General features: G+C 37.8%; 56 protein-coding genes, 3 tRNA genes and 1 rRNA gene. 5 read left to right on the top strand and 55 right to left on the bottom strand.

The genetic code is table 11. The features are described 5' to 3' along the window. Positions 1–537: 537 nt before the first annotated feature. The 17 genes from lysS to ACIQXW_RS23925 all read right to left on the bottom strand — a co-directional run bounded on the left by lysS (position 538) and on the right by ACIQXW_RS23925 (position 20,213). A complete protein-coding gene (lysS, locus tag ACIQXW_RS24005; protein WP_340821416.1) occupies positions 538–2,040 on the bottom strand; it encodes a lysine--tRNA ligase in 1,503 nt (500 codons plus the stop codon). Positions 2,041–2,277: 237 nt separating this feature from the next. Beyond that, positions 2,278–3,318 carry a tRNA dihydrouridine synthase DusB gene (gene dusB / locus ACIQXW_RS24000; protein ID WP_401022437.1) on the bottom strand — a complete coding sequence of 347 codons (1,041 nt, stop codon included), beginning with the start codon at positions 3,316–3,318 and terminating at the stop codon, positions 2,278–2,280. A 117-nt stretch (positions 3,319–3,435) separates the two neighbouring features. After that, entirely contained in the window at positions 3,436–3,957 is a 522-nt protein-coding gene (gene folK, locus ACIQXW_RS23995; RefSeq protein WP_340821418.1) for a 2-amino-4-hydroxy-6-hydroxymethyldihydropteridine diphosphokinase, read from the bottom strand. After that, the gene (gene folB, locus ACIQXW_RS23990) at positions 3,957–4,322 is read right to left on the bottom strand and encodes a dihydroneopterin aldolase (RefSeq protein ID WP_340821420.1); all 366 of its coding nucleotides are present in this window, start codon (positions 4,320–4,322) and stop codon (positions 3,957–3,959) included. Before folB ends, folK begins: the two co-directional genes overlap by 1 nt. Continuing rightward, positions 4,322–5,176 carry a dihydropteroate synthase gene (gene folP / locus ACIQXW_RS23985; protein WP_340821422.1) on the bottom strand — a complete coding sequence of 285 codons (855 nt, stop codon included), beginning with the start codon at positions 5,174–5,176 and terminating at the stop codon, positions 4,322–4,324. The genes folB and folP overlap by 1 nt, the downstream gene beginning before the upstream one ends. Positions 5,177–5,189: 13 nt before the next feature. Further along, complete coding sequence (gene pabC, locus ACIQXW_RS23980) at positions 5,190–6,029, bottom strand: aminodeoxychorismate lyase (RefSeq protein ID WP_340821423.1); 840 nt, start codon at positions 6,027–6,029, stop codon at positions 5,190–5,192. A gap of 1 nt (position 6,030) precedes the next feature. Continuing rightward, positions 6,031–6,612 carry an aminodeoxychorismate/anthranilate synthase component II gene (gene pabA, locus ACIQXW_RS23975; protein ID WP_402766285.1) on the bottom strand — a complete coding sequence of 194 codons (582 nt, stop codon included), beginning with the start codon at positions 6,610–6,612 and terminating at the stop codon, positions 6,031–6,033. Continuing rightward, positions 6,609–8,018, bottom strand: a complete 1,410-nt coding sequence (locus ACIQXW_RS23970) for an anthranilate synthase component I family protein (protein ID WP_402766283.1) — start codon at positions 8,016–8,018, stop codon at positions 6,609–6,611. Before ACIQXW_RS23970 ends, pabA begins: the two co-directional genes overlap by 4 nt. 538 nt (positions 8,019–8,556) lie before the next feature. Further along, positions 8,557–9,486, bottom strand: a complete 930-nt coding sequence (gene cysK / locus ACIQXW_RS23965) for a cysteine synthase A (RefSeq protein ID WP_337980132.1) — start codon at positions 9,484–9,486, stop codon at positions 8,557–8,559. A 152-nt stretch (positions 9,487–9,638) separates the two neighbouring features. Further along, positions 9,639–10,604, bottom strand: coding sequence for a peptidyl-prolyl cis-trans isomerase (locus ACIQXW_RS23960; protein ID WP_340821425.1), 966 nt, complete (start codon positions 10,602–10,604; stop codon positions 9,639–9,641). Then, a complete protein-coding gene (hslO, locus tag ACIQXW_RS23955; protein WP_340821427.1) occupies positions 10,588–11,469 on the bottom strand; it encodes an Hsp33 family molecular chaperone HslO in 882 nt (293 codons plus the stop codon). Before hslO ends, ACIQXW_RS23960 begins: the two co-directional genes overlap by 17 nt. Before the next feature lie 21 nt (positions 11,470–11,490). Continuing rightward, the gene (locus ACIQXW_RS23950) at positions 11,491–12,258 is read right to left on the bottom strand and encodes a type III pantothenate kinase (protein WP_402766279.1); all 768 of its coding nucleotides are present in this window, start codon (positions 12,256–12,258) and stop codon (positions 11,491–11,493) included. 239 nt (positions 12,259–12,497) lie between these two features. Next, positions 12,498–13,331 (bottom strand): aldo/keto reductase, encoded by an 834-nt coding sequence (locus tag ACIQXW_RS23945; protein ID WP_401022423.1) that lies wholly within the window; start codon positions 13,329–13,331, stop codon positions 12,498–12,500. 121 nt (positions 13,332–13,452) lie between these two features. Continuing rightward, positions 13,453–15,480 (bottom strand): ATP-dependent zinc metalloprotease FtsH, encoded by a 2,028-nt coding sequence (gene ftsH, locus ACIQXW_RS23940; RefSeq protein ID WP_340821431.1) that lies wholly within the window; start codon positions 15,478–15,480, stop codon positions 13,453–13,455. A 292-nt stretch (positions 15,481–15,772) separates the two neighbouring features. After that, a complete protein-coding gene (hpt, locus tag ACIQXW_RS23935; RefSeq protein ID WP_228134267.1) occupies positions 15,773–16,315 on the bottom strand; it encodes a hypoxanthine phosphoribosyltransferase in 543 nt (180 codons plus the stop codon). Positions 16,316–16,384: 69 nt separating this feature from the next. After that, positions 16,385–17,791, bottom strand: coding sequence for a tRNA lysidine(34) synthetase TilS (gene tilS, locus ACIQXW_RS23930; protein ID WP_402766275.1), 1,407 nt, complete (start codon positions 17,789–17,791; stop codon positions 16,385–16,387). Between the two features lie 28 nt (positions 17,792–17,819). Beyond that, the gene (locus tag ACIQXW_RS23925; RefSeq protein ID WP_340821434.1) at positions 17,820–20,213 is read right to left on the bottom strand and encodes a SpoIIE family protein phosphatase; all 2,394 of its coding nucleotides are present in this window, start codon (positions 20,211–20,213) and stop codon (positions 17,820–17,822) included. Positions 20,214–20,584: 371 nt separating this feature from the next. Here ACIQXW_RS23925 and ACIQXW_RS23920 point away from each other — a divergent pair. From ACIQXW_RS23920 to ACIQXW_RS23905, 4 genes are all read left to right on the top strand, one after another. Next, positions 20,585–20,659 (top strand) — tRNA-Gly (locus ACIQXW_RS23920). A 10-nt stretch (positions 20,660–20,669) separates the two neighbouring features. After that, positions 20,670–20,746, top strand: a tRNA-Met gene (locus ACIQXW_RS23915). A 5-nt stretch (positions 20,747–20,751) separates the two neighbouring features. After that, positions 20,752–20,823, top strand: a tRNA-Glu gene (locus ACIQXW_RS23910). Positions 20,824–20,975: 152 nt separating this feature from the next. Next, complete coding sequence (locus ACIQXW_RS23905) at positions 20,976–21,224, top strand: hypothetical protein (RefSeq protein WP_340821435.1); 249 nt, start codon at positions 20,976–20,978, stop codon at positions 21,222–21,224. Between the two features lie 202 nt (positions 21,225–21,426). On the opposite strand, the gene ACIQXW_RS23900 is transcribed toward ACIQXW_RS23905, so the two are convergent. The 25 genes from ACIQXW_RS23900 to metG form a co-directional block, all read right to left on the bottom strand. After that, positions 21,427–21,855 carry a S1 domain-containing RNA-binding protein gene (locus ACIQXW_RS23900; RefSeq protein ID WP_219363866.1) on the bottom strand — a complete coding sequence of 143 codons (429 nt, stop codon included), beginning with the start codon at positions 21,853–21,855 and terminating at the stop codon, positions 21,427–21,429. 134 nt (positions 21,856–21,989) lie between these two features. After that, positions 21,990–22,394 (bottom strand): FtsB family cell division protein, encoded by a 405-nt coding sequence (locus tag ACIQXW_RS23895; protein ID WP_340821438.1) that lies wholly within the window; start codon positions 22,392–22,394, stop codon positions 21,990–21,992. A 16-nt stretch (positions 22,395–22,410) separates the two neighbouring features. Then, complete coding sequence (gene yabQ, locus ACIQXW_RS23890; RefSeq protein WP_340821440.1) at positions 22,411–22,902, bottom strand: spore cortex biosynthesis protein YabQ; 492 nt, start codon at positions 22,900–22,902, stop codon at positions 22,411–22,413. Next, positions 22,899–23,198 carry a sporulation protein YabP gene (gene yabP, locus ACIQXW_RS23885; RefSeq protein ID WP_004229167.1) on the bottom strand — a complete coding sequence of 100 codons (300 nt, stop codon included), beginning with the start codon at positions 23,196–23,198 and terminating at the stop codon, positions 22,899–22,901. Before yabP ends, yabQ begins: the two co-directional genes overlap by 4 nt. A 285-nt stretch (positions 23,199–23,483) precedes the next feature. Then, entirely contained in the window at positions 23,484–23,774 is a 291-nt protein-coding gene (locus ACIQXW_RS23880; protein WP_228134262.1) for an RNA-binding S4 domain-containing protein, read from the bottom strand. A 4-nt stretch (positions 23,775–23,778) separates the two neighbouring features. Then, complete coding sequence (gene yabN, locus ACIQXW_RS23875; protein ID WP_402766267.1) at positions 23,779–25,239, bottom strand: bifunctional methyltransferase/pyrophosphohydrolase YabN; 1,461 nt, start codon at positions 25,237–25,239, stop codon at positions 23,779–23,781. A 9-nt stretch (positions 25,240–25,248) separates the two neighbouring features. Further along, on the bottom strand, positions 25,249–26,868 hold the full coding sequence (locus ACIQXW_RS23870) for a putative polysaccharide biosynthesis protein (RefSeq protein ID WP_340821442.1): 1,620 nt from the start codon (positions 26,866–26,868) through the stop codon (positions 25,249–25,251). A 161-nt stretch (positions 26,869–27,029) separates the two neighbouring features. Continuing rightward, the gene (gene spoVT, locus ACIQXW_RS23865; protein WP_107896456.1) at positions 27,030–27,566 is read right to left on the bottom strand and encodes a stage V sporulation protein T; all 537 of its coding nucleotides are present in this window, start codon (positions 27,564–27,566) and stop codon (positions 27,030–27,032) included. A gap of 187 nt (positions 27,567–27,753) precedes the next feature. Then, entirely contained in the window at positions 27,754–31,266 is a 3,513-nt protein-coding gene (gene mfd / locus ACIQXW_RS23860; RefSeq protein ID WP_402766263.1) for a transcription-repair coupling factor, read from the bottom strand. Between the two features lie 278 nt (positions 31,267–31,544). Then, positions 31,545–31,772: an anti-sigma-F factor Fin gene (locus ACIQXW_RS23855; protein ID WP_228134495.1), complete on the bottom strand. Its 228-nt coding sequence runs from the start codon at positions 31,770–31,772 to the stop codon at positions 31,545–31,547. A 60-nt stretch (positions 31,773–31,832) separates the two neighbouring features. Continuing rightward, positions 31,833–32,396 carry an aminoacyl-tRNA hydrolase gene (gene pth / locus ACIQXW_RS23850; RefSeq protein ID WP_402766260.1) on the bottom strand — a complete coding sequence of 188 codons (564 nt, stop codon included), beginning with the start codon at positions 32,394–32,396 and terminating at the stop codon, positions 31,833–31,835. A 214-nt stretch (positions 32,397–32,610) separates the two neighbouring features. After that, positions 32,611–33,201 carry a 50S ribosomal protein L25/general stress protein Ctc gene (locus tag ACIQXW_RS23845; protein WP_340821445.1) on the bottom strand — a complete coding sequence of 197 codons (591 nt, stop codon included), beginning with the start codon at positions 33,199–33,201 and terminating at the stop codon, positions 32,611–32,613. A gap of 313 nt (positions 33,202–33,514) precedes the next feature. Continuing rightward, positions 33,515–34,474, bottom strand: a complete 960-nt coding sequence (locus tag ACIQXW_RS23840) for a ribose-phosphate diphosphokinase (RefSeq protein ID WP_340821447.1) — start codon at positions 34,472–34,474, stop codon at positions 33,515–33,517. Between the two features lie 24 nt (positions 34,475–34,498). Next, entirely contained in the window at positions 34,499–35,869 is a 1,371-nt protein-coding gene (gene glmU, locus ACIQXW_RS23835) for a bifunctional UDP-N-acetylglucosamine diphosphorylase/glucosamine-1-phosphate N-acetyltransferase GlmU (RefSeq protein ID WP_402766255.1), read from the bottom strand. 272 nt (positions 35,870–36,141) lie between these two features. Further along, on the bottom strand, positions 36,142–36,444 hold the full coding sequence (gene spoVG / locus ACIQXW_RS23830) for a septation regulator SpoVG (RefSeq protein ID WP_340821449.1): 303 nt from the start codon (positions 36,442–36,444) through the stop codon (positions 36,142–36,144). Between the two features lie 699 nt (positions 36,445–37,143). Then, complete coding sequence (locus ACIQXW_RS23825) at positions 37,144–37,518, bottom strand: RidA family protein (protein WP_340821450.1); 375 nt, start codon at positions 37,516–37,518, stop codon at positions 37,144–37,146. A 3-nt stretch (positions 37,519–37,521) separates the two neighbouring features. Then, entirely contained in the window at positions 37,522–38,349 is an 828-nt protein-coding gene (gene purR, locus ACIQXW_RS23820; protein ID WP_340821451.1) for a pur operon repressor, read from the bottom strand. 56 nt (positions 38,350–38,405) lie between these two features. Beyond that, on the bottom strand, positions 38,406–39,272 hold the full coding sequence (ispE, locus tag ACIQXW_RS23815; protein WP_340821452.1) for a 4-(cytidine 5'-diphospho)-2-C-methyl-D-erythritol kinase: 867 nt from the start codon (positions 39,270–39,272) through the stop codon (positions 38,406–38,408). Positions 39,273–39,485: 213 nt separating this feature from the next. Beyond that, positions 39,486–39,665, bottom strand: coding sequence for a small, acid-soluble spore protein, alpha/beta type (locus tag ACIQXW_RS23810; protein ID WP_004229193.1), 180 nt, complete (start codon positions 39,663–39,665; stop codon positions 39,486–39,488). A 113-nt stretch (positions 39,666–39,778) separates the two neighbouring features. Next, positions 39,779–40,039 (bottom strand): biofilm formation stimulator Veg, encoded by a 261-nt coding sequence (gene veg / locus ACIQXW_RS23805; protein WP_010857021.1) that lies wholly within the window; start codon positions 40,037–40,039, stop codon positions 39,779–39,781. 156 nt (positions 40,040–40,195) lie between these two features. Next, positions 40,196–41,077 (bottom strand): 16S rRNA (adenine(1518)-N(6)/adenine(1519)-N(6))-dimethyltransferase RsmA, encoded by an 882-nt coding sequence (rsmA, locus tag ACIQXW_RS23800; RefSeq protein ID WP_340821453.1) that lies wholly within the window; start codon positions 41,075–41,077, stop codon positions 40,196–40,198. Continuing rightward, on the bottom strand, positions 41,070–41,636 hold the full coding sequence (gene rnmV / locus ACIQXW_RS23795; RefSeq protein ID WP_340821454.1) for a ribonuclease M5: 567 nt from the start codon (positions 41,634–41,636) through the stop codon (positions 41,070–41,072). Before rnmV ends, rsmA begins: the two co-directional genes overlap by 8 nt. Before the next feature lie 167 nt (positions 41,637–41,803). Next, on the bottom strand, positions 41,804–43,015 hold the full coding sequence (locus tag ACIQXW_RS23790) for a resuscitation-promoting factor (protein WP_340821455.1): 1,212 nt from the start codon (positions 43,013–43,015) through the stop codon (positions 41,804–41,806). 135 nt (positions 43,016–43,150) lie between these two features. Beyond that, entirely contained in the window at positions 43,151–43,921 is a 771-nt protein-coding gene (locus ACIQXW_RS23785) for a TatD family hydrolase (RefSeq protein ID WP_402766247.1), read from the bottom strand. A gap of 253 nt (positions 43,922–44,174) precedes the next feature. Next, a complete protein-coding gene (gene metG, locus ACIQXW_RS23780; RefSeq protein ID WP_402766245.1) occupies positions 44,175–46,151 on the bottom strand; it encodes a methionine--tRNA ligase in 1,977 nt (658 codons plus the stop codon). A gap of 346 nt (positions 46,152–46,497) precedes the next feature. On the opposite strand from metG, the gene ACIQXW_RS23775 reads away from it, so the two are divergent. Beyond that, entirely contained in the window at positions 46,498–46,776 is a 279-nt protein-coding gene (locus tag ACIQXW_RS23775) for a transition state genes transcriptional regulator AbrB (protein ID WP_024362580.1), read from the top strand. Between the two features lie 267 nt (positions 46,777–47,043). Here ACIQXW_RS23775 and rsmI read toward each other — a convergent pair whose 3' ends face one another. The 13 genes from rsmI to rrf form a co-directional block, all read right to left on the bottom strand. Then, positions 47,044–47,919, bottom strand: a complete 876-nt coding sequence (gene rsmI, locus ACIQXW_RS23770; RefSeq protein WP_401022392.1) for a 16S rRNA (cytidine(1402)-2'-O)-methyltransferase — start codon at positions 47,917–47,919, stop codon at positions 47,044–47,046. Then, positions 47,916–48,179, bottom strand: coding sequence for a GIY-YIG nuclease family protein (locus tag ACIQXW_RS23765; protein WP_340821460.1), 264 nt, complete (start codon positions 48,177–48,179; stop codon positions 47,916–47,918). Before ACIQXW_RS23765 ends, rsmI begins: the two co-directional genes overlap by 4 nt. Continuing rightward, positions 48,163–48,912, bottom strand: a complete 750-nt coding sequence (locus ACIQXW_RS23760; RefSeq protein WP_402766240.1) for a tRNA1(Val) (adenine(37)-N6)-methyltransferase — start codon at positions 48,910–48,912, stop codon at positions 48,163–48,165. The genes ACIQXW_RS23765 and ACIQXW_RS23760 overlap by 17 nt, the downstream gene beginning before the upstream one ends. A gap of 63 nt (positions 48,913–48,975) precedes the next feature. Further along, entirely contained in the window at positions 48,976–49,332 is a 357-nt protein-coding gene (gene yabA, locus ACIQXW_RS23755) for a DNA replication initiation control protein YabA (RefSeq protein WP_228134245.1), read from the bottom strand. Positions 49,333–49,359: 27 nt separating this feature from the next. Beyond that, positions 49,360–50,175 (bottom strand): PSP1 domain-containing protein, encoded by an 816-nt coding sequence (locus tag ACIQXW_RS23750; protein WP_340821463.1) that lies wholly within the window; start codon positions 50,173–50,175, stop codon positions 49,360–49,362. Beyond that, complete coding sequence (gene holB / locus ACIQXW_RS23745) at positions 50,168–51,172, bottom strand: DNA polymerase III subunit delta' (protein ID WP_402766236.1); 1,005 nt, start codon at positions 51,170–51,172, stop codon at positions 50,168–50,170. Before holB ends, ACIQXW_RS23750 begins: the two co-directional genes overlap by 8 nt. A 155-nt stretch (positions 51,173–51,327) precedes the next feature. Continuing rightward, a complete protein-coding gene (locus ACIQXW_RS23740; protein ID WP_340821465.1) occupies positions 51,328–51,768 on the bottom strand; it encodes a YaaR family protein in 441 nt (146 codons plus the stop codon). Positions 51,769–51,880: 112 nt separating this feature from the next. Beyond that, on the bottom strand, positions 51,881–52,210 hold the full coding sequence (locus ACIQXW_RS23735; protein ID WP_024362572.1) for a cyclic-di-AMP receptor: 330 nt from the start codon (positions 52,208–52,210) through the stop codon (positions 51,881–51,883). A gap of 311 nt (positions 52,211–52,521) precedes the next feature. Beyond that, positions 52,522–53,151: a dTMP kinase gene (gene tmk / locus ACIQXW_RS23730; protein ID WP_401022385.1), complete on the bottom strand. Its 630-nt coding sequence runs from the start codon at positions 53,149–53,151 to the stop codon at positions 52,522–52,524. A gap of 17 nt (positions 53,152–53,168) precedes the next feature. Continuing rightward, positions 53,169–54,593, bottom strand: coding sequence for an aminotransferase class I/II-fold pyridoxal phosphate-dependent enzyme (locus ACIQXW_RS23725; protein WP_402766232.1), 1,425 nt, complete (start codon positions 54,591–54,593; stop codon positions 53,169–53,171). 193 nt (positions 54,594–54,786) lie between these two features. Continuing rightward, complete coding sequence (locus ACIQXW_RS23720) at positions 54,787–56,355, bottom strand: S26 family signal peptidase (RefSeq protein ID WP_402766230.1); 1,569 nt, start codon at positions 56,353–56,355, stop codon at positions 54,787–54,789. Further along, positions 56,348–56,881: a sigma-70 family RNA polymerase sigma factor gene (locus ACIQXW_RS23715; RefSeq protein ID WP_401022379.1), complete on the bottom strand. Its 534-nt coding sequence runs from the start codon at positions 56,879–56,881 to the stop codon at positions 56,348–56,350. Before ACIQXW_RS23715 ends, ACIQXW_RS23720 begins: the two co-directional genes overlap by 8 nt. 177 nt (positions 56,882–57,058) lie before the next feature. Continuing rightward, a 5S ribosomal RNA gene (gene rrf / locus ACIQXW_RS23710) occupies positions 57,059–57,152 on the bottom strand; the annotation flags it as partial.

Here is a 57,152-nt window from a genome sequence, read left to right as displayed (position 1 = left end):
GCTCAAATTGTTTTGCTGGCATCAATTTTGATGTCCAAAATTTTGTTTCGTTCACTAACGAAGTTAGCTAATAAAAACTATATTGATTACGTTTTACTTGTTCAGTTTTCAAGGTTCATTTCGTTACCAGTTATTTTCAGTAACTTTTATATAATAACATTTTCGATTTTCTTTGTCAACAACTTTTTGAAATATTTTATCCCCTTAAGAAGTGACAACTTTTAAATCTTACCACTATGTAATGTTGGTGTCAACACTTTTTTGTGATGTTATTAATAGTTTGTAATACTTAATGTTGCGTCGTCTTAGCGACAAGTAATAATTTAACACGATTCTATAATCTCTGCAAGTGTTTTTCTACAAAAATATCATTTTATAAAAAAAACGTCATTAGTAAGCTATTAATAGCTTATTCTAGCTACAATGTTTTTGCATTTATTGTTCCTCTAAAACATTAATTTTACTATACCTCTGTTTTTGTAATTTCACAATAAAATAAGGAGACCCTTTTTATAAAGGATCTCCTTATATAAGATATTATTTTGTAGTGTGGCGCATTGTTGGGAATAATAATACGTCACGAATTGATGGAGAGTTTGTAAGAAGCATGATTAAACGGTCGATACCTATACCTAAACCACCTGTTGGCGGCATACCGAATTCTAAAGCTTCAATAAAGTCATTATCCATTTCGTGTGCTTCGTCATTACCAGCTTCTTTTTCAGCTAATTGCGCCTCAAAGCGTTCGCGTTGATCGATTGGGTCATTTAGTTCTGTAAAGGCATTTGCATGCTCACGTCGCACGATAAACAACTCAAAACGATCTGTAAATCGCTCGTCCTCTGGATTTTTCTTCGCTAAAGGAGAAATTTCTACTGGGTGACCGAACACGAATGTTGGTTGCACAAGAGTTTCTTCTACTTTTTGCTCGAAGAATTCGTTAATAATATGGCCGACTTCATGCGCAGCCTTTACTTCTACTCCATGCTCTTGAGCAAGTGCCTGAGCTTGTTCTTTCGTCATCGGTTGCCAGAAATCTACACCTGTAGCTTCTTTAACAGCATCTACCATGTGAACACGTCTCCAACCAACTGCTAGGTTGATCTCATCTTCACCGTATTGAACTAACGTTGTACCAAGTACTTCTTGTGCTACATGTGCAATTAAGTTTTCTGTTAATGACATAATATCTTTGTAGTCCGCGTAAGCTTCGTACAGTTCAATCATTGTAAACTCTGGATTATGACGAGTTGAGATACCTTCGTTACGGAATACACGACCGATTTCATAGACTTTTTCTAGTCCACCAACAATTAAACGTTTTAAGTGCAACTCGATAGCGATACGCATATATAGTTCCATATCAAGTGCGTTGTGGTGAGTAATGAATGGACGAGCCGCTGCACCACCAGCAATAGTATGAAGCATTGGTGTTTCCACCTCTAAATAACCTGCGTTATCTAAATAGTTACGAATAGCACGGATAATTTTAGAACGTGTAATAAATGTATTTTTGCTATCTTCATTTGTCATTAAATCTAAATAACGTTGACGGTAACGTTGTTCTACATCTTGTAAGCCATGGAATTTTTCAGGCATAGGACGTAGCGCTTTTGTTAGGAATGTAAATCCTTCAGCTTTTACTGAAAGTTCTCCCACTTGCGTACGGAATACGTTACCACGTACACCAACGATATCGCCTAGGTCAGCTTGTTTAAATAAGTTATAAGCATCTTCACCAACATGGTCCTGGCGAACGTAGATTTGAATTTGGCCACCTAAATCTTGAATATGTGCAAATCCAGCTTTCCCTTTACCGCGCTTTGTCATAATACGACCTGCGATAATAACTTCTTGTAAGTTTTCTTCTAGCTGTTCTTTTGTTTGATCTGCGAATTGTTCACGCACTTCTGTAGATAAATGTGTACGTTCAAATCGACTACCAAATGGATCTTGTCCGTTCTCTTGAATAGCAGTCATCTTTTGACGTCTCACCAAAAGCTGATCATTTAACTCTTCTATGTTTGACACTTGTTTCACTCCTTATTAAATTGTCCGCGTTTACGTCCATAATATTTCTATTGTACACAATTTTAATGCTGTATTCATCTGTTTCGGTTTAATTTCCAAAAGAGTTAAAATTATTAATAATTCCAAAAATTAAAGTGAGCATAAAAAGTTTTATTCCTTATACACTAGTTTGTTCTATATCTTTCTTTCCATGAATCACATAAAAAAGAGGCATCTCAAAATAAAATTGAGACGCCTCTTTTCACTTTATACGATTAATTCTTTCTGCTCTGGCACAAAAATTCCAGACTCAAGCTCTTCATATTCTTGCACAATCCCATTTAGTATAGCACGTAGCTCTACTGCTGTTTCCGTTTGGTTAATGGCACTACGAGCTTTACCATTACCGCGAATACCTTTTAAATACCATGATGCGTGTTTACGCATTTCGCGCACAGCCACACTCTCGCCTTTTAGTTGCAATAGACGTTCAAAGTGCAGTAAACATACATCCATTTTTTCACGAACCCCAGGCTCGTCTTTTAACTCACCTGTTTCAAGATATTGAACGGTACGATAAATCATCCACGGATTACCTAATGCCGCACGTCCTATCATAACCGCATCCACACCCGTTGTATCAAGCATACGTTTTGCATCTTGCGGTGTTTCAACGTCACCATTGCCAAGCACAGGAATATTTACATTTTCCTTTACTTGACGAATAATATCCCAATTCGCTTTACCTTCATACATTTGCACACGGGTACGACCATGAACCGCTACCGCTGAAGCGCCAGCACGTTCTACAGCTTGTGCGTTTTCTATTGCAAAGACATGCTCATCATCCCAGCCGATACGCATTTTTACGCTGACTGGCTTTTTCACAGCATCTACAACTGCTGCTACCATTTCGTAAATTTTATTTGGATCTAAAAGTAAACGAGCGCCTGCTTCACACTTAATAATTTTATTAACCGGACAGCCCATATTAATATCAATAATATCAGCAGTTGTGTTTTCGTCTACATACTTCGCCGCTTCTACTAATGTCGTTTTATCTCCACCAAAAATTTGTAATGAAAGGGGGTTTTCTCGTTCATCGATATACAGCATACCTAACGTTTTTTCGTTTTTATTAACGATCCCTTTATCACTAATCATTTCGGCATATACAAGCCCTGCTCCGAATTCTTTTACTGTTAATCGGAAAGCAGAGTTACAAATCCCAGCCATTGGTGCTAAGACGACACGGTTGTCCATGACAATATCGCCAATTTGAAACGGCTTCTCAGTTGTCTGACTCAACGTCGATTTCCTCCTTCTACGGGCTTTTACCCTACATTCCTAAAGATCTATTGTTAATGCTTAGACAGTTATTGTTAAGTTAACCACAAATAATAAGGCATCACCCACTTATGCTCGCTACTTCATAGACGGCATAAATCTCGTATCCGATGATTCCTTCCACAGCATTATGCCTTCCTCTTGGCAATTTAACTGTTTCAGCGTTTCATGCGCTCGTTGTAATTGCTCTCCTACTGGTGTAGGCGTAATTTCTATTAGTGGCACTAATACGAAAGCTCGTTCATACATTCTTGGATGTGGCACAAGCAAACTCTCTGTTTCAATATTTTCGTGATTGTAGAGCAAAATGTCAAGGTCAATGATTCGAGGTCCCCATCGAAACTCTCTAACACGACCTAGCTCATTCTCTACTGACTGACAAACCTTTAGCATTTCCGAAGAAGAGTAGCTTGTTCTAATATAAACCGCAATATTTAAAAAATCTGCTTGGTCAGTGTAACCTACAGCCGCTGTTTCATATATAGAAGATATACGGACAACCTCTACCCCTTCTTCTCCTATCAAAAGTTCGATAGCATGCTGAAGGTTTTCATAGCGTTCACCAATATTTGTTCCAATTGATAGATATACATCATTCATTAGAAATCACCTCTAATAAGCTCAACTGAAACTTCTTTATAATAACCATGTATTGGAGGATCTGGTTTGATGAGCTCAACTCGAACACCTTTCACCTTGTCAGGATAAGCAGAAAGTATACTGTTTGCAATTTTCGATACAAGTGCTTCAATTAACTTAAATGGTTCACCTTCAACAATGTCACGACATAGCTCATACACTTCCGCATAATTTACAGTGTACTTTAAATCATCTGTTTCTCCCGCCTCGGTCATATCAACTGCAAGCGAAACATTGGCACGAAAGCGTTGACCAAGTGTTGTTTCTGCCGCTAAAACACCGTGGTAACCATAAAACTGCATGTCCTTTAAATGAATATAGTCCATTATGCTTCCTCCTCATATACACGTTTGCCGACTAACACATCTGTCATCTGCGAAGCACGTGCCATTTCCTTCACATCATGCACACGAATCATATGGCAGCCTTTTTCAATACCGTAAACAACGGTTGCAGTCGTACCTTCTATTCGTTCTTCTACAGGAAGCTGTAATACATTGCCGATCATCGATTTACGTGAAGTTGCTAATAACACCGGGTAACCCATGTCCACTAAATCAGCAAGGTGCTGCATCATTGCAATATTATGGGGTGTTGTTTTAGCAAACCCAATACCTGGATCTAAAATAATATGCGTGTCCGGCACACCCGCCTTTTTCGCAATTGCGATACTTTCTTCAAGATCAGCCTTTGCTGTTTTCCAAAAATCAGTTCCGTAGTCCATATTTTCACGATTATGCATTAAAATTATAGGTACATTTAGTTCTGCAGCAACCTGTGCTATTGCAGGTTCTGACTTTGCACCCCAAATATCGTTAATAATGTGCGCACCCGCTTCAATTGCGGCACGCGCTACGTTCGCTTTATAAGTATCAACTGAAATAATCGCTGGCACTTCTGCTATTAGTGCCTGAATTACTGGTACAATGCGAGCAATTTCATCTTCATCAGAAATGCGCTCATAGCCAGGGCGTGTCGATTCTCCGCCTACATCAATAATTTTCGCACCATCAGCGACCATTTTTTTAGCTTGTTCTACTGCCGCCTCGACGTTATTGTATTTTCCTCCATCTGAAAAAGAATCCGGAGTGACATTTAAAATACCCATTACGTATGTTTCGCTTGTATAGTCTAATGTAATCCCGTTAATCGTTAACGGTGTTATATATTTTTCTAGCATTTTGACGCTCCTTCTATTCTTGTTCCACTTCTTTGACAAACGCTTCATGTAAACGCAAATAAATAGGTCCTTTATTACCTAACAACTGTATATCTTCTATTCTGCAAATGGGAACAAGCTCTTGCACAGAGTTTGTAATAAAACATTCGCTACCTTGTTCCACATCATTTTTAGTAAAAAGACCTTCTTGTACTTCAATTCCAAGTGATTGTGCGCGCTCAATTACCCACGCTCGTATAATCCCTGGCAAAATACCAGCTTCTAATGAAGGCGTATATAGTATATCATCTTTCATCCAGAAAATATTTGATGTGACACCTTCAGCAACATAGCCTTCTTCTGTTAAAAAGAAACCTTCCTGTACGGCTAATGAAGGCATTTCAAATCTTCCTAAAACGTTATTGCCATAATGATGTGACTTTACACGATAGACTCCTTCAGGCGTATTGCGTCTTGTCTCTAGCCATTGTGCTGTTTTTTCTTGCCCACGAGGTGCATCAAGTAATTCCTTACGAAAGACAATAACATTTGGTTGCGTATACTCCCTCGGCTGTAACCCAATACCATGCTCACCAGCAGAGACATTTACACGAAAATAACCATCTGTTCCATCCGCCGAAGCATTTAGTTGTTCAAAAACAGCAAGCAAATTCTGCTTTGTATATGGCATGTGAATATGGAATTGCGATAGTGCCGCTTGTAATCTTTCCATATGCGCATCCCAAAATAGCACTTTTCCATTGTAAGTACGAAATGTCTCAAAAAAACCTAACCCATATAAAAAGCCGTGGTCAAATGGTGAGATTCGTAATTCATCCGCCGCTACGTAGTTTCCATTAATCCAGCACTGCATTTTACTTCGCTCCTTGTACGTACAATTCGATAAAATGACGCAGCAGCTTTTTCCCCTGTTCCGTCATAATAGATTCCGGATGATATTGCACACCTTCAATTGGATAGTCTTTATGGCGAATACCCATAATTTCTCCTTCTTCAGTCCATGCAGTTACGTCAAAGCATTCTGGTAATGACTCTTTCTCCACAATAAGGGAATGATAACGTGTTGCTTTAAACGGATTTGGCATACCTGCATGTAGACCTATTTCCGCATGTAAAACGGGAGACGTTTTACCATGCATTAAACGCTCAGCACGAATTACATTACCACCAAATACTTGAGCAATTGCTTGATGTCCGAGACAAACACCTAAAATAGGAATATTTCCCACGAAATATCGAATGATGTTTAAACTTTCACCAGCTTCGTTCGGACTACAAGGTCCTGGTGAAATAACAATCATATCTGGCGCAAGTTTTTCAATATCTTCAACTGTTAACGAATCATTTCTTTTCACTATTAACTCATGTCCAAATTCTCCAAAATACTGCACAAGATTATATGTAAAAGAATCATAGTTATCAATCATTAAAATCATTTTGCTCGCTCCTCTGCCATTGCCTTAGCCTGCCACATTGCTTTTGCTTTATTTAAAGACTCTTGGTATTCTCTTTCTGGAACAGAATCTATAACAATACCTGCACCAGCTTGTATATGAGCCATTCCGTCTTTTACAAATGCTGTTCGAATAACAATATTCAATTCCATATCCCCTGTATAGCCTAGCCAGCCAATGGAACCTGTGTATAATCCTCGACGTACTGGTTCCAGTTCTTCAATAATTTCCATCGTACGAATTTTAGGTGCCCCCGTAATCGTACCGCCTGGGAACATTGCTCGCACAACATCTGCATTTGTCTTTCCGTCAGCTATTTCACCACGTACATTTGACACAATATGCATGACATGTGAATAGCGTTCAATCACCATAAACTCGTCTACTTCAACAGTACCGTATGCTGAAACTCTCCCTAAATCATTACGCTCTAAATCTACAAGCATTACATGCTCAGCTCGTTCTTTCTCGTTATCAATTAATTCTTTCGCCAATGCAATGTCTTCCTCTTCTGACTTTCCTCTCGGACGCGTACCTGCTATTGGTCGTGTTGATAACTCATTACCTTGGCGCTTCACTAACAACTCAGGAGATCCCGACACAACAGCAAACTCAGGCGCTTCAATATATGCCATATATGGTGACGGATTAAACGCACGTAATGCCTCATAAACATCCATTGCAGTAGCATTTAACTTTTTAGATTGACGCACCGATAAATTCACCTGAAACACGTCACCCTGTGCTATATACGTTTGGATTTTTTCCACTGCATCTTCAAAATCTGTTCCTGCGAATGACACAAGTAATTCACTTTCATCATTCACCACTTCAACAGCACTTGTCTTTTCAAATTTCCGTAAATGTAAACCTTCCTGTGCCGCAACTTGCCAAGCTTGTGCGCGCTCCTCTAAATCTACATCACTGTCTGCTAACTTCATAAGCGTCACTTCATTTGTCGTGACATCATGTACCGCCCAACAGTCAAATAAATAAAAATAAATATCTGGCACCATTAAATCATCCGATGCCACTATAGGCAGCTCTTCAATTTTTCGAGCGTAATCGTAAGACACAAAGCCAATTGCACCACCCTGAAAAACTGGTAGCTCATGGTCATAAGTTAATTGATAGGTAGCTACTAATTGTTCTAGTAAATCAAGCGGCTCGCCTGTTAACATTTCACTGTTCCCATTTCTCCACTTCACTAGCAGACCACCTTCAATTGATTGGGCTGTTGCTAAAGGTTGCCAAGCAGCAATCGAATAATGCCCCCCACGTCCACTCTCTAAAAAAACATGGGCTTGTTCATGTTCTGTTTGCTTCTTATAGCTATAAAAAAACGCATCTGCGTCCATCTTCATCGTTTTGGTTGATAATGTATTCACGTCGCTATTCCCCTTTGAATCATATGATGTGATTCCATCTTAACTAGAAAAATGAAAAGATGCGAATTTTTTTTGCTAACAAAAAATAACTATAAACACCCCACTAATTACAACCGATTGCAAGCACAATGCAAATACCATTTAGTAACAACCGCACCGTTTCTTTCACAAAAACGCAAAAATAAAAAGACTCCTATAATAGGTGTCCCTTTAGAGTATAGACAAACTGTTAATTTCGGTTTCATGCACTCCCTTTCACAAGTTACGTCTCCAACTATTTTTGGTGGCGCCTGCCGCAAATATTGATTTTCCTGCTGGAGTGTCACACATCCCACAAAACGCAGCGTGCTAAAAATTTCGAGCTAAGTATAAACCCACTTCTTCTGTCTAAAGTAGTTTTCGCAAAAGGACAAACATTTAAGATAAGTCATTTATTTTCACGCGTCGTCACCGCCGTTCCAAAAAAAGTAGGCAAACTCTATAAATTGAGTTTGCCTACTTTTTACAAGACTCATAGGTGAGCCTTTTTATATTCAAATTAGTCTTCGAATTGATATAAAGGTGTAGATAGGTAACGCTCACCGTTTGAAGGTACAATTGCAAGAACATTTGAGCCTTTACCTAAACGTTTTGCAGTTTCGATAGCTGCATAAATCGCCGCTCCTGAAGAAATACCGCATAGAATACCTTCTTCACGCGCAACTTTACGAGCTACATCAAACGCAATTTCATTTTCCACAGGGAATACTGATGAATAAACATCTGTATCTAAAACTGCAGGCACAAATCCAGCACCAATACCTTGGATTTTATGTGGACCTGGTTGGCCTCCTGAAAGTACTGGAGAGTCTTTCGGCTCAACAGCAATAATTTCGATTTCTGGATATTTCTCTTTTAATACGCTACCAGCACCTGTAATCGTACCACCTGTACCAACGCCAGCAATAAACGCATCCAATTTTAAGCCATCAAATGCTTCTACGATTTCTGGACCTGTAGTTAAACGGTGTACAACCGCGTTAGCTGGGTTTGTGAATTGTTGTGGTAAAAAGTATCCGTGTTCTGCAGATAATTCTTCTGCCTTTGCAATAGCGCCTTTCATACCTGCTGGTCCAGGTGTTAACACTAAATCGGCACCGTATGCACGCAATAGGTTACGGCGCTCTAAACTCATTGTTTCTGGCATTACTAAGATTGCTTTATATCCTTTAGCTGCAGCGATCATTGCTAATCCAATCCCTGTATTACCTGAAGTAGGTTCAATAATAGTGCCACCTGGTTTTAACGTACCGTCTTGTTCAGCAGCTTCGATCATCGCTAACGCTAAACGGTCTTTTACAGAGCTTCCCGGGTTAAAATACTCTAATTTAACATAAACAGTACCTTCGTTCTCACCTGTTGCATGATTTAATTTCACGATTGGTGTTTTACCAACTAATTCAGCTACCGAGTTTGCTAATCTACTCATTTATTAATCCACTCCTAATCCCTACTATTTTTATAGGTTTTACTTATTTTGTATTTTATCAATTTTTTAGTTGAATTGTCAATCAATAAAACTTATATTTTCAGAATATTTATTAGAAGCCAGAAAGTACGATACTCCCTGGCTTCCTTTTATCATTTCTTTGCCTCACCATAGTACCAAGTTGCCTTAAACTCCGACCAAAATGCTTCTGGTGTTATAGATTGTTGCAATTGCTCCAACGCAAGCTCTCGTTCGATATGTTCTTTCACATCGTCATATGTAAAGGATTGACCTTCTATTACTTCTTGAACTTGCACAATTCCGTAATGTCCGTTATCTAGCTTAAATGCCTTACTAACCTCATTAGCTGATAAAGCTTTCGCTGCCTTCAAAATAGCTGGATCAATATTGCCCTGCTTTTCAGTTAGGAAACCGATATCTCCACCTAAGCTAGCTGATGCGCTATCAATTGAAATTTCGCGTGCAAGCACAGAAAAATCAGAGCCATTTTTCAGTTCACTTAACGCTTCGTCAGCTGCCTTCTTTGAATCCACCTCAATGAAATTCGTGCGATAGCTTGTTTCAGTATTGTATAACGCTTTGTTTTCTTCATAGTATTTTTTTATACTATCTTCTTTAATAACTACATCTTTAGTCAGTACTTTATCTAAAATAAGACCTGAGCGAATTTTCTGTTTTAGCTGCTCAGCTGATAAATTTTGCAATGCTGTATCGAATTTGTCTTGAGCTGAACGCATTAACGCAAGCTCTAAATCAATTTCTTTTTCAGACACTTTTATTTTATATTTATCTGCTGCCTTTTCCATCACTGATTCATTCACTAAATTTTGGAGTGTCTCTTTACCATAGCGTTCTTCCATAGCAATCATCCACTCTTGGCGTGTTATGACATCGCCATCAACGGCAGCGACTTGTTCGTCGCTACCGATTTCCTGACCGTTATTTGGAATTAACCAAGCAATGAACCATAAAAGATTTCCTAATAATAATATGGTAAAAATTATTAAAGCCGGTTTTGTTTTTAAACGGCGTTGCAATAAAGGCGTTTGGTTTGATGTTGAAGATGGTTGTGGTCTACGATTACGCGTTGAGCTCATCAATAAACCCTTCTAATTCTTCTTTTGAGAAATGGTATGTTTCTAAGCAGAAGTGACATTGTGCTTCTGCCTCACCATCTTCATCGATCATTTCTTGAATTTCCTGTGAACCTAAGCCTAAAATTGCTGCTCCAAATCGCTCTTTTGAACATTGACATTTAAATTCAACCGGCATTGAATCTAAAATTTGGACTTTTCCTTCTCCTAATACAGCCTCTAAAATTTGCTCTGGTGTAAAACCTTTTTCAATCATTTTTGATACAGGTTCAATTGTTGCTAAATGCTGTTCGATTGCATCAATCGTTTCTTCTTCACAGCCTGGCATAAGCTGAAGAATAAAGCCACCCGCTGCAAGAATTGAATTATCCGGATTTACCAATACGCCTAGTCCTACAGATGAAGGCACCTGCTCAGATGTAGCAAAATAGTAAGTAAAGTCTTCTGCAATTTCGCCAGATACAATAGGTGTTTGTCCAGAGAACATATCACGTAAGCCGAGATCTTTTACAATCGTTAACGCACCTTCTGACCCAACACCAGCTCGTACATCTAATTTGCCTTGTTCATTCAAGTCAAAATGCACGTGAGGGTTTGTCACGAAACCGCGCACTTCACCACGTGCGTTACTGTCAATCACCATAGGACCGATTGGACCATTGCCTTCGACCTTGATTGTGATTTTCTCTTCACCTTTTAACATAGCACCCATCATTACACCAGCCGTCATTGAACGACCAAGAGCTGCCGACACAACAGGCCAAGTATTATGACGACGTTGTGCTTCCCCTACTGTTGCAGTTGTACATGCTGCAAAAACACGCACCTGCCCATTGAATCCTAACCCGCGAACTAAATAATCTTTCATAAATGAAAAGTCCCTCTTTTCTTATTGGTTACGTTTATATAATTTATATAAACCTTTTAATGTTAAAAATGGATCAACTACATCTATAGCTTGCGTCTCTCCAGCAATTAAATTTGCTAATCCACCTGTTGCAATAACAAGTGGCTCTTCCTTACTTTGTGCTTTTATGCGATTAACAATGCCCTCAACTTGCCCAACAAAACCATAAAAAATGCCCGCCTGCATCGCAGAAACGGTAGTTTTTCCAACAATATGTGTAGGACGCAGTATTTCAATACGCGGTAACCTAGCTGCCTGCGTATAAAGTGCCTCAGTTGAAATGGAAATTCCTGGTGCAATAGCGCCGCCCATGTAATCGCCTTTTTCATTCAAATAACAATATGTTGTCGCTGTACCAAAATCCACAATAATTAACGGCGCTTTATAAGCATCTAGTGCTGCTATAGCGTTTACAATACGATCCGAACCAACCTCGCGAGGATTTTCATATTTAATATTTAATCCTGTTTTTACACCTGGTCCAACTATTAGTGGTTTTTTACGAAAATACTTTTGACACATCGATTCTAATGAAAACATAATTGGTGGTACAACCGAGGATATAATAATGCCAGTAATTTGTTCAAATGAAATGCCTGCATGATTAAAAAAAGCAAGTACTTGCATCGCATATTCGTCTTCTGTTTTACGAAGATCTGTTACCATTCGCCAATGGAAAGCTAGCTGGTCATTGGTATCATAGACTCCCAATACTATATTTGAATTTCCTGCATCCAAAACTAAAATCATGGACGATGCCTCCATATCAAATTCACCTTTATGCCATGTGCTAATTTGCATTTAACATTAGTGCAAATCCACTTCCATGACTAGTCGCTCCTACTTTATTTTAAGAAGGCGCTTCAATGAACGCCAAATAAAGTTTGAACACTTTAGAAAATGATACCACACTTTTAAGTCAATGAAACAGCATTCCTACTTACGATAAAAGGAGCTACTCTACATTTTAGAAGGTAGCTCCTTAATCATTATTTAAAATTAAATTTTTCAGGATCAGGACCACAACGTAGACCGTCGTTCATTGCATCTAACTGTGCCATTTCCTCATCTGTTAAAGCAAAATCAAAAACATGTAAGTTCTCTGTCATACGTGCTGGTGTCATTGTTTTTGGAATTGTTACAACATCATGCTGAACATCATATCGCAAAACAATTTGCGCTGGTGTTTTACTATATTTACTTGCTAACTGTTGAATCAACTCTTCCTCTAACAATGAACCATTCATTAAAGGTGACCACGCTTCTACTTGAATACCGTGTTCTTTACAGTAGTGACGCACTTCTTCTTGCGTTAAATGAGGGTGGAATTCAATCTGATTGATGACTGGAATAACCGTAGTTTCTTTTAATAAAAGTTCTAAATGATGCACATGGAAATTACTTACACCTATCGAACGAACACGGCCGTCCTGATAAATTTTTTCAAGTGCTTTATATGCCTCAATATAGTTCGTATCTAAGCCTGGCCAATGAATTAAATATAAATCTAAATAATCTAAGCCTAGTTTTTCTAAACTACTATCATATGCGGCAAGTGTCTCTTCATAAGAAAGTCCATCATTCCATACTTTAGAAGTTACAAAAAGTTCATCGCGCGAAACGAGTCCTTCATCAATTGCTGCGCGAATTCCTCGCCCAACACTTTCTTCATTACGGTACACTTGCGCAGTATCTATACTACGGTAACCTTTTGCGATAGCAGTTTTAACAGCCTCAGCCAAATCATCTCCATCTGGCACACGGAAGACACCATAGCCTACTAAAGGCATTTCTAGACCATTGTTCAATGTTACATTTCCCATGTTCAACACTCCAATCCATTATGCAGATGCATAATATACTATTTATATCCTAATGCTTCATACTAAAAAAAGGCAAAGAAAAAGACTGCTTATGAAAATTCATAAGCAGTCTTTTACGTGATTACTCACGTTTTTCGTCGATTCCTTTTGGAGAATCAGTTTGATCCAAACCTTCTTTTGGTAAATCCGCTGTTGTTGGAGTTGGCGCATCACTTAGCAATTCTTTTTCAAGAACAGGTTTTCCGACTTTTTCTAATGACGGTTGTGCTTCAGCTTTTGGCGCTTCGTCTTCAGCGTTTTCCACCGCTTCCGGTTCTGGCAGGACACCATGATCACGTAAATGCTCAATTTCTTGCGCATTTAATGTTTCTTTTTCCATTAATGTTGTCGCAATTAAATCAAGTAACTGACGGTTTTCTGTCAGAATACGTTTAGTACGTTCATATTGCGTATCGATAATTTTTTGCATTTCTTTATCGATTTCATAAGCAACTGAATCAGAGTAGTTTTGATCTGAATTGAAGTCACGACCAAGGAATACATTCCCTCCTTGACTTGACCCAAACTGCATTGCTCCAAGATTTTCACTCATACCATATTCAGTAACCATAGCGCGCGCAATACTTGTTACCTTTTGGAAGTCATTATGAGCTCCTGTAGATACTTCACCTAGCACAATTTCCTCCGCCACACGACCACCAAGTAGTCCTGCAATACGGTCTAAAAGCTCTTGTTTCGTAGTGAAGAAACGCTCTTCCTTCGGTAACATAATTGCATAACCACCCGCTTGACCGCGTGGTACAATCGTTACTTTATGAACTGTATCCGCTTCATCAAGTTCTAGACCAACTACAACGTGACCAGCTTCATGGAAGGATACAAGTTTTTTCTCTTTTGCTGAGTAAACGCGGCTAGCTTTTGCTGGACCTGCGATTACACGGTCAGATGCCTCATCGATATCTGCCATATTAATCGAACGTTTACTTTTACGAGCAGCTACAAGAGCGGCTTCGTTTAATAAGTTTTCTAAATCGGCACCAGAGAATCCCGGTGTACGTTGTGCTACAGCTGCTAAATCCACTGAATCAGAAAGTGGCTTATTGCGTGCATGCACTTTTAGAATTGCTTCACGACCTTTTACATCAGGATGTCCTACTGTAATTTGACGGTCAAAACGACCTGGACGTAATAACGCTTTATCTAAAATATCTGGACGGTTTGTTGCAGCGATAATAATAATACCTTCGTTCGCACCGAAGCCATCCATTTCAACTAGTAATTGGTTCAATGTTTGCTCACGTTCATCGTGTCCACCACCAAGACCGGCGCCACGTTGACGACCAACAGCATCAATTTCATCAATGAAAATGATACATGGAGCATTTTTCTTTGCATTTTCAAATAAATCACGCACACGCGAAGCACCTACGCCGACAAACATTTCTACGAAGTCAGAACCTGAAATCGAGAAGAATGGAACGCCAGCTTCACCAGCTACTGCACGAGCAAGTAATGTTTTACCTGTACCCGGAGGACCTACAAGTAAGATACCTTTTGGAATACGAGCACCAATTTCAGTGAATTTGCGGTGATCTTTTAAGAAATCTACAACCTCTACAAGCTCCGCTTTCTCTTCATCTGCACCCGCTACATCAGTAAAACGAACTTTTTTCTTTTGGTCATCATAAAGCTTAGCTTTACTTTTACCAAAGCTCATTACTTTATTGCCGCCACCTTGAGATTGACTCATTAGGAAGAAGAATAAGAAGATGATAATGATGAATGGAATAATACCTGTAAAGAACTGTACCCATCCACTCGTTTCTGGTGCTTTCAAGAAATCTATATTGCTATTCTTATCCTTAGCAGCTGCATCGATTCGATCCATCAATGATTGGTTATCACGGGGAAGGTTAACTGTAAAACTTTCGCCTTTTTCATAACCTTTCATGGAACCTTCAACAATATATACTGATTTATCAGGTTGAATTTTTGCTTCTGTAATTTCATTCTTATCAAGAGCTTCTAAAAACTCTGGGTAAGTAATTTCATTCGTCGGTGATTTACCACCGTTGAAAGTACCAAATATACCAATGATCACTAGGAAAATCAGTAAATAGAATATGGTATATCGAAATATTCGATTCATCTCCAGCCTCCTCATTACAAACAGAAAAATTATAAGTAAAATCTTAACATATCATGATTTCATCATACAACGAAAAGCCTTACTTAAAAAAAGTTTCGTTCGAATTTTGTCGAAATCTAAACATATTTATTCCTACTAATTAAAATCCCAGCCTATTTGCACCCGGTGATTCCTTTTTGGCACAGCTTTTGTGTGCCCGTAATTGAATTGTATCTTAACAACACAACACCTATGTCAGCCGCTGGAGGCATTAACTTGTACCCACTCGTAAAATTGAGTGGATATTTAAGCATTAAAACGAATAAACTTCCGGTTTTAAAATACCGATGTATGGTAAGTTGCGGTATTTTTCCGCGTAGTCTAAACCATAACCAACTACAAAGCCATCTGGAACTTTGAAGCCAACATAGTCAGCAGCAAGATTTACTTTTCGTCCTGACGGTTTGTCTAAAAGAGTAACAATTTTGATTGATTTTGCTTTACGATACTTAAATAGATCTACTAAGTAGCTAAGCGTTAATCCGCTATCGATGATGTCCTCGATAATTAATACGTCACGCCCTTCAACACTTGTATTTAAATCCTTTAAAATCTTTACTTCGCCAGATGAAACAGTGGCATTACCGTAGCTAGAAACATCCATAAAATCTAGCTCAATAAAAGAATCGAAACGTTTCATCAAGTCTGTCATAAATGGCATCGCACCTTTAAGTACGCCAACAGCTAACGGGAATGAATCTTTATATTCCTCTGTTAATTGGGCACCTAGCACAGCGATTCTTTCTTGCAGTTGTTCTTCAGTAATCATAATTTTTTCGATGTCATTTTGTAACATATCGATTCCTCCTCGTGTTGTTTCAAAAATTTTCAACCTGTATGTAGGTGAAATATTTTACAAAGACCATTAGTCTACGATGAGCACTGTATCATCGCTTGGCTGCGGGGTAGTTGAAAAGTAAATACCCATACGCACACCAATTACCGCTACGACCTCGTCAGATTGAGAAATCAGTAACGGCCAGCTATTTCGCTCATTTAAAGGAATCTTTTCATCTATAAAAAGGCGAGATAAACGTTTGGGCTTATCCATTCCTTTTAACAGCATTCGGTCTCCTTCCTTACGTGCCCTAATATAGAGTGGAAGTGTAAGTTTATTAGCGTTAAAGTAAAAAAGTTGTGCAGAGTCCGTAAGCAATTCAGGTGCTAATTCAGATAGCCGAACGACAGATAGATGAGCACCATTTGTCAATATCGTCCCTCCATCAGCAGTCAAAACAAATCCATTTTCAGGATAAATTTCACTTTCTAATGTTTCGCTTTTCTGAATCGTCAATTTGCCATAACGGCGAACTGCTATAAAACCTTCTGGCAAGTGAATTTCAGCATACCCAGATGTTGTTTCACAAAGCTTTGAAAGCGAAGTTAAGATAGCATAACTTTGTATCGTATTTGAATCTTTGTAAAGATAGTTTAATAGTATTAAAATGAGCCTCCTTTGTAAAGCAGGTGCTACCATTTCAAACGTTTCTATCTCCATACTATACATATTTCCATTGTATAATTTTACTGTTTTTGAAAATATGTCTTGCGCAAGTGTCATTAAGTACGCATCATCCTCTTGTAAATGCTTTGTAAAACGACTCGTCTGCTCAGCTACCCGTGGGTTTTCCGCTTCCAATAGTGGTACTACGTGGTGTCTAAAGCGATTTCTTACGTAGGAATCTTTCGTATTGCTCGCGTCTTCACGATAATTCAAGCCTTGCTTCTGTAAATATTCCCTTATTTCGGACTTTGTAACCGTTAAAAACGGACGAATTAATGATTTTCCTTCAAAAAAACGCTGTGAGCGAATACCTTGCATACTATTCATCGTGGCATTTTTCGTCAGGGCCATTAATACTGACTCCAGTTGGTCGTCCGCATGATGTGCAGTTACAAGCTTGGTTGCCTTCGTTGTATGTATGATCTCTCCAAAATAACGATAACGTTCTCTACGACAAATCAGCTGTGAGTTGCCATTTTCTGACGCTATAATTTCTGGAATTGGAATCGCTGTTGAATGCAAGACAATACCATATTTATCACAATATTTTTGCACAAAAGCTCGATCCTCAGCTGATGCCTCACCTCTTAACATATGATCGACATGCACTGCCTCGATTTCAATCCCCCATTGTTCTTTTGTTTTAACAAAGTAATGGAGTAATGCCATTGAATCTACACCACCCGAAACGGCGATGAGAAGATGATCGTCTTGCTGTAGTAATTGCTCTTCATCAATAAATTGTTTAACTTTTAATTCAAATGACAAACGCTTCTCCTCCCCTTTTCGTTTTCTGTTATGACGATTTACTCATGGAATATTGAACCGGTTTAAATACCGCCCATGTTGGTACGACGTGGGTAACTTCTAACATCAACACTGTACAGTCATCTTCTATTTCATAATACGTCTGGAAGGACTGCATAATGGTTGTTAATTTATCTTGGATTGTTTTATTTGTGCTTGCTACCTGTTGTGCGAACGCTAAAAATGCTTCTTCCTGTTCATCCCAATCGGCAACACTTGAAAACAGACCATCTGAATGCATAAGAATGACGTCGCCTGCCTTAAGCTTTCTTTTTTCAGCCTCAACCGCTGAAATCGACAAAAAGCCGACTGGCGCTGCGTTACTTTCTACTTTCAACACCTCTTTACCTCGTAAAATATAGGTGGACATTCCCCCCGCCTTCCACGACCATAAATCACCATGTTGTAAATCCACTAGAGCAAAATCAAGTGTTGCATACATATCATCTTGTTGTTTAAGTGACATCACATAATGCAATGTATGCATAGCAGTCTCGGGATTCATATTAAAATTCAAGCATTCCCGCATTAAATGAATCAATTTTCTACTCTCATGCTGTGCTTCTTTACTCTGACCCATACCATCGGACAATAATATTGCAAATAGCCCTGGATGCAGTTGAAACAGCGCATGGGAGTCACCAGAGTAGAGTGTTGCATCTTTTGACATGCTATATATATCATACTCTACTTCAAAGCTAATAGCTGACCTAAAGCTTACTTGTATGTGACGAAATGGTACATCACATTCAACTACTTTTTCAATTTCAAATGGTTCATCAAAAATATCGTATAAAATTGGTAAAATCATACGTTCAGCCAATGTCGTATCCTCTTCCCAATCGACACGTGCAGGTGCTAATGCACACACTATTTTTCGCGCTCCTGCCTTATTGCTCAGCACATCAAGTTGAAAACATTCTATATGGGCATCCTTCAATCGTTGCACAATATCCTTCTCCACACTAACGAATGAGATCGTTTCTTCTTTCATCTCAGCGATGAGCTGATTAAGGTGATTACTCATATCACGTAGCTGTAGTGCGATCATTTTTTTACCATGAAAATACTGGCCATTAATACGCTCTCTATAAAGTTCAGTATCTAACTCCTCGAATATTTTCGTTGATTTAACACATTTATAACGTATTTGTTCTTCTACTCGGTGGATAGCTGATTCCTTCCCTACCCCTTTCATATGAAACCAATCCGTCATAAGCTTGTCCATGCCATTATTTTGTGCCCCCCAGCACCGATCATGGCGAAAACAGCTTAAACATGTATTCATAGGGGCTACTTCCTCTTTCACCGCTACAGGGGCTGTCATAAAGCGTTCAAAGACTAGCTCTTTCATGAAATGAACAAAGTGTTGAAAGTGCTCTAGCTTAAATGTAACATGCTCTGTCAACCAATGCTGCCTTGCTAATAACACTTCTTCCCGTTTTGGAAAAAGCTTATTCCGTACTTTATCTGAATAGCTTTTAGGAATAACTAAAAAAATAATACTGCCTATAGCAATTGAAGTGAAATACACGCTATCTAAAGGCAATGTTGCATCATAAAATAAAAAAAACACACTTGGCAAAATACTACCGATTGCCACACCAAATCTTCCTGCACGTGCTCCCATACCTGCACAAAGACCTGTTAAAGTAGCTACTGATAGCATCCCTGTAAACGATAGCTTGGCCACCCCGATAAGCGTTCCGAGTATCGCTCCTATAACTGTCGCTAGTGGCACACTTCCTACAAATGCACCAAAACAAATTAGTAGCTGCAATAAAAAAATTGGCAATGAAAAATAGCTAATGACGACCGCTTGCATTCCTGTTAGCATAGCTGCAAATACAACTAGTGCTGAGCCAAGCCGTTCATATGTCCAATTGCTTGTAAACCACTCATATGAGTTGACGAAAAGCACTTGCATAAATAACGTCATAATAAGTGCTAATGCTACCTCACACCCTACATAAAATTGCACAAGCACCGGCGGAAGACCCTGGTACATGATGCCCTGCCACAATACTTGCACGCTTAGTACAGCAAGAGAAACGGCAATGCTTTGAGGGAGTCGCCAATATCGGAAACGCATTATACACTCGTACATGCCTATTTGTAATGCTAGAATGAGGACTTGTCCAAAACCTAGGAAATAGCAGCCTATTAAACCGCCAAATAATACGAATTTCGCATACTCTTTATACTTACTGCGAATTATCGCCCAAAAAGGTACAGAGAAAGGTACAGCTGCTTCAAACACAACAGATTGAGCTAAAAAGAAGGATGTTAAAAAAAATAGGGAACCTATAAATAATTGCCTTTTTCTCGCCCCCGATTTTTGGTCGTCTACATTCGCTGTTTCATACCATTCAACACTAGTCATTTCATAATCCCCTTTCTACACTTTTTCGTTATTATAAGAAATTATGTGTGGAAAGATTGTCTGACGATGGCAAAAAAAAATATAAACATTTCGACGAATACATATGCATAAATACGATAAATGTCAGTAACTACTAAAAAAATGGGTAGCTGTACTTGTTTGCAGTAATTATTTTTCGCAATATTCCACTATTAACTGTATTTATGGTACTAATGTCAATTTTCGCGTTCAAATTATTCATTTCTTTGTCTTTTCATTAAGCTAATACACGTTTTTTCAACTTTATTAGATTTTTATTAAACTTTTTTTATAAAGATATTGACACTTTGTTTAATGGATTGTATTATTTAACTTGTCCTTTAAAAAGACATGCGGAAGTAGTTCAGTGGTAGAACACCACCTTGCCAAGGTGGGGGTCGCGAGTTCGAACCTCGTCTTCCGCTCCAATAATATTTTGGCGGCCTAGCTCAGCTGGCTAGAGCGTACGGTTCATACCCGTAAGGTCGGGGGTTCGATCCCCTCGGCCGCCACCATAATTGGCCCCTTGGTCAAGCGGTTAAGACACCGCCCTTTCACGGCGGTAACACGGGTTCGAATCCCGTAGGGGTCATACATGTAAAAACGTCTCAGATGTACATCTGAGACGTTTTTTTATTGTTTCGGACATAGTAATAAGTATCGTTAGCATTTTAGTATGCTTACCTTCTCAAAATATGGCATACTTATTATAAAATGCACATGTTACTAGGAGGTTCACTGTCTTTGGGTTCATTAACTAAAGCTGCTTTAACATGCGGGAGTGGCTCAATGATCATTCTCGTATCAATACTTATCAACTTACCCTTTGCCATTCAAATTTTCTTACTTCTTGCAGGTCTCATCATAAGCGTATATGGTGTGTACTTACTCGTAAAAATGGTGACTAATCCTGTAGAGAAGACACCTGAAACAACATCGGAGCAACCTGTGTCAGCTCCAAAGAAGAAAAAAGGACCGACTTCAACTTTATAGGTACGCCCTATCCAAAATCGTACTTCACCACGTAATTTCAACTACATGAAATTACGTTTTTTAATTCCAGTAATACTAACTGCCCTTTAGCTACTATATCGAATTTGTGCTTTCAAACAAAAAAGATTAGCCTTTGTTATAAGCAAAAGCTAATCCCCGTTCTATTTAATACACTTTTTCTACGATTAAAACAGTCAGCAAACTACCCTCTTCTAGCCCCGCGACCACCACGTTTTGACTCTGTAGCACGTTTTAATGTTGCTAGACGTTCATCACTATCTTTTAAGAAACGTGCCATTTTTTGCTCAAAGTTTTCCTTCGGCTGATGGCGTTCGTTACGATCATTAGAACGATTGTCACGACGCGGACGTTGAGGACGCTCTGGTCTCTCAACTTGAGGCTTTGCTTTACGGATTGAAAGACCAATCTTTCCATCCGCTTCAACATTCATCACTTTTACTTCAACTTCATCTCCAACTTTTAGATGCTCATTGATATCTTTTACATAATTGTCAGCAACTTCACTGATGTGTACTAAGCCTGTTTTGCCGTCTGGCAGCTCAACGAATGCTCCAAAATTTGTGATTCCTGTTACTTTACCTTGTACCTTGCTGCCTACTTCAATTGACATAAAAAAAATGCTCCTCCTTAAAAATTAAGCGACTCTTTTGAGCCATGTAATCAATTTAATCAAACTTTTTACTTCAATAAGTTTCTCTTTTCATTATATATAACTAAAAAAGTGTGTCAACAATACATAGCTTTTCAGTCGTCTTTTTTATCTTCCTTATCAGGAATAATGAAAATAATTTCACCTTCTTCTGATAGGAAGTACTCTTTGCGTAAAAGCTTTGCAATATACTCATCATCTTCTAATTGTTTAATCTTAAGATTTAACGAATCCTGCTCATCTTTTACCTTTACCAAATGCTGAGTTGCCTCTTGTTTTTTCTTTTCTTTTTCAGCTAGCGTCTCAGATTGATGGACTAGAATATTTATGAGGAAGGCGATAATGACGACTGGCACAATCGCAAAAAAAACAATACGGCGCATTTTTCGTTTACGCGATTGCACTTTACGATTCATAGCTTTATCCGTGTTACGGACATAGTCATTATCAAGCTTTGTGTAGTTTTGTTGTTCATCTTTTGATGAATGACGTTTAGTCATGCCCGCACCTCCGAAGTTATTGTTGTCTTTTATTATACTTGATATATCGAAATTTTTTTAATAAAGTGTAGGACAAATACGAATAAATTTTGACAAAAGGTCTTAAGACGAATGCACCAATTTTCATTAATATGTGTAGGATTTGTCGAATAATAGCGATTATTAAACGTACGATAAACCAAAATGGTTTCCATGTTATATTCACTATTATACGTGCAATGAAACGTAAAAAGGTTTGAAAAAAGGTTTGATATAAAAATATACCAGCAATCTGCGCAAGCGGGTCGTAAGCCCGCCATGCGCCATCTTTTAACCAAAACAATAAATAATACGTTAACCCTCCGAGCAGAATCCAAGTCAACAATTCTAAAACCATCATCCACTTTCGGAGGCTTGACCTTTTTGGAGTTGAAAAAACAATGAGCCTTACACTATCAATAATAAATCCAACTGCGATACCGCTCACAACCATGACTAATAGCTGAACGAATTGCTGACTAACAATCATCCAAACAATTTATGAAGGAAACCTTTCGAGAAGCCACTTTCCTCCTCGTCATACTGCAAGGTTTTTACAGTTCCTTCAAGCGTCAATAACCCTTTGTCAACATCTAAGTGAACGATATGCAGTTCCTCTCCACGAATCAATAAATGCCCTTGGGACGTCTTAATAAAAAACTCTTCCTGATCAAAGCGTTCAATTGATTTTACAGAAGTCATGTCCATTCTTTTACGATTACGAATCGTTAAAATATGTTCTCCAGATGGAATTGTGTAACGATTACTTTCTTGATGTAGCGTCATTTTTTTCCTCCTTTAGTCGTCCTAGCTTCTGTTCACTTTATGCGGACAACCTTAAAAGCATGACAAACTTTATGAAAGTTGCCTTACTTTTATTAAGAAAAAATTTTTAACGTTACTAGCAAATCAATTACAACTCAGTATAATTGCGCTCAGATTTTTTCGAGCACAATTAAAATTTGAAACATCTGCAGGAATCTTTAACTTGGTTCAGCCAGCATTTAAACCCTAAGAAATCCGTATTGGCGTTTATCCCCATAGTGAACTTCTGCTGAAACAAAGTGAAAATTAGTCTTCGTCATCAATAAATTCAGGCTCAACCTTTTCAAGACGCTCTTCTTTTAATATTGTAAACATCTTTGCTGCATCTTCTTTTTTTACAGTATCACGTAACTCTTCCACGCGAGCTGTGACAATTTTTTGGCCAAAACGAATAGCTAGTTCATCGCCAGCCTTCACACTACTACTAGCCTTCGCTACTTTACTATTAATCGTGATACGACCTTGGTCAGCGACTTCTTTTGCTAACGTACGTCGTTTTATTAATCGTGAAACTTTTAAATATTTATCTAATCGCATATTATTACTCCTTCTCAAGTTGCTTTGCTTCATGCCAAAAAGCATCTAATTGTTCCAGTGTATAATCTGAAAATGGCTTACCACTAGCTTTTACTTTCGCTTCAACATAGCCAAAGCGTCTTGCAAACTTCTCATTTGCATGCAACATGGCCTCTTCGGGTGATAGCTTGTAAAAGCGAGCTAAATTAACGAGCGTAAATAACACATCCCCAAATTCATCGAGACGCGTCATATTAGACCCTTTCGCCACTTCATGACGGAATTCCTGCCACTCTTCTGCAAACTTATCCCATGCGCCATCTACATCTGGCCAATCAAAACCAACTTTAGCTGCCCTTTTTTGATAATTGTACGCTGTTTGCAGTGCAGATGACGCTCGATATTCCTCTTCCAATAACGGCTTGCCACTAATCCCTTTTTCTTCAGCCTTGATTGCTTCCCAATTGGCAATGACACCATCAGCATCTTCAACTGTGACATCTCCAAATACATGAGGATGACGACGAATCATTTTCTCGCTAATTGAAGCTAAAACGTCCTCTAATGTGAAGTAGCCTTGATCTTCTCCAATTTGCGCATGTAGAAATACTTGTAATAACACATCCCCAAGCTCTTCAATCATCGCAAAATCATCTTCTGCATCTACAGCGGCTAAATATTCATGTGCTTCCTCTAGTAAATATTTCTTTAACGATTCATGTGTTTGCTTTTGATCCCACGGACACCCATTTGGTCCACGCAAAGTAGCAATAATTTGGCGGAAAGTTGCCCAATCACGTAATGCTTCCTCTTGAGAAGTCACAGGAGGTACATAAACCGTTGTTAAATTATTTACCTCAACACTTTGGTCAAGCTCATATAGCGGAACGGTCACTAGCTTTTCTTGAGAGGATCCCGCTGCTGTAACGACCGTTACTGGATATTCATCATCATATTTCTCCATCAATGTCAGCTTCACTTCCGACGCGCTGAATGTATCATACACTTGTGCAATTAAAATGTGCTGGCGCATATTAATGTCATGCATCGAAAAGCTTGTGCCATCAAGTAATTGAAAGCCCTCAATTGGGTCAATTTTTAAGGCACCAAAAATAGGGTCTAAAAAGCTCTGACCACCTTCTATTACTACATTGACCTTTTCTTCTTGCGCTGCTCGAATAAGAAGCTGCACCGTTTGCTCTGCAACTAGCGGATGACCAGGTACAGCGTACATCACGTCTCCCATTGCAGTAGCCTCGATTAATCTTTGCGCAATTTCTTCATACACCGGCTGGAATGTACTATGCTTCTCATATACAGTGTCAAAGCTTTCAAATTGTAAGCCTTCGTTAGCTAACTCCTCTAATACAGGGTGATCAACCGTCCTAACAAACAACTTCTTTGCCGCTATTAATTTTTTATAAACGCCCATTTGCAACTGATTGAAATCACCAGCGCCAAGGCCAATTATCGTTAATGTATTCAATAACTCCACCTACTTCTTTCTATTTAACCATAGTTGATAAACAGCCATTCTACGACCAAAGGGTAGTAAATACCATTCTTTTTCAGCAAGTACTCGTAGTTTTGCAATGCAAGTAATCATCACTATTGCGCCAATACAAACCGCACTGAAGCCAGCAACCACAGCGACAAGGCGTTCAGATAAAAATCCATTTAACAAAGCTGGGATAAATTGAAGCCAAAGTATTACTACCACTGACATACATAATGAGGCAATGCCAAGCTTTTGATAAAAGCTTGCAGGTGCCAATTGGATGCCTGTAATTTTCTTTAAGTACAACACGAGCGCTAATGCTGTGAACAAAAGTCCCACATTATTAGCAACAGCAGCGCCTAGAACACCAAACGGTGCAATTGTGAAGACATTTAGTAACACTTTTAATAAAAAACCTACAAATAAAAACAGAGCTGGCATTTTTAATTTCCCAAAACCTTGCAAAATAGCTGTAAATGTCAAAATAATTGACAACGGTACGATTTGTAAAACATATAACATAAGTACTTCTGATAGTGCATCTGTTTTAAATAGCATTGCATTAATATAAGGCATGACTAGTATTAGCCCTAGTGAAGCTGCCCACCCAAACAATACGGACGCCCTATACGTAAGCTGTATAAACGGCATCGCACTGCGCCCATTTTGCTTGTTAGACATATGTGCAACAAGTGGCACAATAGCAAGCGATAATGATGCTGCAATGACAACCCCTAATTGCACCAATGGTTGTCCGCGGTCATAAATACCTTTTGTTTCCTTAGCTAATGTCTCGTCCATTCCGCTATCTATGAGTAGCGAAAAAATAGTAAATGAATCGACAAGCTGATAGCCAAGCAATAACAAGCTACTCATACTCACACTTAAACTAAGCAATGTCACCTCTTTTAACACAGGAAAGCTTGCTATTCGTTGTTGTTGTTTGCCAATAAAAGAACCAAAGCGTTTTTTAAAAAGAAACGCAATTAATAATAAGCCAACTACTTCTCCGACGACCGTCCCAATAATAGCCATTTGTCCTGCCCCATAGAGGGACTTTGTCGTTGTCATAATTATAAACGTACCAGCTAATATAACGGAAACTCTTACCGTTTGCTCCAGTACTTGTGCATAAGCAATTGGCTCCATAATCCCTCTCGATTGAAAGCCACCCTTAAAAATAGCAAGTGCAGGCATTACTAATACAATAAAAGATCCTGTGCGTAGTAATAGCGCAAGATTAGCATCACCCATCATTTTCGCAAGTACATCTGCCCCAGCAAATAAAACACCAAAAAACACAAAGGAAAGTACTGTTAAATAACGAAAAATAATCCGCATAATGCTTCGTCTTTTCTGTGTACGTTCTTCCTCATCTACAATACAATCATTATCTGCAAGCATTTTTGAAATAGCTACCGCAAAACCGCTTGATGTCCATACTACAAAGATGGATATTACAGGATACACTTGTTGATAAATGTAAAATCCTTCGTCACCAACTAGATTTTGAAAAGGTACACGATAAATTGCGCTTAAAACTTTCACAATGAGGGCTGCAATGGTTAGTAATGCCGCGCCCTTCATGTAACTTTTCATACCAAATCTTTCCGACATAAATTGTCCTCTTTCCTTCATTTAACAATGCCAATAGTATAGCATACCTCAAAAGTATGACGCTCACGTTAACACTGTCTCCGCTATCGGTACAGCATTATGTATACAAAAAAAGTTATTGTTCACCCTAAAAGAGTCATGACAATAACTTTCGATGTTCATCAATTATTCATTTGTTTTGCTAAGAAATTAGCAGCTGTTTCCACTACTTTTACTTCTACTTCGCCAACAAAATGTACTTTAGATAAAACAATGATACAACCAATTGGATCACCATTCACCATGATTGGTGTTGCACAATATGATTTAACTTGTTCATATTGTCCAGGAACAATTTCAATAGTTGTTTCCATTTTCTCAATTTTTGTTGAGCGTTCGTCCATAAATCCTTCTGCAAAAGATGTAATACGGCGATTAATATATTCTTTCTTGCCAATCCCTGCAACAGCGATTACTTCGTCTCGGTCTGTTACAAACGCTGGAGTACCTAGCGTTTCATACAATGTTTCTACATACTCACGTGCGAATTCTCCTAAATCATTAATTGGAGAATACTTTTTCAAAATGATTTCACCTTCACGGTCCGTATAAATTTCTAACGGGTCACCTTCGCGAATACGTAGCGTTCTACGAATTTCTTTCGGTATTACCACACGTCCTAAATCATCTATACGACGAACAATTCCTGTTGCTTTCATGCTAAACTGCCTCGCTTTCGTATTCATTAAAATTTTTCTACAACAATAGTATGGTTTTTCTCAAGACAATCTATGCAAAAAATGAACGAAAAGGATTTTGAATCCAACATTATTTTTTTTAATAAAAATTTGTCTTTTCATACAATAAGGCTGAACTTGCCAATTTGTCAACAAGTTCAGCCTTTTTTCACATATTTTTTTTCGATTTTGCAATAATCTGCATTATTTCTTCTAATATATCAAAATGATGGTATTTATTGCATTTACGCTCATCAATTGTCAATATCAACTGCATACTATCCATACCGAAGCCAACAGCTCGCTCAAATTTCATCGTTTCAGTTACAATTTTACTACCATCTACTTTTGCAGAACCCTCTTCAGATATCAAAATAGAGATAACCTTTTGCTTTTCTTTAATAGAGGAAACGCCCATTTCTAAGCCCCAAATTTTCATCCGTGCAATTCGCAGTAAACGTTCTGTTTCAATTGGTAAATCACCGAAACGGTCTTGCAATTCTTCAATAATTTCTTCGTATTCATCCACTTGGTCCATCGCTTTAATGCGTTTATACATTTGAATTTTTTGATAGCCATCTGGAATATACGTATCAGGAATATAAGCATCGATGTTCAGTAAAATTTCTATCTCTGGCTTATCCTCTTTTTTCACGCCAGTTTGTCGTTCTGCAATGGCCTCTTCTAGCATTTGCGAGTACAAGTCAAAGCCAACAGAATCAATAAAGCCATGTTGCTGTGCACCTAATAAATTACCAGCTCCACGAATCGATAAATCACGCATCGCAATTTTAAAACCAGATCCGAGCTCCGTAAACTCTTTAATAGCTTGTAGTCGTTGCTCCGCTACATCTGTGAGTACTTTATCACGCTGATACATAAAGTAGGCATACGCTACTCGATTTGATCGACCTACACGACCTCGTAATTGATACAGTTGGGCTAAACCCATTCGATCTGCGTCATGGACAATAAGCGTGTTGACATTAGGAATATCTACTCCAGTCTCGATAATTGTCGTCGTAACAAGAACATCATAATCCCCTTCAATAAATGCTAAAATGACAGATTCTAATTGTGATTCAGTCATTTTACCGTGTGCATGTCCGATACGCGCTTCAGGGACAAGCGTTTGAATCTCGTCAACCTTCCGTGCCATATCTTCCACTCGATTGTATAAGTAAAATACTTGGCCACCACGTGCCATTTCACGCTCAATTGCTTCTCGTACTAGTGCACCGCTATGCTCCATAACATAAGTTTGCACTGGGAAACGGTTTGCAGGAGGCGTTTCAATAACCGATAAATCACGTACACCAACCATCGACATATGCAGCGTTCTTGGAATAGGTGTTGCTGTTAAAGTTAACACGTCAACATTTGTTTTCAGCTGTTTAATTTTTTCCTTATGTGTAACACCAAAGCGCTGTTCCTCATCTACAATGAGTAGACCAAGATCTTGGAACGTTAAATCTTTAGATAAAATTCGATGAGTTCCTATTACAATATCAACTTGCCCGTCTTTTAAACCTTTTAATGTCGCTACTTGCTCTTTTTTCGTGCGGAAGCGAGATAGTAGACCAACATTAATTGCAAAATCCTGGAATCTCTCGCGGATTGTCTCGTAGTGCTGCTGCGCTAAAATCGTCGTAGGCACGAGGAAGGCAACTTGCTTACCATCTTGAATGGCTTTAAATGCCGCACGAATGGCAACTTCTGTTTTGCCATATCCTACGTCGCCACATACTAGGCGATCCATTGGGCGTTCTCGTTCCATATCACGTTTTACTTCAATAATCGAACGTAGCTGATCTTCTGTTTCTTCATAAGGGAATGATGTCTCAAAATTACGTTGATCATCATTATCAGGCGCAAAAGCATGCCCTTTTTCCGCTTCACGCTTAGCATAGAGCTTAATTAAATCATCTGCAATATCTTGAACGGCAGAGGAAACCTTTGCTTTAGCTTTTTTCCACTCCGCTCCACCTAATTTATGTAGCTTCGGTTCGCGATCTTCAGATGCCACATATTTTTGAATTAAATCGATTTGCTCCACAGGCACATATAATTTATCATCTGCGCGATATCGTATGTGCAAATAATCTTTATGTGTCCCATTGACTACTAGTGTTTCTACACCGATATATTTCCCAATCCCATGGTGCACGTGCACGACATAGTCGCCCGGCTTAATTTCTGTATAGCTTTTAATACGCTCTGCATTCGTCATTTTTTGAGGGCGTGATTTTTTCTTTGCTTGCTGTTTAAATAATTCATCCTCTGTTACGACTGCCAAACGCTGCAAAGGCAATTCAAATCCGCTTGATAATCCGCCTTCTACAATATAGAGACCAGACTCAGTCGGCTCCCCAATCGTTGCATGAATATCGTATTCCTCAAGCATTTGCTGTACACGTTTCACGCGGTTTTTATCCCTAGCTACGATAAGCACTGTAAATTTACCGAGCTGCCAGCGTTCAACTTCATTTTGTAATAACGCCATTTGCCCGTGGAATTGCTGCATCGGCTTACATGAAAAATTAGTTGTCTTATTAAAGGTAATACCAGCAAACGTACGTGAAAATAATGAGAAATATAGCTTCTGCTGTGACAGCATAGCCATTATCTCCTTTAAAGAAAAGGCTGGCTTCACATCGTGTACCATTTTCCCCTCTTCAATCAGTGATAAAAACCACTCTTCTTCTTCACGCTCCCATGCATCCATTACTTCTTGAATGCGGCCAAGCTCATCAAATAATACGATGCCATCCTGTGCAAAATAATCACCTAAATATGCCGTTTTATCATATAACAACGAGCCATATTTATTAACGAAATCTGGGAGGTTTCCTTGTTGCAACAGTTCAATATCGTATTGAATATGTTGATACAGAAGCTCTTTCGTCTCCTGTTTCTTTACTTTTTTCAAGCTTGTCGCTAATGCAATTTCTAAACGACCTGCTAAAGCTATTCGTTCTTCCTTTGTCAAAATTACTTCTGACGCAGGTAAAATACGAACTTTTTGTAATTTATCTATTGAACGCTGATCATCTGCAGAAAACGTACGAATCGAGTCTACTTCCGTATCAAATAACTCGATTCGAATAGGTGCTTCTAAATACGGAGGATATATATCTAAAATGCCTCCACGCAACGCAAATTCACCAGGCGTCGTTACCATTGAGTTACGGACATATCCCATCGCTACAAGCGTTTGGAGCCATTCCTCTATTTGTACTTCCTCGCCTATGGCAGTCTGTAAAAAATAATGTATCCAATGTTCTTTCGGGGGCATCATTTTTCGCAAGCCAGCAATAGGTATAATGTAAACGGCTTTTTCACCTCTCGCTAGACAATCAAGCGTTGCGATACGCTCTGCTCGAAGCTCCGGAGAGGCTACTGATAAGTCTGCAGCAATAAACTCATCTGCTGGGTAATAGTGGACATATTCCTCTCCTAATAACCCTACAAGCTCATCCGCCATTTTTTGTGCCTGCAATAAATTGGGTGACACAATATAAATTGGTTTTTGTACATGGTCAAATAACGCATCGACCATAATTGGCCGTGCGCTTCCTGTTAAACCTGTAATGAGCTGAGATGCTGTATTGCCGCTCTGAATCTCCTGTAAAAATGATGTGATATGTTTGTCCTGCGACACAATCTGTCGTAAAACTTCCACAGTCAAAAGCTCCTTTCAGCGCGAAAATTCTAATTATTCAATGTGCCTCATACTATCAATCTAGTACAATATTACACATTTCATTTGTCTAATTATCAAGTTCACCTTTGTGTAATTGTCCTAGTCATTAAACTCTCGGTTTAGAAAACATAATGCGCTACTATACATCATGTTTATTATCCTTGCATTACTATTGAAAGCAGCGTATATTTCTACTTCAAAAAATAAAAACGGAAAAAGCTTTGAACGCACGCAATGTGCGCCAAAGCATCCTTCCATTATTGAATCCATTTATTGAGTGCGTGATAATCTGGATATTGTCTAAGCGAATCCTCACATTGCTCACAAATGCAGTGTACAGTCGTTTGCCCATGTTGATCCTTTTCAACATAATCATCTGCCTCACCTAATTCGAAAATATGCAACTTTCGAATTGTATCATCTGCATCAAATGGTAGTGTTCCTATTTCTACTTCACAATGCCTACAACGGTAGCGAATTGCCATCTCCAAATCATCCTCCTTTAAGCAACTTACTACTTAAAGTATAGACATTTTGGAAAGAGATTATGCACCGTTAAATTGGCTCATCACATCAAGAAATGGTTTTGAAAGAGACGCTTCTATTGCATTAACACTATTATCAATAGCATCTGCCATAACAATATTGTCTTCTTTAGAAAACTTTGATAGCACATAATCCGCTACCTTCATGTCAGCCGGTGGACGACTTACACCAATACGAATTCGATTAAATTCCTGTGTTCCTAAATGTTGAATCAAAGATTTAATGCCGTTATGTCCACCCGCACTACCTTTTTGACGCAAACGCAATTTTCCTGTTTCTAAATCTAAATCATCATAGATTACAATTAAATCTTTTACATCAATATCAAAATAGTCCATGAGAGGTCTAACGCATTCACCTGATAAGTTCATATATGTTAAAGGCTTAACAAGTAGAACCTTGCCTTCAGGACGATGTACTGTCGCATACATGCCATTGAATTTTGAAGTTGCTAATGGTGCATCCCACTTTCTAGCTAATGCATCAATTACATCAAACCCAATATTATGTCTTGTATGCTCATAAGGTTTACCAGGATTTCCTAAACCAACGATAATTTTCATAAGTACCTCACTTCTTTCAATCTAATAGTCATTATTTTACCATACTGAGCTATAAGAAAACATTTCGTTCATCCCCGTTATGAACAAATATATGTATGATAAAAATTTATCGGTCCGTCGTAAAAACTGTTCATTTTTACGACAACAAAAAAAGCTATCAAGTCCGTCTTTTACGACTTCCTCGATAGCCTTCCCTTCAAACATACATTTAATCTTATGACTCAACGCTTTCTTCAACTTCAGTATCGTCTGCAGAAACTGTTGGCGCCATAATTGTTACTAAAATATGATCATCTTCGTTCACAATTTCAAAATCTACATGATCGCGAATATCCGCTACCATAATAGTTTCTCCAATTGCTAGTTTCGTAATATCAATTTCTAATGTTTCTGGAATATCAGTAGGTTTAACTTTTATTTTAACTTCCAAATTCGGCTGCATTAAAATGCCACCTTCGCCTACACCAGCTGATTCTCCAACAAGTGTTACCGCTACGTCTACTTCTAATTCTTCAGACATATTAATTGCTAAAAAATCTACATGATTCACTTCATCTTTCAGTGTACATCTTTGTACTTCTGATACAACGACATTTACCCTTTCACCATCTAACTCCACCGGAATGACACCATTACGCCCGTTCTTTTGAACAAACTGTCTAAATTCTTTCGCTGAAATAGAAATTGGGGTTGAATCTAGTTTGTAGCCATAAATAACTGCAGGAATGGCTCCCCCTTTTCTAAGTTGGGTTAATGTCGAACGATGCCCAGCTTCGCGCTTATTTACACTTAAGACTGTACTCATACTATACCTTCCCCTTCCAAGAAAATTATTTATGCCTTAACACTGATGCCATATACCAATTACAGAATTCAATATAAAAAACGCTATTTCTTCTGTTATTAGTTTATGACAGCCGCTAAAGGCTTTTATAATATTTATCTCTCTTTTCGAAAGAGCGTAAATATTACACAGTAACAAATACTATTATACCCTCTAATTTGAATATTCAAACTTAATAGCTATACAAAAAGGACAAATCTACTCATAAATGTAGATTTGTCCTTTTTTTGTCACACATTATGCTATATCAAATATATATTTATTCTAATTAAAATTAATCGAATAAAGTACTTACTGATTTGTTTTCGTATACACGAGAAATTGCATCTGCCATTAATTTAGCTACTGAAAGCTCTGTAATTTTTGGTGATTTTTTCTCTTCAGAAAGTTGAATTGTATTTGTTACTACTAATTCTTTAATCGCAGAGTTTTCAATACGCTCGATTGCTGGACCTGATAGTACTGGGTGTGAGCAGCAAGCATATACTTCTTTTGCACCAGCAGCACGTAAAGCGTCAGCGCCAATTGTAATTGTACCTGCAGTATCGATAATATCATCAATCAAGATTGCCACTTTACCATCAACATTACCAACGATATTCATCACTTCCGCAACATTTGGTTTTGGACGGCGTTTGTCAATAATTGCAATCGGTGCTTTTAAACGTTCTGCCATTTTACGCGCACGCGTTACTCCACCGTGGTCAGGTGAAACAATTACGATTTCCTCAGAAGGAATACCTTTAGATTTGAAGTAATCAGAAAGTAAAGGTACCGCCATTAAGTGGTCAATTAAAATATCGAAGAAACCTTGGATTTGTGGTGCGTGTAAGTCTAAAACGATAACACGTGTTGCACCAGCCGTTTCAAGTAAGTTTGCCACTAATTTAGCTGTAATTGGCTCACGCGCTTTTGCTTTACGGTCTTGACGAGCATAACCATAATAAGGCATTACAACGTTAACTGTACGAGCAGATGCGCGTTTCACAGCATCTACCATAATTAAAAGCTCCATTAAATGTTCGTTTACAGGTGCAGAAGTAGACTGCACGATAAACACATCACAACCACGAATACTTTCTTCAATACTAATTTGAATCTCTCCATCGCTAAAGTGCTTAACTGAAGATTTCCCTAATTCAACTCCCATTTCTTGCGCAATTTCTTGGGCTAGTGGGTTATTAGAATTGAGTGAAAATATTTTTAATTGTGAGTTTGCATATTGATACGGCATGATGGCCTCCTGTTTATTTGATAATTATTTTGAATTTAATTTGCTTACATAATTCGGTTTGTTTTCTTGTCTTGCACGCGCAATTGCTAGTGCATCCTCAGGAACTTCTTTTGTAATTGTAGATCCTGCTGCAATAAATGAACCTTTTCCAACTTTCACTGGCGCTACTAAGTTAGTATTACATCCTACAAATACATCATCTTCAATAATTGTTTGGAACTTGTTCTTCCCATCATAGTTTACTGTAATAGAACCACAGCCAACATTGACGTTATTACCTATTTCAGCATCTCCAATATAGCTTAAATGAGATACTTTTGTGTCGTTACCTAATTTACTTTTTTTCACTTCTACAAAGTTACCGATTTTAACATGGCTACCGATATCAGAAAGTGGACGAATATGTGCAAACGGTCCAATTGCTGTATCTTCCGCTACAGTGCTTTCTCGTACAACAGATGAATGCACAGAAGTACGGTCACCAATACGGCTATCGATAATTTGTGTATTTGGACCGATTAAACAATCTTCTCCAATTACAGTTGCTCCTTCAATCATAGAGCCTGGTTGAATCACTGTATCACGACCAATTACTGCATCTGAGCTAATGTACGTAGCATTTGGGTTAATGATTGTCACGCCATTACGCATATGACGCTCATTAATACGCGCACGCATTAACTCTTCCGCTTGTGACAATGCCACACGGTCATTCACACCGAGTGTTTCTTCAAAATCATCCGTTACATAAGCTTCAACGATATCGCCTTGTTTTTGTAAAATTTCAATTACATCAGGTAAATAAAACTCACCCTGTGCATTATCATTTTTCACAAGTTTTAACGTTTCAAATAATGCTTTATTATCGAAGCAATATGTCCCAGTATTAATTTCTTTTACTCGTTGCTGCTCTTCACTTGCATCTTTTTGTTCAACAATTTGCTCCACCTGTCCACCATCGCCACGTAAAATACGACCATAGCCAGTTGGATTTTCTGCAACAGCTGTTAAAATTGTTGCTTTTGCATTTTTTGCTTGATGATGCACAAATAAAGCTTTCATCGTTTCAGGGCGAATAAGTGGCGTATCACCGCAAACAACTAATGTTGTTCCTTGTTCGCTACCTAAAATTGACTCTGCTTGTTGTACTGCATGTGCTGTACCTAATTGTTCAGCTTGTAAAACATACTCGCTCTTATCTCCAAGTTGTTGTTTTACTTTTTCTGCACCATGTCCTACAACCGTTACGATGCGGTTCACATCTAACGTTTGAATGTGATCCACTACATGCTGTACCATGGGTTTCCCACATACTGGATGGAGCACTTTATATAATTTGGACTTCATACGTGTACCTTGACCTGCAGCCAAAATGACAGCAAAAATATTGCTCATCAGTAAGTCCTCCAATACGCTCATTTTCTCTTATGACTATATAGCAAAATTCATCTATTTTCAAGGCATGTAGAATTGACTAAACGGTGAATTCCTAAATCAAACACACCTTATGCTCGAATGTAATGAGCTATACACTACAATTTGCTGTTTTTCTCTTTTTTGAAAAATAAAAAGAACTCCTCAATGATTGAAGAGTTCCTTTTATTTTCTTCCGCCAAAAGGATACTTATTTGTAAATAACCTTTAAACGAGCATTTATTTTCATAAAACTATACGCCAATTCCTTCTAATTCAGCTGCTTGTTCCGACTCTGGCACATTGCTAGAGTTATGATAAGCATTTAAAATAATCTCTTGAATTTTGTTACGTGTCGTTGAGTTGATAGGATGCGCAATATCTCTAAATTCGCCATCTGGTGTTCGTTTACTCGGCATAGCGACGAATAAGCCTGTATTCCCATCAATAACGCGGATATCATGTACCACAAACTCATTGTCGAGTGTAATGGAAGCAATCGCACGCATGCGACCATCCGTTTGTACATGACGTAATCTTACATCAGTAACTTCCATTTTCTCACCACCTCTCATCTTAGATGCCTAAATGAAAATATTATATTCATATTACCGAATATTTCCCTTTTCATAGTCTACCAAATTTTCTAAAAAATTTGAATACTTCATTTTTAATTCGTTACAATATTTTCTCTAGTTTACGGTAAATTTGACAATTGTTTGTCAAATTTTTAAAAACTAATTAAATACACGGCGTAATGACTACCTTTTTGCCTACTAGATACGTCCATCTAAAAATTTGTGACATTCAATGAATCCTTTAACTTGTTTCAGCAAAGGTTTGAGTCCACACTGAAATCAGTGCATATTTAGTTTTTATTCGCCTCTTTTAGAATTAGAACGCATATGCTAAAGCTAGTTAATAAAAGCCCTATAAATGACCTTTTAGCGTATTCTTAAAAGCCATCAAGAAGTTCAACTCGATGGCTTTTTTCTTTTTTTATTCTTTGATGCTCCTAAATTAGAATTACGCTACCAACGTGTTCAGTTGATTGGCGTGAAAGGCCGCGACGTGACTTCTGCTTAGTACAGCACACAACGTAATGCGCAACAAACCGCACGTTAGCCAGTTGCGGCTTACAGAGTGCTAGGCAGAGGGCGCCACATGCACCGTAAATCAATAGCAGTATAAATCTATAATAAAAGAATAAAAGCCCTTTAAAAGAGCTTTAAGTTCTTTTAAAGGGCTACTAATTTTTATTTTACGATTGCGATAACTTCTATTTCTACTTTCACATCTTTTGGTAAGCGTGCTACTTCCACTGCTGAACGAGCTGGTTTATGCTCTCCAAAATGACTTGCATATACTTCATTCATAGCTACAAAGTCATTCATATCCTTCATAAAGACTGTTGTTTTTACTACATTGTCTAGTGATGAGCCTGCAGCTTCTAGTACTGCCTTTAAATTAGCAAATACTTGGTGTGTTTGAGCGACAATATCACCCTCTACTAATTCGCCTGCTGCCGTTAATGGAATTTGACCTGAACTATAAAACATCCCATTAACGATCATTCCTTGTGCATACGGTCCAATTGCTGCTGGTGCATTCGTTGTAGATACTACATTCATTTGTCATTTCTCCCTTTTTGTAAAATAATTGCCTTCACTTAATGCAATCGTACGATCTTTTTCATTGACCTCATGAAGCTTTACAAGTGAATAGTAATCATCTACTAAAGTTTCGTCTGCATGCTCTGCCTCAACTAGCACAGCGATGCCTGCTAATTGACAGTCAAACTCTTCTAATAGATTCTTCATGCCGTTCATCGTACCACCGACTTTCATAAAGTCATCGGTAATAAGTACACGCTGTCCACTCTTCATGCTTCTTTTAGATAATACCATTGTCTGAATTCTTCGAGAAGAACCAGATACATAGTTTATACTAACTGTAGAGCCTTCTGTTACTTTGCTATCTCTACGAACGACAACAACTGGAACATTTAAATGCCTTGCAATGGCATGGGCAATAGATATCCCCTTTGTTGCTACTGTCATAATAACATCGATTTGCTGGTCAGCAAATGCAGATGCAAAAACCTTCCCAACTCGATTAATTAAATCTGGATTGCCCAATAAATCCGTCATAAATAAATAGCCACCAGGTAACAAACGATCTGAATGTTCAAGCTCAGCTTTTAAATCCTGGATGACTAAACGAACTTCCTCTTCGGACATTTTAGGAATATACTTCACACCACCTGCTGCTCCTGGCACTGTTATCAATAACCCGATTCCTTTTTCTTCGAAAGTTTCTTTAACAATCGTTAAATCTTCACTGATCGAAGACTTTGCGGATTGATATAATTCTGAAAAATAAGTTAGCGGGATCAGCTGATGTGGATGTTCTAGTAAATAGTACGTCATATCAACTAGTCGTTCACTACGCTTCCATTTCATGCGACCCTCTCCTAAACACGAATATTTATAGGTAAAATTAACACAATTATGCGTTTTTAAGCAAGCGTATTACGCTCCCCTAATATGCGCACAGCATATACTTCTTCACAAAAACCTCGTAAGCCATTGTAAATTCTGCTCACTCTCGCCTCAGTATCCACGAGACCAAAGACCGTTGGACCGCTTCCGCTCATTAACGTCGCATCTGCGCCAAAACGTTTCATCTGTTCTTTTAACATAATAACTTCAGGATGTAGCTTAAATGTTACAGTTTCCAAAACATTTCCTAAAGATGCACATAGTAGCTCATAACTTTCTGTTTCAATTGCTTGGATCATTTGCTTTGTATTAGGATGCTCAAGCCCTTCAACCTTTAAGCCACCATATACTTCTGCTGTTGACACCCCAATTTTAGGCTTAGCTAACACGACCCAACAACTTGGCGGTGCAGGTAATTCCTGAATTTTCTCCCCTCGCCCAGTTGCTAGTGCAGTACCTCCGTATACACAAAAAGAAACGTCTGAACCGATTTTAGCACCAAGCTCCGCTAGCTCGTCTATTGATAGTTTTAAATTCCAAAGCTCATTTAAACCTTTTAGCGTTGCCGCTGCATCGCTACTGCCTCCTGCAAGACCTGCTGCAATCGGTATTTCTTTTTCAATTGTAATGGATACACCTTGTCTAATGCCGTATGTATCTTTTATAAGACGCGCTGCTTGATAAGCAAAATTGCGGTGATCATTTGGTACGAAATTATCCGTTGAAATAATTTCAATTACTCCATCTTCTCGAGATTCTAAGCTAATGCGATCTGCCAAATCGACAGTCGTCATGACCATCTCCACTTCGTGATAATTATCTGGTCGTTTATAAAGAACATCTAATGTTAAATTAATTTTTGCAGGCGCCTTTACATAAAGCATCTTACTTCCTCCCTCATAACTACACGCATAAACAGCCGTTCGTTTTTCGCGCAAGATAATTCATTTTATTTTACCATAATGAGAAAGCAAACTGAAAAAAGAACCGTTATAAAAACGGTTCTCTCTCGTCAGTTGTTTTGTTGTGTTCAGCATCGGCTCAATTCCTAGCTGAATGAAGTAAAAATGTAAGCAAGTTATTTAATGCGAAGTACACTACTTACGCTCTTGCTCACTGCTTGCTCTTTCTGCCATCTCAATGGCACGTTTCACCATATTACCAGCATCTCGAGCTTTAATTCCGCCCCAACCTTCTTTTTGCACAACATCATAAAATCCAAGTTCTTTGGCGATCTCTTCTTTTAAACGAGGTGACATGATTCCCTTTCTAGGCATGCAAACTCCTCCTTTAACAACTGACGAAATTAGTATGTCCGATAAAACGAAAAACACTCATGTAGTTTTTAACATACATGAGTGCTTCAAAATATAGAAATAAGTACTAGAAACTATTTCGCGACAGCAGCCTGTGCTTCGTCTAAAAATGTAATCTCTACTGCCTCAGTTAAAATATCTGTGTAGCTATACGATACGCGTTTGCACGTATTGTCTTCTTGATCAAGTTCAACTACAAAAATTGCGCGATATGTTTCACGCAATATCCCTGCACACTCGACCGTTTTCTTGCGACCTCCGTTTGCTTTTAACTGCAAACGTTTACCCAAATGACAATCCAACGACTTTTTAATGTCCGCTAAAGTTTTTGGCATTTTCGCTTACACCTCACTATTACCTAGTATAAGGGATGCGCCCAAAAATGTCAACAAAATATAATATTTTATCAGCCCTCTATAAATGTTGTCAACTTATTTTTTTCAAAAAAATACGTTTTTTTTTCATTTCGACTGAAAATGTAACATATTTTTTCACTTTGCAAAGGTTGGGTATAAGGCATCCGCTAACTTTCCAAACTCTTGAATTGACAACGTCTCACCACGACGAGTTGGGTCAATATTCACAGATTCTAAAGCTTCAATTATTTTTTCTTTATTTGCTTTACCATTTGGTAGACCCGATTGTAAATTATTTAAAATTGTTTTACGGCGCTGTACAAATGAAGCACGTGTTACTACGAAAAGGAAATCCTCGTCAATAACATTTACCGGTGGCTCATTATGCTTAATAAGGCGAATAACTGCTGAATCTACATTTGGTTGTGGCATAAATACAGTTTTCGGCACAGTCATAGCAATTTCAGCCTTTACATAATACTGAATTGCAATAGATAGTGAACCATATTCTTTTGTTCCTGGTTTTGCTGTAATGCGATCAGCGACTTCCTTCTGCATCATCACAACAAATCCACGTATTGGTAAACGATCATTTAGCAATTTCATTAAAATAGGCGTTGTAACATAATAAGGCAAATTAGCTACAACCATAATATCTTCAATGCCTGGCATTTCTTCCTCAATGACCTTTGCCACATCAGCCTTTAAAATATCGGAATGAACGATAGACACGTTATTATATGGACTTAACGTATCTGCTAGTACTGGTAATAAGCGCTGATCTATTTCAAACGATACGACCTTTTTTGCGCTGCGTGCTAGATGCTCTGTTAATGCGCCAATGCCTGGTCCTACTTCAATTGCGCCACTATTTTCCGTTAAATTTGCATGACTAACGATGTTTCTTAAAATATTTGGATCGATTAAAAAATTTTGTCCTAAACTTTTTTTAAACGAAAATCCATATTTCTTCAAAATTTCCTGTGTTCGAATCGGTGTTGCAATATCCTTATGCATTATTTTCCTCCTGATCTACCTGTGCGACAGCTGCACCAAATTGCAGTTCTGTTATTTGAAACATTTTCAATCTTTTATGAAGTTGTTTACCATTTGTTGCACCTATATTTAAAATTTCTCCTAGACGATCTCGGCGACTTTTCGCCGATGGATGACCAATTAAGCGAGCAGTCATTAAATCTTCTAGTGTAATATCATCAGCAATGGGCTCAGTGCTATTTGGCGTATAAACAAGACTTAACGCCTCACGAATATCCTCATCTGCCGCATGCTCAATACCTAAACCTTTACCATTCTTCGCAATTGTTTTGGATTTTGGTAAAAAGGCATGTTTAACACCTTGTACGTGTTGTTCAATAATTGCTCGAATTCTGCGTCCTGGGTAATCAGGGTCTGTGAACACTATGACACCTCGTTTATCCTGTGCATGCTGAATACGTTTAAGCGTCTCTTCTGAAATGGCAGATCCATTCGTTTCAATCGTATCTGCCTGAACAGCTCGCTTAATGGCGGTTGTATCATCTTTTCCTTCAACGACAATCACTTCTTGTATTTGCAAAAAGGCTCCTCTTTTCTACCTTATCTTCAGACCATTTTACAACTGCCCTGTATGATTGTACAGAAATACAAAGCTATTGCGTCGTATACATGAAAAAAGCTTTCCTGCCAGTCAATACAGGAAAGCCAATGCTTAGTGAAAACATTTTGATATTTTTTACAATTTTTTTAATTTAATACTTTAATGCGCACTTTCTTGCGTCCCCAATTACGAGCTTGTGCATCTGATTGTACTAGTATGTCGATCTTATTACCCTTAATTGACCCACCAGTATCCCCAGCAATCGCTGTTCCATAGCCTTCTACCCAAACTTTTGAGCCTAGTTTAATAACAGATGGATCTACTGCAATTACCTTTAAGCCAGAATCTGAACGTAAGTTAATGCCAGTAGCTGATGTTCCTGAACAACCCTTACAGTAAGGTGTATAAGCGGTTGCAGTTACATAAAACTCTTTCCCACTAGATGGCTCCGCTGAACCACGAGACACAGTTGTAGTGCTTGCTACTAATTGTTTAGTACCAACTGCAACTACTTGTTTCTTTGGCTCATTTATGACTTTTTCAGATTGTAAATTTTTCGCGACAATTTTGCCGTTTTCTTTAACGACTTCATACGTTCGAGAAATTTTACCCTTCTCGCCCGTAGTTACTACTTTTTGTTTTCCTTTTAGCAAAGAAGCATCCTGCTTCTTTTCAATTGCGAAATCTAATGAGTCTTCCACTACATCGATAACCTTTTCTACGCGAACTACTGCGATTTTACTCTCTGGAGTGATAACGTCCTCCAGGTTATTCTCGACACGATCGAATTCATTTAGCTGAATTCCCTGTTGTTTTAAAAAGTTAGCGACCGTAGTCGAAGTGGACCAAACTTGTCTATTTTCTAAACCATCGACAAGCGTTAACTGAAACGCTTTTTGAATATCGATTTTGTTATCTGCTCCTACTTCTGTATCCAAGCTCTGCTTTAATGTATCATGCTCTGATACTTCGATATTTGCTTCCTTCAAAATGTTCTTCACTAGTTTTTCAGTTGTCCAAACTTTTGACTGATTTCCATCAACTGAAATTGTTACTTCTTTTGCCTGTTCCCAAGTAATTGCTAATCCATTAACAATTTTGGCATTCAGAGAGGGTGATATTTTATCATGCGCTGCTACGTCTATATTTTGATTTTGTAATAGTTCTTCTACAGTTTTGGCATGTGTTGCTACTTCAATTGCTTCCCCGTTAGCGCTAAGCGTTACGGTTTTTTTAGTACCTTGGAAAAGTACGAATGAAATTACTGATACAAACAGGACAAGTGAAACAATTCTTATCACTGTTTGCTTACTCCTCAATGATCCTAAGAACAAGTTTTTCATGGAATTATTTGACATGAAAAAACGCCTCCTTAATACAAAGTTGGATTATACGGACTAGAATTAGCACTGTCAACCCGATTGTATTTCAAAAAAATTTGACCATGCTATTTTAGCCAACCGCAAACACAGTATTGGAGGCACTTTAGCTAGTTAATCGTCAATCCTAAAAAATTTTTTTGCATTGGCAGTCGTTACTTGTGCAACTTCCTCAATTGATATTTCTCTTAAACGTGCAATTTCCTCTGCAACTAACGGCACCAATGCTGGTTCGTTACGTTTACCGCGATATGGATGTGGCGCTAAATATGGCGCATCTGTTTCAATCATTAAGTGCTCTAAAGGTATTTCCATTGCGACTTCTTTCGGCATACGTGCATTTTTAAAAGTCACTGGTCCACCTAGACTAATCATAAAATTCATTCCAATGCATAGACGGGCAGTTTCTACACTTCCGCTATAACAATGCATTACGCCTCCAACAGTAGCTGCGTTTTCTTCGCGCAAAATGTTGACTACATCTGCTGTCGCCTCTCTGTTATGAATAATAATTGGTAAATTTACTTTTTGCGCTAAATGAATTTGCTTGCGAAAAAGGGCTTGTTGAATATCTTTTGGTGATTTATCCCAATAATAGTCTAATCCTGTTTCGCCAATTCCGACGATTTTAGGATGTGCTGCCAATTCTTCGATCCATTTTAAATCCTCTTCAGTACAATCAATGGCATCTACTGGATGCCAACCAATAACACCATAAATAAAATCATATTGCTCTACTAATTCCATTGTTTTTTCAATCGTTTTACGATCAAATCCTACAACTACCATAGTTTCAACTTTTGCTTCAAGAGCTCGATCAATGACTTCTTGTAAGTCTTCTTGATACTGCTCTGCATTCAAATGTACATGTGTATCGATAAACATTGCCATTCTCCTAACATTGATTTTATTAAAAAATATTATTTCATATTTTTCATCAGTATTACAATTTTGTTACAAACAATTTAGTATTATGACAATACACATATATATATTCGCCATAACTATTACCATATACCTAAAATTCGTCAATTTACGCATTGCATAAATTATCCTAAAATAATTAAACAACCATTTTTAGTCCAAATTTACAATGGCCTGCTGAATATTTTCTACTCAGCAGGCCATACTTCGTTTTTTATTTTACCTTTGCACCATTTTCAAGTTTTGGATCAACGGATGCAAGCTTTAAAATTCCATCTTTTTCGCCAGCTAATATCATTCCTTGTGATAATTCACCACGTAACTTAACAGGTTTTAGGTTTGCAACTACGATTACTTTTTGCCCGACTAATTCTTCAGCAGAATAGTACTTTGCAATACCCGAAACTACTTGGCGTTGCTCATAACCAAGGTCAACCTGAAGCTTTAATAATTTATCTGCTTTAGGGACTTGCTCACATGCTGTAACCGTTGCCACACGTAAGTCAACTTTCATAAAATCATCAATTGAAATTTCCGGAATTTCTGGAACCTCAACAGCTTTTGATTCTACGCTTGGTTCTTCCTCCTGAGAAGTTTTTACTGAGCCACGCATTTCCTCTCGAATATAAGTAATTTCAATTTCGCTATCTAAACGAGGGAAAATCGGCGTTCCTTTTTCTACCACTTTAATGTTTGCTGGAATAGTATTACCGAATGTTTCAATTGTTTCCCATGCTAAGAATTTGTCATCTAGACCCAATTGTTGGATAATACGTGTCGGTGAAGATGTCATAAATGGTTGTAACATGACTGCAATATGTTGCAAGCTCTCTGCCAAATTTCGCATAACAGCCCCTAATTTTGGCTTATCTGCCTCATCTTTAGCAAGAACCCATGGTTGTGTTTCATCAATGTATTTATTTGTGCGTGATACTAGCGTCCATAGGTCGGCTAATACGACACTAAATTGCATTTTTTCCATACTTTCTTCATATTTAATACGTACTGATTCTGCATGCACTTTTAATGCCTCATCAAATTCAGTAGATTGAAGATTTTCTGTAGGAATATTGCCATCAAAATATTTGTTAATCATAGAAATCGTACGGTTTAATAAATTGCCTAAATCATTTGCTAAATCAAAATTTGTTCGCTCAACAAACGATTCTGGAGAAAATACACCGTCAGAGCCAAATGGGAGCTCTCTTAATAGGAAGTAACGCGTTGCATCTAATCCATAACGCTCGATAAGCATCTCAGGATATACAACATTTCCTTTTGATTTAGACATTTTACCGTCCTTCATCATAATAAATCCATGTGCGAAAACTTTTTTAGGTAATGGTAAATCAAGAGCCATTAAGAATATTGGCCAATAGATTGTATGGAAACGTACAATATCTTTTCCAACTACATGCACGTCCGCTGGCCAATATCTATTAAATAATGTTTCATCATCTGATAAGTATCCTAAAGAAGTAATATAATTTGTTAATGCATCTACCCAAACATAAATTACGTGTTTTGGGTCTCCAGGCACTTTAATACCCCAGTCGAATGAAGTACGGGAAACTGATAAATCTTCAAGCCCTGGTTTAATAAAGTTGTTAATCATTTCATTTTTACGTGATTCTGGCTCGATGAAATCAGGATTTTCTTCATAATAAGCTAATAGTCGATCAGCGTATTTCTTCATATTAAAGAAGTAAGATTCCTCTTTCACTTTGTGTACGGCACGTCCACAATCTGGACATTTACCATCTTCTAATTGTGTCTCTGTAAAAAATGACTCACAAGGTGTGCAGTACCAGCCTTCATACTCACCTTTATAAATATCGCCGTTATCTAAAAACTTTTGGAAAATCTTTTCGACAGTTTTTTTATGACGTTCCTCTGTTGTTTGAATGAAATCATCATATGAAATGTCCATTAATGTCCAAAGTTTTTTTGCTGCCTCGGCAATCTCATTTACATATTCCTGAGGATGCTTGCCAGCTTCTGCTGCCTTTTCTTGAATTTTTTGTCCGTGTTCATCCATCCCTGTTAAGAAACGTACATCATATCCGCGTAAACGTTTATAACGTGCTATCGTATCAGACGCCACTGTCGTGTACGCCGTACCAATATGAAATTTTCCACTTGGATAATAAATCGGGGTTGTTATATAGAATGTTTTGTTTTGTTCGCTCACGAGAACTGCCTCCAATGTTTCACAGTATAATATCTATTCTATCGAAGTACGAAATTCGTTTCAATGAAAGTTTATTGAATGCGAAAATTGTCGAATATTATACTAATCCATTTAATGTATTTTATAAGAAGCTTTTTTACTATAAAATAAAATCTATAATAAAAACCTTTTAAAAAAATTGAAATAACAGTTTTCTTCTCAAAAATTTTTACAATTAAGAGATTATTACTGTATTAATTAATTGACGTTTATGGCATTACTTGGTATGATAACTATCAGACAAAGAAATAATGTCGAAATTTGACGAAATACAATATAACTTTTACTTTTAGGAGGAAAAATAATTATGAAATCAACAGGAATTGTTCGTAAAGTCGATGAATTAGGTCGTGTGGTAATTCCAATCGAACTTCGCCGTACATTAGGTATCGCTGAAAAAGACGCTTTAGAAATCTACGTAGATGATGACAAAATCATCCTAAAAAAATATATGCCTAATATGACATGTGCTGTTACTGGCGAAGTTTCTGATGATAACTTCCGTCTAGTTGGAGGCAAATTAATTTTAAGTCCTGAAGGCGCAGAAATGTTAATGAAAGAAATCCAATCTAGCTTAAAAAAATAATTTCTTTCTAGCACCTAAATCGAGAATAAAGATTTAGGTGTTTTTATTATTTGATAAAAATTTCTTTTTATAATGGAAAAGTAATATACATGATTCCCTTATAATGTCCATGTCAGACATCTTTTATTAAGATTACTCTTTTTTACAATTATTATCAATTTTAAATATTTTATTTTAACAAAGAAAATTACAGTATATTGTAAAATTTTGTATAAATTAATCAAAAAAAGGTTGCCTCTATTGAGACAACCCAGCTTTTATTGATACTTACTCACTATGATAAGTATTATAAATATCTCGTTTTGCTACTTGACGTAGTTTTGCTACTTCTTTAATTGCTTCCTTAGAAGTAACGTCTGTTTCAGCAATAATATAATCGACGTGTTCCACAACACTCATGTCTTTCCAATATGCCTCTTCTTGATTGTCTTCTTCTGCATTTTGATTTCCTTCTAGAACAATGCAAAATTCTCCTCGAATTTCTTCGGTTTGTGACCACTCAACCGCTTCTGTTAAGGTACCACGAAGGAATTCCTCAAATTTCTTTGTCAGTTCACGTGCTAGCACAATACGACGATTGCCAAGAATTAATTCCATATCCTTTAACGTTTCCTTTAAGCGATGTGGCGCCTCATAAAATAAGATAGTTTCTTGTCGATTTTTTAATTGCTCTAATTGCTGTCGTCTCTCTTTTTTTCCCCGGTTTAAAAAACCGTAAAAGAAAAATGGCTGAGGTGTTAATCCTGACGCAATTAAAGCTGATATTGCTGCATTGGCACCTGGTATTGGTACTACCGCAATTCCTTCCGCGATTGCCTTTACGACAATATCTGCTCCAGGATCAGAAATACAAGGTAGACCAGCATCACTAACTAATGCCACCGTTTTTCCTTCTCGCAAAAAGCCTAATAGCTTCTCTCCCCCAGCATCGATATTATGTTCGTGGTAACTCACAAGTGGTGTATCAATTTCAAAATAGTTACAAAGCTTCTTTGTATTACGTGTATCTTCAGCAGCGATCACATCCGCTTCTTTTAATATACGAAGTGCACGTACACTCATATCCTCTAAATTCCCAATTGGTGTTGCTACTAGATATAAGTATCCTTGATGAGTGTGCATCGTACTTTTTTGTGATTTCACGATTTATCCCTCCCTATATATTTTGTTTTTTGCGTCCGTGTTAACTGCTTAAAAGCATATTCTGCTCGCATCGCTTCTTGTTTTGTGTCGAAAGCTTCGACATATATACATTCTACAGGTCCCCTTGCCTTTGTATATTTAGCACCTTTACCTGCATTATGTGCGGCAACACGCTTGTCTATATTATTTGTATAACCTGCATAGTACGACTTGTCTGCACATTCTAATACATAGAAGAAATGGCTATTCGTTTTTTCCATAGAGCATTTCTCTCACTTCTGCTGTATATTCATTGTTTGCATCATAGACATAAAGTGGGGGTAATATTTTCAAATCTGGTTTACCATCCTTTATTCCTTCTATTAATAAGGTATTGGCTTCTTTCCCCTCTTTCGGATAAATTAGCTGCATTCTTTTTGGTTCTAATCGATTTGCCCGCATCGCAGTGACAATATCTAAAAGGCGGCCAGGTCGATGAACGAATGCTGCTTTTCCACCTTGCTTTAATAATTTACTTGCAGACTGAACCGCTTCATCGAGTGTTAAATGTAGCTCGTGTCGTGCAATAGCATGATGTTCACTTAAATTTTTATCACTCGCTTCATGTGCTAAGAAATACGGCGGGTTACATGTTACTACATCATATTTTTCGACCCCTAATTGTGATGGAATTTCTTTTACATCACCAAGGACCATTTGGATTTGTTCCTCTAAGTTATTATAACGAATACTTCGCTCTGCCATATCAAATAAACGTGGTTGTATTTCTACACCTGTAATTTGTCCTTTCGTTCTGGCACTTAAAAATAGTGGTATGACACCATTACCCGAACACAAGTCAACAATTTTTCCTTTATAATAAGGTACATTGACAAATTTCGAAATTAGCACTGCATCCAATGAAAAAGAAAAGACAGATGGGCTTTGAATAATACGTAAATCCTCTGCCAACAAATAATCTAGCCTTTCATCATCCTTTAACCAATTTTCCACGAATCTTCCTCCTACTATACAAAACAAAAGACTGACACCACCGAAGCGGGAATCAGTCTTCTATTACACATTTTGCTTATTTAAAAATGATAGACAAAACAGACAGTCTTCACCTTTACGTGAACTCCCAAAATGAACATGACAAACGTGGAAGCCCTCTTGGTATAGACGTGCTAAGTTATCATATCCCTCGCCAATATCTAATGGAATCTCTTTCTTCTCATCTGCAGCCTGTACGGTGTTCTCTTTAGAAAGGAGTTCTTCTAGACGTGTACGAAGGTGATGATTTTCTGTTTCGAGTGCCTTATGTTCTTCCATCATTAACGCTACAAATTGCTTCAATGCACCAAATTGCTCCTGCATTGCTTCGAGCTGTTGTTCGAACTCCATAACGGTATCTAAGAAATTACGGTCCTTCACCCAAGCCACCTCGTTAAATTCTCTATCTTATATAAGATTTTTTTCGCATGCCAGCAGTTCTTCTAGTGTATACTCAACCGTGCGCTCCTGCTCTTGTAAATATACTTGAACAATTCTTTCCAGCACATTTAAACCTACAACTCTTCCGCGGCCATCTGGTGTCATTGTCATTTCACCAACATCTGGCATACCTTCTTTTGCTTCTTCATACTCATCGTTTTCATACTTTAAACAGCACATTAAACGACCACATAACCCAGATATTTTTGATGGGTTTAAAGATAAATTTTGATCTTTTGCCATTTTGATAGACACTGGATCAAAATCACCTAAAAATGTTGAACAGCATAGCATTCGGCCACATGGACCGATACCACCTAATAATTTTGCTTCATCTCGTACACCAATTTGGCGTAGCTCGATACGTGTTCTAAAAACAGAGGCTAAATCTTTTACTAAATCCCTAAAATCGACCCGACCTTCTGCTGTAAAATAAAAAATTATTTTATTACGATCAAATGTATATTCTACATCAACAAGTTTCATCTCTAGTTTGTGTTCTATGATTTTTGCACTTGCTAGCTCAAATGCCCGCTTTGACTCGATTGCATTTTCTTCAACTTGGATTCGATCCCGTTCATCTGCTGGTCGTAGTACTTGTTTAAGTGGTAATACGACATCATTTTCCCCTACTACTTTTTGAGGGACAACTACCTTACCATATTCTACACCGCGAGCTGTCTCTACAATGACATATTGACTGTCTTCTAGTAGAAATGATGCTGGATCGAAATAATATATTTTACCCGCTTTTTTAAAGCGGATTCCTACTACATTATACAAATGTATATCCCTCCTGCAGATTAAGCATTAGCTGCTCCATCATTAACGTCCTATTCATGTTACGCTGTAAAGATGCGCGCGCCTGTAAAATAGCCTCCATTTGACTAGATAGGCGTTCGAAAGTCGAATGTAACGCAGCTTCTTTAAAAGTCTGTAACATGTCTGGATAAGTACAAGCTGCTTCGGGATTAGCTTTTATTGACACTATATCACGGTAAGCAAATAGTAGTAAATCCAATGCTTGCTCCATTTCGCCTTTTTCCTTAAATAGTGGCAACCATTCCTCATGCACAACAATCATAGCTTCATGTACATTTTGGCGAATTGCCTCTACTAATTTTAACACTGTTTTTCGAGCCTGTGCAAACTGCTCATCTTTTGCTAAAAAAATAGCTGTTTCGAGCTCGTTCGTCATCATGCTAACTGTAGAAGCCATGGAGTGGGGAATTTCGTTTTCTTGCAAATGCTTTAACAATACTTGTCTAGGCATTTTTTGAAACTTAATATGCTGACAGCGCGAACGAATTGTAGGTAATATGGATTGCATCTGCTCTGTTAACAAAATAGCCGTAACTTCTCCATCCGGTTCCTCTAAAAACTTTAAAATCATGTTAGCTGATGCTATATTGAGGCGATCTGCGTGATGGAGTACGTAAATTTTCCGTCCTTGCTCTACACCCATCATCTTCATCTCAGCTATAAGATCACGCATTTGATCAATTTTAATAAATTGACCTTCAGGATAAATTTGATGAATATTCGGATGGTTTCCCGAATCTACTCGTCTGCAATTTCGACATGTTTCACATGGAACATTTTTTTGTGGATGTTCACATAGCATTAATTTTACAAAAAAACGCATAATATCCACTTTTCCTGTCCCTTTTTCGCCATCAAAAATGTATGCATGGGCTAATCTATTTTTGTCAAAAATCGTTTGAAGCTGCTTCATTACGACTGGCTGTAGTGTGAAAAGCTCTTCAACATTCTTCGCCATTTTTTATTAAATTCCTTCCTATATCAATAAAGCCTTTTAGACTTGTACAAGTAAATTTATTTCAGTAGAAATACATTCCACCAATTTTAATATTTAAAACCCTACTGAATCAATTTGAAAAAAGCCCGCGCCTACAAGTGAACAAGACACGGGTTTTACATATATAAATTAATTAATAGACCTTTAATCTCTCCGATTTTATCGAGTAGGTCAATCGCTTCTTTTTCTTCATCTAAGATATCTTGTGCAAGTTCCACAAGACGACTATCAATTGTTTCAATAATCTTTAATCGTCTTCCCTCACCAAAGCGATTCCATGTATGTGATTGTTTTAATTCCATTCCATGTTCTACAGTTTCCTGTAAAAAACGCTTCACAAGCATTTTAAAACGAGCAAGCTCTCGCAAATTTCGGGATCTTGCAACACGGTCACCAGCAGTAGAAATATCCCCCAACAATCGTGTTAATTGTTCGGTTTGCAATTTTGAACCTTGCTTAACGACCATATCACCGAATCGGTTGTTTTGATTATTATTTTGAAGAGGCTCTGTACGATTAGTATTTAACCCGACACGTATATCTTGATTGATCTTCAAGCTGCTTTCGCCCCCAATTGCTTTCTTATAAAATTCATCTTTATGTGTGAATTCGTACTGTCTGCTTGGCAATTCTTACTGAACAACATATTTATCTTTTATTTAAATACCGTTAAAAATGGTGAAATTGTTCAATCGGTAAAACAAATACAGTAGCGCCCCCTACCTCTACCTCCACTGGATATGGTATATAGGAATCTGCATTACCACCTAATGGTGAAACAGGTGCAACCAACTGTTCACGCGCTCGACAATTATCACGGATAATATCTAAAACTTTGGGTATGAGAGAGTCTTCTGTTCCAATTAAGAACGTCGTATTACCAGAGCGTAAAAACCCCCCTGTACTCGCTAATTTTGTTGCGCGAAACTGATTTTTCGTTAAAGCATTCGATAAGCGGCTACTATCCTGATCTTGTACCACAGCTACGACTAACTTCATTCGCACTCACCCCTTTTATATAATTGGCCTTGATAGAATTTATTCAAAAACAGCAACTTCTACCATCAATTTTAACTTCAATTAAAACAAAAGCACAAAATTATTTAAGCTCTCGTATTATTACCACGAAGTATAAATTGCGCTAGAAAAATTCACTTCTTCATTTTATCATTGATTTGCGTAACCGATGATAATTAGTTCAATTGCATTCTTCTTAGCACCTATAAGGAAAGGTCCTCTTCTATCCGATGCAGTTCATCTGTCACCGTATGTTACCATTATATCACAATATGGTAGCCGACTTCATGTTTTTACTGTATTGCTTCGTACAATATTGCCCATACATCTTCAACTACACGCTCAATACTTTGGTCTGCATTGACGACATTTATACGTTCTGGATAACGTTTTACTAATTGTAAATATCCTTCACGCACCTTTTTGTGAAAAGCCAGACTTTCAACATCGAGACGGTTCACTTCTCGGTCACCATGTGCATGAATACGTGCTAAACCAACCTCTGGAGAAATATCAAATAGGATTGTTAAGTCAGGTAATTTTTTCCCTATTGCAAATTCATTAATGGAAAGTACCTCATCTACACCAATGCCACGTGCATATCCTTGGTAAGCTAATGATGAATCGATAAAGCGATCACAAATTACCATTCTTCCAGCATCTAAAGCAGGTCGTACTTTTTCAAAGTAATGCTGACTTCTAGCTGCCGCATATAATAATGCTTCTGTACGCTCATCCATTGCTGTATGCTCTGGGTTTAAAATGATTGTACGAATCTTTTCAGCGATTTCAATGCCTCCAGGTTCTCTCGTTGCTAAAACATCTATATTTTCTAGTGATAACCGTTCAGCGATTTTTTTAATAACGGTTGTTTTGCCAGCACCTTCTGGACCTTCGAATGTAATAAATAAATTGCACTTCATGCTGTTATTGCCTCCAACTATTTAATGACCTCAATCATTTTTTCTTCTAATCGGTGATTTCCTTGGAAAGTTGCACCTGTTGCAAGTAATTCTTCTAGTTGACTTAGTTTAGCCACTGTAATTTTCTCACCTGGAACAAGTAATGGTATACCAGGAGGGTAAGGAATAATCATACTTGCAGCTGTACGTCCCATCGTTCGCATATAGGGTAGCCATTCCTTCTTCATATTCGCTATTTCATCGAACGAATACATTGGTTCTGTAATAGCTACAAAATTGTAAGCAGTTTGGGAAACAGCTTGTATTTCTGTTTTTTCAGTGTTTAATAATGCTGTAACAGCATCTTTAATGCGAACGCGTATATCTGCAAACGGGTAACTGTACCCTTGCTTTAAAAGTGGCAATACAAGTAATACTTGGTGTGCATCTGCAAGCTCGGCATAAACATGCTTAGCTTCTAATGCTTCTTGTAATTGATAACCACTATAACCTTTGACTCGGAGCAATAACTTTATAGGATCATCTACTTCAATTACTTCAAGTGAGCCAATTGCACGTAATGCTTCAGCCCATTGATTTTTTTTCTCTATTATATATGCGCCATCACTCTCCATATATGTCTGTATATAATAGCGTGCATCATCTAAAGAAGCTAACAATACATACGATGGACTGCTGGATTGTAACATGCGTAAATAGTGATGAATGCTTTCAACATTCACTAATTCTGAGTTCACATGCATAAAAGAAGCCATTGTCATAGCTGGCAATGTTTTGTGTGCTGACTGTACAACAACATCTGCACCAAAGGTCAATGCAGATGGCTGAAATAAAGAACAGGCACTAAAATGAGCACCATGAGCCTCATCTACCAAAACAGGTATTTTCTTTTCATGACAATATGCCACTTGCTGTGAAATTTCGTTCGATGTCATACCGTAATATGTGGGGTATGTTAATACAACTGCCTTTGCCTCTGGATAACAATCTACTGCCTGTTTTAAATCGTGATAAGAGACATGTGTTGCTGTTAATGTTCGATCATCCCACTGAGGAGAAACATATACTGCCTTTGCTCCAACTAGCTCAATTGCGTGAAATATAGACTTATGTGCATTACGTTGTACGATAATCGTATCGCCTCTTTTACATGTAGCATAAATCATAGCTAAATTTCCTACCGTAGAGCCACCTACTAAAAAAAAGCTTTTCATCACGCTATATGTATCAGCCAGTAAATTTTCAGCCTCTAAAATCATCTCTTCAGGGTAATGCAAGTCATCTAGTCCTGTTAATTCTGTCACATCGTAACGCATGACATCTTTAAAAGCTTGTGGTAGATGTGACAATTCACCATGTTTATGTCCTGGTACATGAAAAGATATATTTTGTTGTTGTCGAAAACGCTCTAAACCTTCTACAATTGGCTTTTTCTTTTGCAAAACAAGACACCCTTTTCAATTTATTATCCTTTAATTATACGGGATTATTGCAGGATAAAAAAGCTATCCTACAAAATAGGATAGCTTAAGATTTAAGGTGTAGAAAAAAAACAATTAAAGCATTTGATTTTAAATTCGCATTGATATAAAAACTCCCTGCTAAAACGATTCAAAAGAGTTCCACTAATTTTAGCTACTGAATTGGCATAAAGGCAACTTGCCAAATACCATTTTCATTTTTCACCATTTGATAGCCCATGTCACTTTCATTTTGTGTAAAAAGGATGACTCCTCCATGATCGGGCAGTTCTTTAAATGTCCCATTTTTCATCGCTTTCGCCATTTCCAATGCCCAAGATCTATTTCTTTCTGCCTCTACTTGTGTATGCTGACGCATATGCTCGGCCTCGCTCCATTTCGAATAGTTTTCCCGCGTTGTATATAGCCGATACACCGTTTGTTCATCGGCTAAAAATTTAGCGTATAACTGAACACGAGCTATCGTCAATGGATCTACATCACGAAATATTTCCACATCATTTTGTTCTCTAAAAGCATCATATAATGCCCTTTCCGTTTTGGACCATTCATTAGTTATCTCTAATGCTTCATAACCTAGCACTTTCCCTATAATTTGAGAATCGGTAATTTTCGTCATTATACCGTGTCCCCAATTATCTGCTGCTACATAATATTCGCCTGCATCAAGAGGCAATTCATCCATATTCCAAAAAAAATATTTACGAATTTCATTTTCATCAAAAGTCGCACCATCCTCTTTCAGCTTGTCGATATATGCTTCAAACACATCGAAGCCCATTTGTGTGGCAAAACCATAGTATATATCTAGGGGTATTGTATTTACTATGATCGTTCCATCCTGAATGGCAATCTTTTCTCCAGGCAATCCTACAATACGTGCTATCGTCTTTGTTCCATCCTCGGCATTAACATATACAACGTCGCCTCTATTTAAATTTTCAACATTTGGTTCAATAACAATAGGATAGGACGTATATTCATGGTTACCACGGTTCATCGTATTACTTGTATACTGTATTTTATATTGTTGTCCCGTCATATTACCTATCACTGGGACCCTATCATCAATGTCTGTGGACGCCCATTCAATGGAATTCATCCGTTGCATTGATCCATCAATATATTCGTAAACTACACGTGCTACAGGTTGCTTGCTAAAGGCGAACCAAAACATCCCAGCATTGGCTACCTCCAATATCTTCCCTTCCTGTTTTCCAACTATAACTTTCTTTAAACCGTTGCTTCTCTCTGTACCACAATATAAATAAGGCGCCTGTCTAGAGTTTAAATAATGCACAGTTGCATCTTCTGTACCAAAACCATTTGTACAATGGTCTGTGGAAATCCATTCACCATCCTTAAAAATTAAATATGCAGCATGAACTAGCAAACTCGAATCTGTCTGTACTTTATAAACAACAAGGGCATCTTCCTTTTGCAACACATTCATTTCTTCATAAAGAATTTCATCTGCGCCACTTTTTTGCAACCATAATGCTAGTGACTCTTCTTTGGATATATTTGATTCAAACGACACAATCACGGCAAGCAATACTATAAGAAAAATAGAGCCACACATAATAAGAGGATACTGCCATGAACGTTTACGGCTAGTATTTCTTCTAGCTATTATTTCTTGCATGACTCGTTTCTCATTTGCCTCTGAAAATCTTGATTCATCACTAAATAACTTATCAAACTCATGCTTTATTTTATTCATGCCGTAACACCTCCCATTCTGCTTCATCTAACCTCTGTTTTAGCATCTCCCTTGCACGTCTCAATCTTGTTTTAATTGTATTCTCAGATAGATTCAGTAACTCTCCAATCGCCGCAGTGGTCAGTTCTTCATAATAAAACAATATAATTACTTCACGGTACTTCACAGATAACTGTAGAACACTTTTAGCAATATCCAGCTTCTCTAAACGTTGTAACATCTCACTATCTATTGAACACTTTTCTGCATAGATTTGATTTAACCAGTAGTTCGAAATTATTTGTCTTCTACTTTTCCAACTACGTAAATAATCATGACATCGATTAATTGTTATTTTAGCTAAGTAAGTTTTTAATGTAGCACGTTCCTCAAATTGATGATGCGTTTCGAAAAACTTAATAAAGACATCCTGTACAATATCTTCAGCTGTAGCCCAGTCCTTAACATATAAATACGATAATCTCATTAAATAATCTCCATATGTATGCATAATTTCCTTCATAGTTTGTGCTTCATACTGCTCCATACAATCCCCCCTTCTATCATGTTTAAATTACTAAATATAAATTTTACTCAATAGACGGATACAAATGAGCTATAGTTTCATTTTCTTTTTATGTACTTTTTTAACTAATGGGAAGGAATCAATTACTTTAGCAAAAACAAAAAAACACCGAAGATTTCTCTTCGATGTTTTGAATGTGCCTAGCGACGTCCTACTCTCACAGGGGGAAGCCCCCAACTACCATCGGCGCTAAAGAGCTTAACTTCCGTGTTCGGTATGGGAACGGGTGTGA

It is taken from the genome of Lysinibacillus sp. NPDC097162 (assembly GCF_044762185.1).
Taxonomy (GTDB): Bacteria; Bacillota; Bacilli; order Bacillales_A; family Planococcaceae; genus Lysinibacillus.
The sequence above is the reverse complement of the archived record's forward strand: the minus strand, read 5'-3'. Positions and strand labels throughout refer to the sequence as shown.

Coding starts and splice junctions, on each gene's coding strand:
- folK (WP_340821418.1), bottom strand. CDS start 3,957: ATGAATGATGTATATCTATCAATTGGAACAAATATTGGTGAACGCTAT.
- folB (WP_340821420.1), bottom strand. CDS start 4,322: ATGGACTATATTCATTTAAAGGACATGCAGTTTTATGGTTACCACGGT.
- folP (WP_340821422.1), bottom strand. CDS start 5,176: ATGCTAGAAAAATATATAACACCGTTAACGATTAACGGGATTACATTA.
- pabC (WP_340821423.1), bottom strand. CDS start 6,029: ATGCAGTGCTGGATTAATGGAAACTACGTAGCGGCGGATGAATTACGA.
- pabA (WP_402766285.1), bottom strand. CDS start 6,612: ATGATTTTAATGATTGATAACTATGATTCTTTTACATATAATCTTGTG.
- cysK (WP_337980132.1), bottom strand. CDS start 9,486: ATGAGTAGATTAGCAAACTCGGTAGCTGAATTAGTTGGTAAAACACCA.
- ACIQXW_RS23960 (WP_340821425.1), bottom strand. CDS start 10,604: ATGAGCTCAACGCGTAATCGTAGACCACAACCATCTTCAACATCAAAC.
- hslO (WP_340821427.1), bottom strand. CDS start 11,469: ATGAAAGATTATTTAGTTCGCGGGTTAGGATTCAATGGGCAGGTGCGT.
- ACIQXW_RS23950 (WP_402766279.1), bottom strand. CDS start 12,258: ATGATTTTAGTTTTGGATGCAGGAAATTCAAATATAGTATTGGGAGTC.
- ACIQXW_RS23945 (WP_401022423.1), bottom strand. CDS start 13,331: ATGGGAAATGTAACATTGAACAATGGTCTAGAAATGCCTTTAGTAGGC.
- ftsH (WP_340821431.1), bottom strand. CDS start 15,480: ATGAATCGAATATTTCGATATACCATATTCTATTTACTGATTTTCCTA.
- hpt (WP_228134267.1), bottom strand. CDS start 16,315: ATGTTACAAAATGACATCGAAAAAATTATGATTACTGAAGAACAACTG.
- ACIQXW_RS23925 (WP_340821434.1), bottom strand. CDS start 20,213: ATGACTAGTGTTGAATGGTATGAAACAGCGAATGTAGACGACCAAAAA.
- ACIQXW_RS23900 (WP_219363866.1), bottom strand. CDS start 21,855: ATGTCAATTGAAGTAGGCAGCAAGGTACAAGGTAAAGTAACAGGAATC.
- ACIQXW_RS23895 (WP_340821438.1), bottom strand. CDS start 22,394: ATGACTAAACGTCATTCATCAAAAGATGAACAACAAAACTACACAAAG.
- yabQ (WP_340821440.1), bottom strand. CDS start 22,902: ATGATTGTTAGTCAGCAATTCGTTCAGCTATTAGTCATGGTTGTGAGC.
- yabP (WP_004229167.1), bottom strand. CDS start 23,198: ATGACGCTACATCAAGAAAGTAATCGTTACACAATTCCATCTGGAGAA.
- ACIQXW_RS23880 (WP_228134262.1), bottom strand. CDS start 23,774: ATGCGATTAGATAAATATTTAAAAGTTTCACGATTAATAAAACGACGT.
- ACIQXW_RS23870 (WP_340821442.1), bottom strand. CDS start 26,868: ATGTCGGAAAGATTTGGTATGAAAAGTTACATGAAGGGCGCGGCATTA.
- spoVT (WP_107896456.1), bottom strand. CDS start 27,566: ATGAAAGCAACAGGAATTGTTCGTCGTATAGATGATTTAGGACGTGTG.
- ACIQXW_RS23855 (WP_228134495.1), bottom strand. CDS start 31,772: ATGGCAATTCGCTACCGTTGTAGGCATTGTGAAGTAGAAATAGGAACA.
- pth (WP_402766260.1), bottom strand. CDS start 32,396: ATGAAAATTATCGTTGGTTTAGGAAATCCTGGTAAACCTTATGAGCAT.
- ACIQXW_RS23845 (WP_340821445.1), bottom strand. CDS start 33,201: ATGAGTACAGTCTTAAGTGTAAATAAGCGCGAAGCTGGGCATCGTTCG.
- ACIQXW_RS23840 (WP_340821447.1), bottom strand. CDS start 34,474: ATGCCGTATCAATATGCAAACTCACAATTAAAAATATTTTCACTCAAT.
- glmU (WP_402766255.1), bottom strand. CDS start 35,869: ATGAGCAATATTTTTGCTGTCATTTTGGCTGCAGGTCAAGGTACACGT.
- spoVG (WP_340821449.1), bottom strand. CDS start 36,444: ATGGAAGTTACTGATGTAAGATTACGTCATGTACAAACGGATGGTCGC.
- ACIQXW_RS23825 (WP_340821450.1), bottom strand. CDS start 37,518: ATGAATGTAGTATCTACAACGAATGCACCAGCAGCAATTGGACCGTAT.
- purR (WP_340821451.1), bottom strand. CDS start 38,349: ATGAAATGGAAGCGTAGTGAACGACTAGTTGATATGACGTACTATTTA.
- ispE (WP_340821452.1), bottom strand. CDS start 39,272: ATGCTTTATGTAAAGGCGCCTGCAAAAATTAATTTAACATTAGATGTT.
- ACIQXW_RS23810 (WP_004229193.1), bottom strand. CDS start 39,665: ATGCCTAGAAAGGGAATCATGTCACCTCGTTTAAAAGAAGAGATCGCC.
- veg (WP_010857021.1), bottom strand. CDS start 40,039: ATGCCAAAAACTTTAGCGGACATTAAAAAGTCGTTGGATTGTCATTTG.
- rsmA (WP_340821453.1), bottom strand. CDS start 41,077: ATGCATAAGGATATTGCAACACCGATTCGAACACAGGAAATTTTGAAG.
- ACIQXW_RS23790 (WP_340821455.1), bottom strand. CDS start 43,015: ATGTCAAATAATTCCATGAAAAACTTGTTCTTAGGATCATTGAGGAGT.
- ACIQXW_RS23785 (WP_402766247.1), bottom strand. CDS start 43,921: ATGTTTATCGATACACATGTACATTTGAATGCAGAGCAGTATCAAGAA.
- ACIQXW_RS23775 (WP_024362580.1), top strand. CDS start 46,498: ATGAAATCAACAGGAATTGTTCGTAAAGTCGATGAATTAGGTCGTGTG.
- ACIQXW_RS23765 (WP_340821460.1), bottom strand. CDS start 48,179: ATGGAAAAAACGAATAGCCATTTCTTCTATGTATTAGAATGTGCAGAC.
- holB (WP_402766236.1), bottom strand. CDS start 51,172: ATGGCGAAGAATGTTGAAGAGCTTTTCACACTACAGCCAGTCGTAATG.
- ACIQXW_RS23735 (WP_024362572.1), bottom strand. CDS start 52,210: ATGAAGTTAGTCGTAGCTGTGGTACAAGATCAGGATAGTAGCCGCTTA.
- tmk (WP_401022385.1), bottom strand. CDS start 53,151: ATGAAGTGCAATTTATTTATTACATTCGAAGGTCCAGAAGGTGCTGGC.
- ACIQXW_RS23720 (WP_402766230.1), bottom strand. CDS start 56,355: ATGAATAAAATAAAGCATGAGTTTGATAAGTTATTTAGTGATGAATCA.
- ACIQXW_RS23715 (WP_401022379.1), bottom strand. CDS start 56,881: ATGGAGCAGTATGAAGCACAAACTATGAAGGAAATTATGCATACATAT.